Here is a 57,671-nt window from a genome sequence, read left to right on the forward strand (position 1 = left end):
GCTGCAGATCCGGGGTGGTGACGGCGTAGACGGTGCGTCGCGACGGGGGGTCGATCGGCACCGTCACGACATCCGGGTGCGAAGTGTTGCGCATGATGAGCCCCGGGATGAGCGCGATGCCGAGCCGATTGGCGACGAACGAGAGCACGGTGACATAGTCCTCGGTCTCGAACGCGACCCGCGGTACATAGCCAGCGTTCGAGCAGACCTGCAGCAGGTGCCCCCGGCAGCGGGGACAGCCGGCAATCCAGTCCTCGTCCGCGAGGTCCTCGAGCCGCACGACTCCGTCGGCGGCCCGAGGGTGATCGCGGGGCAGAGCCAGATGCACCTCATCCTCGAGCAGCGGATACGTGACGAACGCGTCGAGGCTCTCCTCCCCCCGAGCCAGATCTGTGCCCTCGTAGGAGAACGCGACCGCGATATCGCAGTCGCCGGCCCGGAGCGCCGCCAGCGACTCGGGCGGCTCCGCCTCCGTGAAGGTCACGCTGATGCCGGGATGGTCGCTGCGCACCTGCGCCAGCGCCATCGGCACCAACGTCGAGGAGGAGGACGGGAAAGCCATGAGCCGCACCCGCCCGGCGCGCAGGCCGGTGATCGCGGCGATCTCCTCCTCCGCGGCGTCCAACGAGGCCAACACGTTGACCGCGTGCCGGGCGAGCACCTGCCCCGCCTCGGTCAGCCGCACCGAGCGGCCCACCCGCTCGACCAGCGCAGTGCCGGTGCGCTGTTCCAAGCGGCGCACCATCTGCGAGACGGCCGGCTGGGAGTACCCCAGTGCCAGCGCGGCAGCCGTGAAACTGCCCTCCTCGGCGATGGCGCGCATCACACGAAAGCCAGCAGTGTCGATCATTGGGAAAGCATAACGCTGTGTTACCGGCGACGCGGGCCAAACTGGCAGACCCCGCGCCCGCATCGTCGATCCGGGCTGCGCAGAATGGGCGTTGTGAAGGCGACCGACTCGATCCCGCCGCTGCGGGTCACGCCGTCCTCCTGGCGTCCGCCGCCGGGGGCGCTGCCGACGGTCACGGGCACGCTCGCCGACTTGCGCGAACTGGTCAACGGCGGGGGAGTGGTCGCCCTCACCGGGGCGGGTATGTCGACCGAGTCGGGCATCCCCGACTATCGCGGACCCGACGGGGCACGCCGCGTGACCCCGATGACGATCGATCAGTTTCGCGACGAGTACGGCGCACGGCACTACTGGTCGCGCGCCTACGTGGGCTGGGACCGCTTTCGAGCAGCCCGACCCAACGTCGGGCACGTGGCCCTGGCCGAGCTGGAGCGTCGCGGACTCGTCGATGCGGTCATCACCCAGAACGTCGACGGCCTGCACCAGGAGGCGGGTAGCGGCACCGTGCTGGAGTTGCACGGCACCCTGACGACAGTCGTCTGCCTCGACTGCTCCGCTGTCTTCCGGCGCGAACACCTGCAAGCCGCCCTGGGGCGACTCAATCCCGGATTCGCGCAGGTCGCGCACGCCGCGCGAGGCTCCATCCGCCCCGACGGTGACGTCGAACTGCCCGGGGAGCTGGTGACCGACTTCCGGGTCGCCGCCTGCGAGGACTGCGGCGGCGACCAGCTCAAGCCCGACGTCGTGTTCTTCGGCGAGTCGGCGCACCGCGACGTCGTGGCTCGCTGCTTCGAGCGGATCGAATCGGCGCGGAGTCTGCTCGTGCTCGGGTCGTCGCTGGCCGTGATGTCGGGGCTGCGGTTCGTCCGCCGCGCGGCCCGGATGGGGCTCCCCGTCGCCATCGTGACCAACGGACCGACCCGCGGCGACGAGCTGGCGACGCTGCGCCTCACCGGTCCGCTAGGAGAGGTTCTGCCGGCGCTGGCCACAGCGGCCGACCGTACGACCTGACTGACCGGCTGACTGACCGGGCCGTGGCCCGGCCGGGACGTCCCGGGCCATTCGGGATCGGTGTATGACGCGACGCGACCCTCGCCGGGCGGGACGAGGGCCGCGTCGCGGGCTCTCTCAGACGCGGCGCAGGACCGCGGTCACCTTGCCGAGGATCGTCGCGTGGTCGCCGTTGATCGGCTCGTAGGCCGGGTTGTGCGGCATGAGCCACAGGTGGCCGTCGACGCGCTTGAACGTCTTGACCGTCGCCTCGTTGTCCAGCAGCGCGGCGACGATCTCGCCGTTGTCGGCCGTCGGCTGCTGGCGCACCACGACCCAGTCACCGTCACAGATCGCAGCATCGACCATGGAGTCGCCGCTGACCTTGAGCAGGAACAGGTCGCCCTCGCCGACGATCTGCTTGGGCAGCGGGAAGACGTCCTCGACCACCTCGTCGGCGGTGATCGGCACGCCCGCGGCGATGCGGCCGAGGACCGGCACATAGCTGGCCGCCGGCTTCTGGTCGTTGATGCCGGTCTCGTCCTCGTCGGTCGGGGCGCCCGGGAAGTTGTCGGGCAGCGCCACGATCTCCAGCGCCCTGGGCCGGTTGGGGTCGCGTCGCAGGTAGCCCTTACGCTCCAGCGCGCCCAGCTGGTGGGCCACGCTGCTCGGGCTCGTCAGGCCGACCGCTTGGCCGATCTCCCGCAGGCTCGGGGGATATCCGCGGCTCTCAACGGAATTGCGGATGACGAGCAGCACCTTGCGCTGTCTGCCGGTGAGCCCCCGCTTCACCGGGCGCTCGGGCAACTCGTGGATGTCGGCCATGTCGGTCCTCCTGGGGCCAGTCCTCGTCGCAGCCCTTGATCGAGCCGCCTGATGGTGAAACCGCTGGTCAGCGGCCAGACGCCGAATCTTGTCGGTGGTCGCTGCTTGAGTGGATGTCAAGCGGGAGTCTACCTGCCCGTCGTACATCAGTAGCAGGATGTGTGGCGGCGTGTCTGGACACGAGTTCGATCCTGTGATGTTATACGGACAGATGTTCTATCGAACAGTAGTGCTGTCGGCGACATTCGATCGCCGTGGTGGCTGGCGATGGACGAGGAGTTGCCCGTCGAAAGCGGGCGACGGAGCGGGAGGCACTCATGAGCGTTGTCGCGATGCCCGTTGCGGCACCTAAGAAGTCGGCGCGGCAGGCGCCCCGGCCGGCCTTGCGGCTCGTGCCCGCGGGCAGCGATGCGGTCGACCTGCACCCGGGCTGGGTCGCAGGCTTGACCCCGGGCTCGGCCGTCGCGCCGGAGGTGGCCAGGGGTGCACGGTCGGGTGCTCGCAGGGGTGCGGCTTTGCCGCTGCGGTTGACCCGGCGGGGTCGGCTGCTGCGCACCCTCGCGGCGTTCGCCGTACTGAGCCTGCTGGCCTGCTCGGCTGTTGGCCGGCTGAGCGCACCTGGTCCCTTGGTCGCCGACCGGGCGGTCACCGTCGCGCCGGGCCAGACGCTGACGCAGATCGCCTATGAGCAGCTGCCGCAGCGGCCGGTGGCCGAAGGGGTCGCGCTGCTGCGTGAGCTGAACAAGATGAACTCCACCCAGGTCGTCGCCGGGCAGAATGTGCTCATCCCGGCCCTCTGAGGATCGCGCCGAGGTCGGCGCCTGCTGAGGTCAGGGCCCGCTGGCGTTGTTGCGAGTTGAGCCCGTGGGGCAGCCGTCTACAAGGGCAGGGTCCGGGGCTTTCGGCGTGTCGCCGTGGCTCGTCGGGGTGAGGTGATGCACGCCACACTCCTGGTCGGTGTCGTGCGGCGCCTTTACCCCGCCTTGGAGATTGCTTGAGGGGTGCTTGGTCGCGTCTTGAGTCGCACTTTGAGTGCCGCGGGCACGACACGCCGACCCATCGTGCTCGGGGCCGCGCCCGGCTTGAACCTGGGGCGATCGACGCCTACGATCCCTACATCTAGTGGTTACACCGCTGTTATTCATCCACATGTAGTCCCCAGGTGGACGGTCGTTACACACAGTCCGTGCACACATCGTCCACAGGTTCATCCCCACGATCTCACGACCCCGACGGGTCCGATGACCGCTGCCCTCCGTCCGCACGGCGGGTGCCGGTCGCAGGTCACGGAGCTCGCCTACAGACGGAGCTCGCCTACAGAAGGAGGTGCCATGCACTGCCCGTTCTGCCGAAACGCCGACAGCCGCGTGATCGACAGTCGGACGGCCGACGACGGCGCCACGATTCGGCGCCGCCGCCAATGCCCCGCCTGCAGCCGGCGTTTCAGCACCAGCGAGACCGCGACCCTGACGGTCATCAAGCGGTCCGGGGTCACCGAGCCGTTCAGTCGCCCCAAGGTGGTCTCCGGAGTCCGCAAGGCCTGCCAGGGTCGCCCGGTGAGCGACGACGATCTGGCACTGCTGGCGCAACAGGTCGAGGAGTCCGTGCGCGCCAGCGGGCAGGCACAGATCGAGGCGCACGAGGTGGGCCTGGCGATCCTGAGCCCGTTGCGCCGACTCGACGAGATCGCCTATCTGCGCTTCGCCTCCGTCTACCAGGGGTTCGAGACCCTGGTCGATTTCGAGGAGGCCATCGCTCTGCTCCGAGCGGAACGGGACTTGAGCCAGACGCGGACCGATGTACCCGAGGCAGACGTCCTCATCCCAGCAAGCAGCACACCGTCACCAGACCAGGCCGCATCAACCGGCCACGGCTCAGCAACGCCGTCGCGGCAAGGAGGAAGCAACACATGACCGAGACCACCGGTGCGCGCACAGGGGCACGAAAGAGTGCGCCCAAGGGTGTGCAGATCGAGCGGATCTTCACGACGGAGGGTGTCCACCCCTACGACGCGGTGACCTGGGAGAAGCGGGACGTCGTCCAGCAAAACTGGAAGACGGGGGAGACGATCTTCGAGCAGCGGGGTGTGGAGTTCCCCGACTTCTGGTCGATCAACGCCAGCACCATCGTGACCACGAAGTACTTCCGCGGGGCGCTGGGCACCGAGCGTCGGGAGTCCTCGCTGCGCCAGCTCATCGACCGCGTCGTGCTGACGTACGTGGCGGCCGGTAAGAAGCACGGCTACCTGGCCACCGAGGAAGACGCCACCCTCTTCGAGCACGAGTTGACCCACTGCCTGCTGCACCAGATCTTCAGCTTCAACAGCCCCGTCTGGTTCAACGTCGGCACCCCGAGCCCGCAGCAGGTCTCCGCGTGCTTCATCCTCGCCGTCGACGACTCCATGGACTCGATCCTGAACTGGTACAAGGAGGAGGGGTTCATCTTCAAGGGCGGCTCCGGCGCCGGCCTGAACCTCTCGCGCATCCGCTCCAGCAAGGAGCTGCTCTCCTCCGGCGGCACCGCCTCGGGGCCGGTGAGCTTCATGCGGGGCGCCGACGCCTCGGCCGGCACCATCAAGTCGGGCGGCGCGACCCGCCGCGCGGCCAAGATGGTTGTGCTCGACGTCGACCACCCCGACATCGAGGAGTTCGTCGAGACCAAGGCGCGCGAAGAAGACAAGATCCGCGCGCTGCGCGACGCCGGCTTCGACATGGACCTCGGCGGCAAAGACATCGTCTCCGTCCAGTACCAGAACGCCAACAACTCGGTGCGCGTCAGCGACGAGTTCATGCGCGCCGTCGAGGACGGCCGCACCTTCGGCCTGCGAGCCCGCATGACCGGCGAGGTCATCGACGAGATCGACGCCCGCACCCTTTTCGGCAAGATCGCCAAGGCCGCGTGGGAGTGCGCCGACCCGGGCATCCAGTACGACGACACGATCAACGACTGGCACACCAACCCCGAGACGGGGCGCATCACCGCGAGCAATCCCTGCAGCGAGTACATGAGCCTGGACAACTCCAGCTGCAACCTGGCGAGTCTCAACCTGCTGAAGTTCCTGCGCGACGACGACACCTTCGACGCCGCCACCTTCGCCAAGGTCGTCGAGCTCGTCATCACCGCGATGGACATCTCGATCTGCTTCGCCGACTTCCCGACGGAGTCGATCGGTGAGACCACCCGCGACTACCGCCAACTGGGCATCGGTTACGCCAACCTCGGCGCGCTGCTCATGGCCACCGGCCACGGCTACGACTCCGAAGGGGGCCGCTCGCTGGCGGCCTCGATCACCTCGCTGCTCACCGGGGCGGCGTACCGACGATCGGCGCAACTGGCCGGCATCGTCGGTCCCTACGCGGGGTACGCCCGCAATGCCGAGGCCCACCAGCGGGTGATGCGCAAGCACCAGGCCGCCAACGACACGATTCGCACCCTGGACGAGATGGACTCGGGCGTGCACCGCCTGGCCACCAAGGCGTGGGACGACGTCGTGCGCCTCGGGGCCCGCTCCGGCTTCCGCAACGCTCAGGCCTCGGTGCTGGCGCCGACCGGCACTATCGGCTTCATGATGGACTGCGACACCACCGGCATCGAACCCGACTTCTCGCTGGTCAAGTTCAAGAAGCTCGTCGGTGGCGGCTCCATGCAGATCGTCAACCTGACCATCCCGCGCGCCTTGAAGAAGTTGGGCTACCAGAACGAGCAGATCGAGGCGATCGTCGAGTACATCGCCGAGAACGGCCACGTCATCGACGCGCCCGGCCTGAAGACCGAGCACTACGAGGTCTTCGACTGCGCGATGGGCGCCCGAGCGATCCAGCCGATGGGCCACGTGCGGATGATGGCGGCCTGCCAGCCGTTCCTCTCCGGCGCCATCAGCAAGACCGTCAACCTGCCCGAAGAGGCCACGGTCGAGGAGATCGCCGAGGTCTATCAGCAGGGCTGGAAGCTCGGGCTCAAGGCACTGGCGGTCTACCGCGACAACTGCAAGGTCGGCCAGCCGCTGTCCGACGCCAAGGCCAAGAGTGGGTCGGCCGGGGCGGGCGAGGCCGTCGTCGAGAAGGTCGTCGAGTACCGGCCGGTGCGCAAGCGCCTGCCCAAGCGGCGCAACTCCCAGACGACGTCGTTCTCCGTCGGCGGGGCCGAGGGCTACCTGACGGCCAGCTCGTACCCCGACGACGGACTCGGCGAGATCTTCCTGAAGTTCGGCAAGCAGGGCTCGACCCTGGCCGGTCTCATGGACGCCTTCTCCCTCGCGGTGTCCGTCGCGCTGCAGTACGGCGTCCCGCTGGAGACCTACGTCGAGAAGTTCACCAACCTGCGCTTCGAGCCCGCCGGCCTGACCGACGACCCCGACGTGCGGATGGCGCAGTCGATCATGGACTACGTCTTCCGCCGGTTGGCGCTGGACTTCCTCGACTTCGAGACCCGCGACTACCTCGGCATCCACTCGGCAGAAGAGCGGGCTCGGCAGTTGGAGACCGGCTCCTACACCGCCGATGAGTCCGAGGACCTCGAGGACGAGCTGGCGAACTTCTCCCAGACCCCGGCGCCCAAGCGCGACCCCCAGCAGGGCCAGGTGCCGGCCGTCGAGAACGCTCGGGCCGCCGAGGTGAAGTCCGGCGCCGGCGCGGCCGCCGTCCGACCGGCGGATGCCGACGTGCACTCCTCCGCGGAGCTGTTCGAGAAGCTGCAGGGCAAGGCCGCCGACGCGCCCATGTGCATGACGTGTGGCACGAAGATGCGCCCCGCCGGCAGTTGCTACGTCTGCGAAGGATGCGGCAGCACCAGCGGCTGCAGCTGAAAGCGCCACAATCAGCAGGTGCACCGTGGTTGGGCCGATCCGGCGGTCGGCCCAACCACGCACCGCCATTAGGAAGGGTGATGATCGACCACCGTCATTGGGTTTGAGGGGCGCGGCGGAGACGGTTCACGGCCAGGCGGGCGATCGTCCCGATTGCCGCGTCGACGCGCGGCTGGTGCGTCTCGGGGCGAAGTGAGCGAGTCATTATCGCGACAGCGATCGGGGTCTCCTCGGGGTACTCGATGACCGCAATCTCGTGGCGCAGACGCCCGAGCGTCCCTGTTTTTCCGGCGATGGTGACGTCGTCGTGGGGGAAGCCGGTTCCGACCCGGTGGCGCCATGCCTGGTGGCGCATCCCTGCGCGGACCGGTTCGGCGTACCCGGTGGTCCAGAGTTGGGCGAGCATCGAGGTGAGGTCCCGCGCCGTGGAGCTGCTTGTCAGGGCGGGATCGTACTCCGATGTCGTTCGGTCGGTGGACGGGTCGGCGAGGGCTTGGAGGGCCTCGTCGAGGGTTCGCCCCCCGCTCTCGGCGATGACGGCGCGCATCGCATCGGCGGTCCCACGGCGGGCAGTGGTGCTGGTGCAGCCTGACCGCACGATCCAGTTTTGAACGGCAGCGTGGCCGACCAAGTCGAGCACGGCGGTGGCGCTGGCATTGTCGGACAGCGCAAGCATCATCCGGATGCAGTCGCGTTGGCTCAGCACCACGTCGTCCAGGAGTGCGCTGACGCCAGTAGGTCCGGCCGTTCGATTGTCCCGAAGCAACGTGACAGCGGCTGTCGCATCGAGGGTCCCGGCGTCGACCTGCTCGGCCCAGCAGCCGGCCAGGGGCACCTTGTAGAGCGAGGCCATGGGGACGGGCACGTCGGCGTCGAGGGCGACCTCATCGGCGGCGTCGGTGACGCGGCGTGCGTGGACCCACACCTGGACGCCCGAGTCCTCGGCCAGGAAGTCCAGGCGAGAGATGAGCTCGTCTTGGTTCATCGCATCGCAGTCTCGATAAGCCTGGAGAGGCGGGCGTGGTCTATGCCAGGGCGTTGCTCGGTGATGACGGGGACAACCACCCGGAACCGCATCGGTATCTGCGCGGAGTTGTGAGTGTCCTGCGAGTCGGCAACACCTCTGGTGATTCCGGTGCCCATGCCCGCCGCGATCCATGCCTGCCGTTCTTGGTGGAGCTCGATCTCACGAACCGGGTTGTCGAAGCCCAGCCTGTGGAGGTGATCGACGATCTGGTCGTGCGCGGCAGGGTGGTGTGCGCGAGGTGGCAGGACGACGGGTGCCCCGCGTTCGAGAGCGTCGGCATCGATGGTCCCCCGGACGGTGAGGACGTCCCCGGCGAGGAGCCCATCGACAGGGGACGGGTGGCGGACGAGAGCGATGTCGAGGTCGCCTTCTCGCAGCTCACCGAGGAGTTCGTTGCTCCCCGCCAACCGGGGACTGATGTGAACGTCGGCGGCAGCGAGGTGGGCCATAACGCGCCCCGCGTAGTCGTCGAGATCGGGGGATAGGCCGACTCTGACCACGACGTCGTCGGTCCATCCTCGGGCGGTCTCGACGAATGTGTCGGCCTGCCCGACGAGCTCTCGGGCTTCGGGCAGCAGCGCGGCCCCCGATGGGGTGAGTGCAACCCGGCGAGCGTCCCGGTCGAAGAGCCGCTGTCCCAGGTGTCGCTCCAGCCGCTGGATTCCCTGCGAGAGCGGAGGTTGTGCCATCGCGAGGCTGGCCGCTGCGTTGCCGAAGTGACGGTGCTCGGCCACGGCGATGAAGAAGCGCAGGTGCCTGACGAGGTCCACCTGATCAGGCTAAACCCCAATGATATGAGATGAATATGAGATGAGGCGATCCATAGTCTTTGACTCTTGATGCGTGACGGGGAAGCGTTGGGTCTCATGAGCAGACGAGGCGAACGCCGCGATGCGCCGGCGACAGGCCTGCTGAGCCGTCGGAGCCGCAGCCTTCGGGGCATGGCCATCGCCGTGGCGTTGGCACTCTTCGCAGGCAGCGGTCTCGTTGGCTGGTGGTGGCACGGCATGCGTCAGAGCGACCTGGCGCTGGACAGCGCTCGTTCCTTCGCGGCACAGGTCGCGGATGACCTCCAAGGCGGTCGACCGCTGGCGGGACTTGACGGCGCCCCCGACGCCGAGGAGATGGCGACACTCCTCGAAGGGATGGGCAAGATCCCCCACGCCGTCACTGTGGCAGGGGTCGACCTCGACGAGGACCGGAAGAAGGGCGTTGTCACTCTCAATCACGAGTGGCGGGTACACGCGGACAAGACTCCGTGGGCGTACCCCACCACGGTGGCTATCGAGCGGGACGGCGAGAGTTGGCGCAGTGGCTGGGACGCCGAGATCCTGGTGCCCGGCCTTCGGGAGGGTGAGAACCTGAGGGCTCGCCGCCTGCTGGCTGCCCGTGGCGAGATCCTGGGGGATGGCGACGCCTCGCTGGTCACCGCTCGCCCGGTCGTGCGGATCGGCATCGACCGAGGGGAGGCCTCGTCGAAGGCTGCCGCAGCCCGCAGCGCGCGCACGGTGGCTCGGCTCGTCGATGTCGACCAAGGCCCCTTCGTGGCCGCCGTCGTGGGTGCCGGTCCCAAGGCGTTCGTCGAGGCCATCACACTGCGCGCGGACACCACGGGCATCGACTCACTGAGCATCGAGATGGACTCCATCGACGGGGCCCGAGTCATCGAAGACGTGCTGCCTCTGGCCCCGAGCAGCACTTTCGCACGCCCGATCCTCGGCAGTGTTGGCCCGGCGACCGCCGAGCAGGTAGAGCAGTCCAAGGGCGCGGTTCGCGCTGGAGACATCGTCGGCCTGGGCGGCTTGCAAGCCGCCCAGAACAAGCGACTCCAAGGCATCCCGGGGTACGTCGTCGAAGCGGTGAAGGACGACGGCTCCACCCGCGAGCTGCACGCCGTCGACGCCAAGCACGGCCAGTCGGTCCGCACCACCCTGAGCGAGGAGCAACAGTCCGCTGCGGAAGCCACCCTGGCCCACATCAAGCCCGCCAGCGCGATCGTGGCGATCCGTCCTTCAGACGGCCACGTCCTGGCCGCGGCTAGCGGACCCGGCAGCAAGGGGTATTCGACTGCCACCCTGGGGCAGTACGCGCCAGGCTCAACCTTCAAGGCTGTGACCGCCCTGGCCCTGCTCCGCAACGGCCTAACCCCGCAGAGCAGCGTGCCCTGCACAACCACGACGACCGCTGATGGACGGTCCTTCAAGAACTACGACAACTATCCCGCCACCGGGACCGGGAACATCCCCTTCGCCACCGCGTTCGCCAACTCCTGCAACACCGCCTTCATCGCCGAAAGGGATCGACTGGCGCCCGACTCCCTCTGGGGCGCTGCTGCCTCACTCGGCCTGACTCAGTCACCTCAGCTCGGAGTCCCGTCCGCGTTGGGAGACGTCCCCGACGCAGATACCGAGGTCGACCTTGCCGCGGCCATCATCGGCCAGGGCAAGGTGCTGGCTACCCCGCTCGGGATGGCCACCGTGGCGGCCAGCATCCAGCACGGATCGATCGTGACTCCCCGCATGGTCCTCGACGCCGAGCTCACCCCGACGCCCGCGGTCGTGGCCCCGCTCACTCCCGCGGAGGGCGAGCAGGTCCGCTCACTGATGCGGGGCGTGGTCACCCAAGGCTCTGCGACCTTCCTCGCCGACGTCCCCGGCGGTCCAGTCCTGGCGAAGACCGGCACCGCCGAGTACGGCACCGACTCCCCACCCAAGACGCACGCCTGGATGATCGGGATCCACGACGACCTCGCCGTCGCTGTCTTCGTCGAGGACGGAGCCGGCGGCGCCTCGACGGCCGGCCCCCTCCTGGAGGACTTCCTGCGTCGGATCGATGGGTGACGATGCTGTGATGACGACACCAGGCCAGGCGCAGGCAGCATGGCCAAGGGCCGGAGCGGCAGCGGTCGCGCTCGCCATCCTTGTCGCGGTGCTGGGCTGCTTCGCTCCACCGGTGGTCATCGGGGGCCTCCTGGCTCCCCCCTTCGCAGTCCACGCAAGCTTGGTCGTGGGAGCCCTCGTTGCCGCGGTCTGGATCGGGGTGCAGACCGGCCGACCCAGGGTCCCGGGACTTATCGGCACCGGGCTCCTCTGCCTCTCTCTTGTGTGCCTCCACTCGTCGGAGTCCCTGATGACGACGACATTCACGATCCTCGAACCCGCCGGCGCGGACGGCTGCCGCGTCGTGGCCCGCGAGTCCGCCTTTCTCATGAGCGGTGACGCGTCAGTTGGCGCCATCGGTCGCCACGGCGGGCCAGTGTGGATGACGGGCCATTACTTCGTCGACGACGGCGGCACCCCGATCCGTAACGGCGACTACCAGCTGAAATGGGACAAGGACGGCAGCGCCTCCCTCCTCGTCTCGCAGGCCTATGACTTCGACCCGATCGAGCCAGAGCTGTCCTGCCGATGATGTCCGACGCGAAGTCCGCGGCCCACCCGCTGGCGTTTGGGCTGCGTCGCTGCGTCCCCGCGTCGCCGCGCTACCGACGCGGGCGAGCCGGTCGACAAGGAGTGTCCAGCGGGCCATCTGCCGTCGAAATGGCATGATGGAGAGGATGTTTCGCCGCTGAGCGGCGCCGTTGGGGGGTCAACTTCGGAGGCTCGATGACCTCACCCCGCGGGGCCCGACGCGCTGCTGCTCCGGCGCGGCGAGCCATCGTCACCCTGCTGGCGGTCGTCGGACTGCTCGGGGTCATTGCCTGCCAGCGGGCGGCCTCGCCGCCGGACCGGGCGTCGACGGTCACCCAGGCAGCCACACAGCGCGAGGCCCCACCGATCGGACACGGCGGTCAGCTCGCCGTGGAAGAGGCCGCGCAAGCGCCGGCGTACGGGCCGACGGACGGCCCGACCCAGGGCGCGGGTGCCCCGTCGCCAGAGCGCACGCCCGCGCCGGCCCAAAGTGTGACCGTCGTGCTCACCGGCGACACGCTCGTGCATCCGCCACTGTGGCGCACCGCCGAGCGCGACGCCTCGGCGACAAAGCGCGCCGGCGAACTGGACTTCCGGCCGATGCTGGCCGCGATGCGCCCGCTGATCGACGGGGCCGACGCCGCGGTCTGCCACCTGGAAACCCCCGTCGCCGAACCCGGCGGCCCCTACCGCGGCTATCCGGCGTTCTCGGTGCCGCCGCAGATCCTCGACGCCCTGGCGTGGGTCGGCTACGACGGCTGCACCACCGCCTCCAATCACAGCCTCGACGCCGGGTTCGCCGGCCTGATCCACACGATCGACGCCATGGCCGCGGCCGGCTTGGGCCACACCGGCACCTGGGCCACCGCCGCGGACGCCGGCAGCCCCCTGATGATCGAGGCGCGCGGCGTGCGCATCGCCGTCATCACCGGCACGTACGACACCAACGGCATCCCGCTGCCGCGCAACGCCCCCTGGTCGGTGGCGCTGCTGGACCCGGCCCGCCTCATCGCCTCCGCCAAGGCGGCCCGAGCGGACGGCGCCGATCTCGTGCTCGCCGGCCTGCACTGGGGTGCGGAGTACGCCAGCACGCCGACCGCAGCGCAGCGCCGGATCGCCCGCACCCTCGCGGACTCGGGCCAGATCGACCTCATCTACGGCCACCACGCCCATGTCGTGCAGCCCTTCGATCGGATCGGCGACACGTGGGTGCTCTACGGCCTGGGCAACGCCGTTGCCCACCACGCGACTCGGGCGCCCGGCGTGGACGACGGCGTTGCCGCCCGAGTCACCTTCACTCGTGCCCGGAGTGCCCCCGCCGCCCCCGAGCCAGGCGGGTCGAAGCAGAGGCGTTGGTCCACCGAGCGGGTGGAGTACGTGCCCACGACCGTGCTGCGCAGCACGGGCGAGCGGCCGGCCAGGATCGTCCCCCTGGAGGTCGCTGCAGCGGACCGCGGGGTGAGCGCCGCCGAACGCGCCCGCCTCGAGCGGGCCCGCGACGCGGTGTCCGGCACCGTTCGATCGCTGCGGGCGCCGGGGATCGAACGGGCGCAGGCTAGCGTCCCAACTCGCTGAGAAAAGCTGACAGCTCGGCACGGAAGCGGTCGGAGGCCTCCAGGTGGGCCCAGTGCCCGCAGTCGTCGACGAGCACGAGGCGGGCGTCGGGCATGCGCCGGGCCGCGTCGACCGACCCCGACGGCGAGACGAGCGTGTCTTGGCGGCCGTGGAAGAACAGGGTGGGCGCTCCGATCTCGTGCACGACCGGGAGCAGGTTGTTGCGCATCCGGGTCGGCGCCAGCGACGCCTGGTTGTAGCGGCGGTAGCCCATGCCCTCGGGGTGGCGGGCAGCCTCGGCCAGAAACTCCGTGCGCACCTGCGGCGGCAGCGTAGCCACGTCGTGGACCATCGAAGTGAGCGCCTTCTCCACGTACCGGTTGGCCAGTCGGGCCAGCGGGTCCATCGCCCGATCCGGCAAGCTCGCCAATGTCCACGCCACGAGATTCGCCTGGCGGTTGCGGAACACCGGGACCAGTCCGCCCGGTGCGATGAGCACGAGGCCCGCGGCCAGGTTCGGATGCCGCAGCGCGACCTGCATCGCGACGTCACCACCCATCGACACGCCGACGACGACCGCCCGCGCCACCCCCAGGCGCCCGGCCATCGCAGCGACGAAGTCCCCTTGGTCGCGCGGCCCGCCCACCGGCTCCACCTGGGTATACCCGAATCCGGGCAGGTCCAAGGCCAGCACCTCGCGGTCGGCACCGAAGGCCTCGAACAGCTCGAACCACGAGATCGCGGCGTTGTCCGACCCGCCGCCGTGGATCAACAGCAGCGGCAGCGCCCCACCCGGCGTGGCGTTCGCGGTGCTGCGCAGCACCCGGACCCGCCCCAGGTTCGTTTCCAGGTACTCCTCGCGGGCTCCCGGCGGAATGAGTCGGCTCGTCATACGTGCCAGGTTTCCCGATCGGGCTCGCGTTCGCTACTCAGCGACCCGGGCTCATCGAGGAGTGCGCAATATGTGCAGTCAATAGACGTTATTGCTCTACAAAGTGCACATGTCCACTACCGCAGCTCGTGACCGTTGACCGGTCGCCCCCTGTGGTCGAGACTTGCCAGCACGACGACCTCCGGCCGCCGCCGATCGCGAGCGCCCCGGAGGCGATCCTGCAGTCAACCCCCGAAGGAGTGGGCCCATGAGTTTTCAGGAGACGTTGACCAACGAGGAGAAGCTGGCCGACCTGGATGTCGATCAGCTGAAGAAGCTGGTCGGGCTGGTCGAGTACGACGAGTCCGGCGACGAGTTTCCCGTCACCGGCTGGGACGCGATCGTCTTCGTCGTCGGCAACGCCACCCAGGCGGCGCACTATTACCAGTCCGCCTGGGGCATGGAGCTGGAGGCGTACTCCGGCCCGGAGCACGGCAACCGCGATCACAAGGCATTCGTGCTGCGCAGCGGCTCGATCCGGTTCGTGCTCAAGGGTGCGGTCGACCCCGACAGCGAGCTGGTCGCCCACCACACCCGCCACGGCGACGGCGTCGTCGACATCGCCCTCGAGGTGCCCGACGTCGACAAGTGCATCGCCCAGGCCAAGAAGGTCGGCGCGACCGTCCTCGTCGAGCCGCACGACGAGACCGACGAGCACGGCACCATCCGTATCGGTGCGATCGCCACCTACGGCGAGACCCGCCACACCCTCATCGACCGCTCTCGGTACAACGGCCCCTACCTGCCCGGCTACGTCGCGCGCTCCAGCACCTTCGTCAAGCGCGACGGGGCCCCCAAGCGGCTGTTCCAGGCGCTGGACCACATCGTCGGCAACGTCGAGCTCGGCAAGATGGACGAGTGGGTCGGCTTCTACAACAAGGTCATGGGCTTCACGAACATGGCCGAGTTCATCGGTGACGACATCGCCACCGACTACTCCGCGCTCATGTCCAAGGTCGTCGCCAACGGCAACCACCGGGTGAAGTTTCCGCTCAACGAGCCGGCGATCTCCACGCACAAGTCGCAGATCGACGAGTACCTGGACTTCTACCGCGGTCCGGGCGCCCAGCACCTCGCGCTGGCCACTAACGACATCCTGGCCACCGTCGACGCTCTGCGCGCCGAGGGTGTCGACTTCCTCGACACTCCCGACTCCTACTACTCCGATCCCGAGCTGCGCGAGCGCATCGGGCAGGTTCGCGTGCCCATCGAGGAGTTGCAGAAGCGCGGCATCCTCGTGGACCGCGACGAGGACGGCTACCTGCTGCAGATCTTCACCAAGCCCCTCGGCGACCGCCCGACGGTCTTCTTCGAGCTCATCGAGCGTCACGGCTCCCTCGGCTTCGGCAAGGGCAACTTCAAGGCCCTGTTCGTCGCCCTCGAGCGCGAGCAGGCCCGCCGCGGCAACCTGTAAACCTCTGCAGCCCCATCCCCACTGGCCTGAACGGCGGGGATGGGGCTGGGCATGCGAGAGGCGCTCAACCCGGACCCCAATCCAGGTTGAGCGCCTCTTCGTGTGCGCAGCGGTGCGAGCGTCAGTAGGCGCCGGAGCCGGCGACGACTGCGCGGAACGTGCGGAACAGGATCTGCAGGTCGACGATCGGCGACCAGTTGTCGACGTAACGCAGGTCGAGGCGGATCGACTGCTCCCAGTCGAGGTCGCTGCGGCCGCTGATCTGCCACAGGCCGGTCATGCCGGGACGCACGTGCAGACGGCGCATCGCGTCGGGCTCGTACTGCTCGACCTCGGCCTGGCTCTGCGGGCGCGGGCCGACGAGCGACATCGTGCCGAAGAGCACGTTGAACAGCTGCGGCAGTTCGTCGAGGGAGTACTTGCGCAGGAAGTGACCGATGCCGGTGATGCGCGGGTCACGCTTGAGCTTGAACTGCACCGAGTTGCCCTCGGACATGTGCAGCAGGGACTCGAGCTTCTTCTCCGCGTCGACGCACATCGTGCGGAACTTGAAGATCGTGAACATGTCGCCGCGCACCCCGACGCGCTTCTGCTTGAAGATCACCGGACCGGGGTCAGTCACCTTGATCGCGATGGCGATCGCGATGAGCAGCGGCGACAGGCCCAGGATGAGGAAGAACGCCAGCGTGCGGTCCATGAGGCTCTTGAGGATGACCGAGCGGCGCGTGGCCGCCGGACGCTCGATGTGCAGCAGCGACATGTCCGTGGACTGGCGGATCGACAGTCGCGGACCCGCGACATCGAGCAGACCCGTGGAGACGACGAGCTCGACCCCGCGCTCCTCCAGCGCCCACGCCAGCCGGCGCAGCTGCTTGCCGACCAGCTCGGGGTGGGACGTGACGACCACGACCTCCGCGTCGCACAGATCCACCGCGGAGATGGCCTCCAACGGCGTCCCCAGTACGGGCACACCATCGATATCGGTCGTGGAGTTCCAGTTCGAGTCCATCGCCGAGGTGCACACAGCGACCGGCTCCATGCCCTGGTCGGGGGAGCTCTTGATGTTGCGGATCAGCTCGGCGACCGCGTCGGCGCGACCGACGACGACGGTGCGCTGCATGAGCACGCCGCTGCGACGGTTGTGGTGCAGCCAGTGCCGCATGAGCCGACGCACCAGCACGCCGAGCAGGAACAGCCCGACGATCAGGGTGATGACGTACATCCGGCTCCACTGCACCTTGACGAACAGGCCGGCGACGGCCAGCAGGCCGAGCAGCATGATCGTCGCGCGGCCCACCGCGCGATACTCCTCGTCGGAGACGCCCAGGTAGCGGCGCTCGTAGGCCCGCGACATCGCCAGCGTGAGTACCCAGACGATCGGCATGGCCAGGCTGGCCAGGATGTAGCCGCGACCGACGTCGGCCGACGCGGGCCCGATGATGAGAGCGAGCGTCACCACGAGGCCGCCGACCAGGAAGTCGAGCCCCAGCAGGCGACGCGTGTACTTGTCGGCCCACGTGCCGGACCGATGCGAGTGCGCGAAGATGTCACCGTCCATCGACGGTGTGGTCAAGGCTGTCGCACCCCGCTGCGACGCCGAACCGGCTGCCGTGTGCGGAAGTTCGACACGCCGCGCGTGCCGGGATTCCCGAGCAGCCTCTCGTTCATGAATGGACAACAGAAGTCCCCTCCCAATACAAATCAGCCCGCACCCGCGCGCCAAAAGGCACGTGCGATGCAGCCCCCGATCCCCATGTCGCCGGCCCCTGGGTCCCCCGTGGTTCCGAACGGCCGACTTGGACGACAGACCAGAGTCTAGACAAAGTTCTCCGTGAACGTCACGTCACGAGCGTGTCGCATGCGCAAGGCACCGGAGCAACACCTGCCGGCGGGCGGTCGGCGCCGTCGGCTCCGCCCATGAATCTGGTCGGGCCACAGCCTATCCCGGGTCGACCGAAGAGTTTGAACGGGCGTCCGAGGCGGGTGTTAACAGGCCGAACGGTGAGACGAACGGGCGGCTGTGGGGCCTGCCCAACGGCCTCCGGTCGATGTGGTGAGGCGCCCGGGTGGGGGAGCGGGGTAGGGTCGCCCAGGGGAAATTTCGCGCTCTGCGCGGCACGGGGGGATCGGGAAGGACATGACGCACACAGCTATGACATCGACAGCTATGACATCGACAGGGCCGCTAGGGCGCACGACCGGCACGGGGCCGGCACCACTGAAGAACGACACGACGATCGGCATGAGGGTCGGCATGAACAACGACACGAAGATCGACGCGAGCGCCGACGCCGTCGGCTGGGACGATCTCGAGGTCGTGCTCGTCAGCTACCGCAGCCGCGACCACGTCGAGGCGCTGCTCGACTCGTGGGGCCAGCAGCTGCCGGTCGTCGTCGTCGACAACTCCGGGGATGTCGACGGGCTGCGCGAGCTCGCGGACGGCCGCCCCAACGTTCGCTACGTCGACGGCGGCGGTCAGGGTTTCGCCCGCGCCGCCAACCGCGGGGCTTTCAGCAGCACCGCGCCTTATGTCGCCTTCGTCAACCCGGACTCTCGGCCCACCGCCGAGGACCTGCTGGCGCTGGCCCGCGGAGTGGCGCAAGACCCCGGGGCCGTGTCGCACGCCGCGACGGTCACCGGTCACGACGGTGATGTCGAGATCGGCGTCGGCGGCTGGGAGCCGACCCTGGCGCGCACCGCCACCTACGCCTTCGGGCTGCACAAGCGTTTCCCCCGGCACGGCATCTACGCCAAGCCGCAGCTCGGTGAGCACATCGAGCTGGAGTGGACGACCGGAGCCTGCATGGTCGTGCGCGGCCCCGAGTTCACCCGCCTCGGCGGCTTCGACGAGTCCTTCTACGTCTACAACGAGGACATGTCGTTCGGCCGCCGCGCCCGCGAAGAGGGCCTGACCCAGGTGCTGCGCTCCGACGTCGTCGTGCGCCACGGCGCCGGCGGCTCCGGGGCGCCCTCGGTCGAGATGTTGCGGCTGCGCGGCGCGTCCTTCGCCAACTACGTCGAGCGCTACCACAGCGGCGTGCCCGCCAAGGTGATGCGGGCGTCGATGGCCACCGGCTACGCCCTCCGCGCCGCCCAGCAGAAGCTGGCCGGCAACGACGACCTGTCGCGCCAGTACCGCGCCGTCATCGGCGGCCTCGTGCAACGCACCGCCCACGTCGGCGGTGTGGAGGTCGCCCGGCAGCGGTTCAACGACACTGCGCCGCAGCACGGCACCGGCAGCGGCACCGAATCCGGCCACGACTCGGCGCTGATCGTCGCGGACGACTCGGTGACCGACCAGGCGCCCTTCCTCCTGATCACCAAGGAGTTCGGCGTGCCGGCCACCTCCGGGGGCATGCTGCGCACGCTGGCGTTGGTTCGCTGGCTCGCGCGTCGCGGCCCCGTCGTCGTGGTGCACCCCAAGGGAGTGCACGGCGCCCGCCTCGCCGACCCGACCGCCGACTCGATGCCCGACTCGATGCCCGACTCGGGCATCGAGCCGGAGATCGTCATCGAGCAGTTGCGGCAGGCGCCACCGCGCAGCCTGGCCCACGACGCCGTGTCGGCGTTCACGTACCGCAGCCTCGGGGCACCCCGCACCTGCGGCGCCGGCCTGTTGACGGGGCTGCGCGAGAGCCTGGACCAGCTGGGTCCGTTCCGCGCGGCGATCGTCGACCACACGTGCGTCTTCGGGGTGGAGTCGCTGCTGCCCGCGCAGCTGCCGGTCGTGCTCAGCACCCACAACGTCGAGTCCGACCTCATGCGCCAGCGCGCCGACGCCGAGTCGGGCTGGCAGCACTATGCCGCGCTCGCCGAGACGCGGCTGCTGCGGCGCCTGGAGATGGGGGTCGGGGCCCGTCGTCCCACCGTCGTCTGCACGGCCGCCGACGGCGCGGCCGTGACCGCGGACACCGACGGTAACGCCGTCGTCGTGGCCCGCAACGGTGTCACCCCGCCCAGCCGGCCCCTACGCGCGGAGGCGCTCGCCGCGGGCGCCATCAACACCGACGAGTTGCTGTTCACCGGCGCGCTGGACTGGCGGCCCAACATCAACGGCATCCTGTGGCTGCTGGAGTCCGACGCCTGGAAGGCGCTCTGCCAGGAGCGGCCGAACCTGGTGCTCACCGTCGCGGGCCGCAATCCGTCGCCGGAGTTCGTGCAGCGCGTGCAGGCCGCCGACGGCGCCCGGGTCGAGGCCGACGTGCCGAGCATGGAGCCGCTGCTGACGCGGGCCCGCCTCGGTGTCGCCCCCCTCTTGGAGGGCGGCGGCTCGCGCATCAAGCTGCTGGAGTACGCGGCCTACGCCCTGCCGAGCGTCTCGACGTTCGTCGGCGCCTCGGGGCTCGACGGCCTGCCGGAGGTCGCGGTGCGCCAGACTCCGGAGGACGCCCAGGCCTTCTGCGACGCGCTCCGTGCGGCCCTCGACCACGGCCCCACCGTCCTCGACGAGGCCGTTGTCGCTACCGTGCTCGACCGCTACGGCTGGGACCGGGCTCTGGCACCCATCGCCGATCTGCTCGACGTCGTCTGAGCGCGGGCACCGCGGCGGGCGCGCGCTGCTCGCGCATGGAGCCAGCCCGCATCGAGCTGCCGCCGCGAGAGTCACAGTTCGCGGCGGCACGCACAGCCACGTTTCTGCACGTCACCCGAGAGTGTGACGTTCGGCGAGTTGGGGTGAGGACGCGTCTGGGGCTGCGGTGAAGTCGGGGTGGCGTAGCAGCCCGCCGATGAAACCGGTGCCCCAGGCGTGGTGGGTGAGCATCGCGATGGGGCCCATCAGCAGCAGGTCGCGGTCGTGCCGTTCGAGGGAGGTGCGGGCCGCAACCGCCAGACAGGCGCCGGCGTAGGCCAGCGGGGGCACCAGAGCGCTGCGATGCCGGGTGGCCACCAGCAGGCAGGCGCTGTTGAGGGCCGTGACCGCCGCGGGAGCGATCTGGCGCAGCTTCGGCTTGGAGTGGTGCTTGACGGTGTTCCAGGCGCGGCCGCGGCCGTGGTTGTACTGCTGGCGCGCCAGAGCGCGCCAGGTGCGACGCGGAAAGTAGGTGATGGCGGCCCCGGTGTCCAGAAAGATCCGGCCACCGTCGCCTGCCAGGCGCACATCCAGCTCGGCGTCCTCGTTGTGCATCATTCGCGGGTCGTAGCCGCCGACGCGCTCGAAGGCGGCGCGGTCGAAGGCGGCGTGATGCCCGTGGTCGACATAGCGCGATTCCCCGAGTCGGCGGTGTGCCGACCCACCGTTGCCCAGCAGGCTGTTCTGCGTCTGCGCGACCGCGTGCTGAAAGGGTGTGCCGCCGTCGGCGACCATAGGCACGACCACCGACACGCAGCCCTGGTCACGAAGCTCGCGCAGCCCCTGCACGACGCGACGCAGGAAGCCGGCCGGGTAGGCGGCGTGGCAGTCGGTGCGCACGACGATGTCGACGTCGGCGGCGGCCCGGCTGACCGCCAGGTTGACCCCGCGCGACTGCGTGCGGCCGGGGTTGTCGAGCAACTCGATCCGCGGGTCGTGCGCCGCCAGCTGGCTGACCACCGCTCGGGTGCGATCCCGGCTGCCGCCGTCCGCCACCACCAGGCGCAGCGGCACGTCGTCGGTGTCGCGCAGTAGTTGGCGCACCGCCTCCCCGACAAAACGCTCCTCGTTGAGGGTGGGCATGACGACGAGGACGCTCATCCCCCACCTACCTCCAAGGATTGCGAATGGTTCAGTTGCCGGCGCATCCGTCACCAAGGCATTGATCTCCCGGCGCGTTGTCCCTGCACCACGCGCTCGGCGCGCCCGACCGATCCTAGTGGCCCACTCCTGTGGTCGCGATGAGCCTGGATGACGCCTGGTGCGCAGCGAGATCAATGTCCCGGATTTCGAGACGATTCGCCGATGGCGGACGTTGCGAGCGCGACACCGCGTCGTCGCCACGCGGCTGGTGCGCAGGCCGAAACGGCTGCGCTGCGGTCGAACTCGACCTCCGGTCGCCACGGCCAGGTGACGGGCCGAGACCGCGAGCAGGGTTGAGCCAAAAACCGGGGTGAGATATGCCGCAAAACGCCTGCCTGAGAGAAATCTCAGCGCTGCCGCAACGGGGGCCGATGGTCATGGCGTCCACACCCCTCGCCTCCCCCCAACTGAAAGCCCCCATATGTCTCTTCGCACCCCTGCGCGTCCCCGCAGGGCGGCGGCCGTCGCGTCCCTGTCGGCCTGCGCTCTGTCCCTCCCCATGCTCGGAACCGCCCTGATGACCCCCGCTGCGGCCGCAGCGGACGAGAGCACCACGGTGCTGCGGATGACGGTGGCTCCCCAAGCCGTCACCGACTCCAAGGGCAACGTTTGGCAAGCCCGCTCCGGCTTCTCCGGCGGAGCGAACAACGGCGACTACTCGGCCTCCTATGACGCCGGAACCCAGATCAAGGGCACCAGCGAGCACTCCCTGTACCGGCACGAGCTGGTGCGCATGGACTCCTTCAAGCGAGCGCTGCCCAATGGCACCTACGACGTCACGCTGAAGATGCGTGAGGGCTGGTGGACCGCAGCCGGCCAGCGCGTGTTCAACGTGACCGCCGAGGGCAAGGGCGCCCTGAGCAACGTCGACATCTTCGCCTCCGTCGGGCAGCAGGCCGCCTACGACCGCACCTTCCGGGTGACCGTCGCCGACGGCACCCTGGACCTCGGCTTCAACGCCAGCAAGGACTCCGCGCTCGTCTCCGCAATCCAGATCGACCGCGTCGCCGCGCCGGCGGAGCAGGAGAGCAGCCAGGTCGTCACCCGCATGTCGGTCAACCCGAACGCGACCAAGGACGCCGCCGGCAACACCTACAGTGCCCGCTTCGGCTTCGACCGCGGCGACTTCGCCGCCAGCTACAGCGGCAACGAACGCGTTGCGGGCACGAGCGACCAGGAGCTGTACCGCAGCGAGCTGGTGCGCTTCAACAGCTGGTCGCAGCCCGTGGCCAATGGCACCTACGACGTCACGCTGAAGATGCGTGAGGCCTGGTGGACCGCCGCCGGTCAGCGGGTCTTCGATGTCGTCGCCGAGGGTCAGACCGTGCTGCGCGACGTCGACATCTTCAAGGATGCCGGCAAGGGCCGCGCCTACGACCGCAGCTTCCGTGTCGAGGTCAAGGACGGCCGCCTGAACCTGGCGGTCAACAACAAGAAGGACTCCGCGCTGGTGTCCGCGCTCGTCGTCGCCAAGGTGACCAACCCGGCGTCGAACAACCCGAACCCGACGCCGACCTCGACCCCCACCTCCAACCCGACGACTCCGGCGCCCACCCCGACCACGCCGACGCCCACCCCGACGGCGACGCCGACCAACACGCCGACCCCGCCGACCTCATCGACCAACCGGCCCAGCGGCCTGCTCTTCGACTCCGGTGTGTTCCCGATGCACCGCGCCGGTGTGGCCACGGCCTTCGAGAACTCGCGCGGCAAGAAGCTCGACGTCATCACGGTCTTCCCCTCGCGGGACAACTGGGGCTCGATGATGGGGGCCTGGTTCCTGGACAACCAGCGCATCCCGGCTGACTTCAAGGGCACCCTCGACGTCGGTGTTCCGCTGTGGCCCAACGACGGCAACCTGAACACCGCCGCCGCCGGCGGCTACAACGCCCAGTGGGAGCAGTTCGGCCGGCTCGTCGCCGCCAAGTACCCGAACGCCTACATCCGCCTCGGCTGGGAGATGAACCTGCCCGGTTGGCGTCACGCCGCCTACGCCCGCTCCGCGGAGCAGTGGAAGACCGCCTACCGCCACGCGGTGAACTCCATCCGCAAGGGTGGCTCGAACCTGCGGATCGCCTGGGTCGTCAACGAGGGCCCCGGCCAGACCGACACGCAGGACGCCCGCGTGTTCTACCCCGGTGACGCGCACGTCGACTACATCGGCATGGACGCCTACGACTGGTGGCCCGGCTACACCTCGCCGGCCAACATCGCCAAGCACCTCGACAGCCAGTACGGCTGGAACTTCTGGCTCGACTTCGCCAAGAGCCGCGGCAAGAAGTTCGTGCTCCCGGAGTGGGGTGTCGCCCCGGCCAACAGCGCCAGCGGCGGCGACAACCCGATGTACATCAACTTCGTCTACGACTGGCTGAAGACGAACGCGCAGTGGATCGGCTACGAGAGCTACTTCAGCGAGTCGGACAGCTACATCCGCGGTGACCTGTTCACCAACAACCAGCGCGCCTCCGCCGAGTACAAGCGGTGGATGGGGCAGCTGTCGGCCAAGTAGGGCCACGTAGGTCACGCAAGTCATTGACCTAGAGCCCGCGCGATCGGCGCCGGTCATCCTCTCCGGGGGGTGGCCGGCGCCGGCGCGTTACCGACCCTCGACGAGCACGCCTCAGTCGATGCCGTACCGCTGCGTCGCCTTCGATCCAGACGGCCTGGGCTGGCCCTGCAGCAGCAGCCGGTTCAGCACCGGGCCATGTCGGTCCAGCAGAGGCCGCAGGGGGATGGCGCCGGTGTCGGGGCGGCGCACCCGCGCGTGCAGGTCGAGTTCGGACAGCACCCCCTCGATGCCGCCGAGGATCGAGCCGCGCAGCAGCCACGCGGAGGAGTCCCGGGCCGGCTCGACGAGGCAGAACTCCGTGAGCATCGCCTGGGTCTCGCGCAGCATGTCCAGGGTGTCCGCCAGAGCCGCCTCGGCCTGCGCGCTGCGCCCCTTCGCCTCCGCGACCGTCAGCGCCCCGAACGCCTCGATGACCGCGCCCATGTCGGCGAGCACCACCGCCATGGCCCGGCGCAGCTCCTGCTCGTACTCGGTCTGCGGCTCGTCCTGTTCCGGCACCTCCTTGCGGAAGGCCAACAGGGTCTGGCGGACCGCCAGCAGCGTGCGGTCCAACGCCTGGACGCCGTAGAGGAGCATCGGGATGGTGTCGAGCGCGACGAGCGCCCGCGGGTTGAGTCGGCGCCGCTCGCGCGCCTCGGCGATCGCCGATTCCGCCTGCGTGACCAGCGGCAGGAGGCCGTGGATGTCGCGCAACCAGATGTCGATCTGGCGCCGGTCGAGACCGTGTTCCAGGTGCTCCCCGGCGGTCCGCAGCACCCGCGCGGCGCCGCCGGCCACGTCGAGCACCTTGGCGGTGGCCGCCTGCAGCCGCACCGGCGGCGGGAACGCCAGGTTGAAGGCCATCCCGACACCTGCACCGACGAGCGTGTTGATGATGCGGGTCTGCGCTGCGACGTCGTGCTGCACGACCCCGAGGATGAGCATCGCGCTGATCGGGGTCTCCAGGATGTGGTCGCCGAGCTTCATCAGATGAGCCAGGGTGAGGGCGGCGCCGATAGCCAACCCCAGGCTCCACCAGGTCAGGCCGACCCACGTCGAGAGCACGATCGCCACGAGCACCCCGGTCAGCACGGCGGCAACCCTGCCCAGGCCGTTGCGCAGCGAGGAGGTCGCGGTGGCCTGCACGACCAACAGCGCGGTCAGCGGGCCGGTGAGGTCGGTGTTGCCGGGGGTGATCGCCTGGGCGAGCAGGTAGGCGAGCACGGCCGCGATCGTCAAGCGGGTGATGCGCGCGGCGTAGGGGCTCACCCGGTCGCTCAGCTCGCGCAGCCGGGTCGACAGGTGACGCCCCCGGTCTGGGGACGCCCACACCCGCGCGATCCGGCGTAGTTGGCGGGTCGGCATGCCTCAAAGATCGCACGCCGACGCGCGTCCTCGGTCGACTCGCGTTGCGCCTCAGCGCCGTCCGCGGCTTTCGGGAGTCGGGGTGGGGCCGATGGGTGGAGCATCGGCCTCGGGGGAGAATCGGGTCATGAGTGCATCGGACACGGCAGCGCCGGTCGAGGGAGCCTCGTCACCGCCACCGGACAATCCGCCCGGCCGCGGCGGGCTTGCCGACCTGTCGGAGGCTGACCGGCAGCGGGCCGCGGCGCTGCGGCGGATGCGGCTCGTCGCCACGTCGCTGCTGGTCATCGCGGCGATCATCTTTGTCGCGACGCTGCACCGCGACGGCTGGCTGGGGTACGTCAACGCCACGGCCGAGGCCGCGATGGTCGGCGCGATCGCCGACTGGTTCGCCGTCACAGCGCTGTTCCGCCATCCGCTGGGCATCCCCATCCCGCACACCGCGCTGGTGCCGCGCAAGAAGGACGTCTTCGCCAAGAGCCTCGAGGACTTCGTCGTCGGGCACTTTCTCACCGGCGACGCGGCGCGTGAGCGGTACCTGGCCGTCGGGGCGAGCAAGCGGGTCGGGCAGTGGCTGTCGAACCCGGCGACCAGCGAGAAGGTCGTCGCGGAGGTCGCCCGCATGGGTGGTCGCGGGTTGGCCGCCGTGCGCCCGCAGGACGTGCAAGAGATCGTCGAGGGCTCACTGCTGCCGCGGCTGATGAGCGAACCGATCAGCCCGCTCGCCGGGCAGCTGCTCGAACAGGTCGCCCGCGACCGGGTGCATCAGCGGCTCGTCGACATCCTGCTCGCCGAGGCGCACCTGTGGCTGCTGGACAATCCGCGCACGTTCATGGCGATCGTGGCCGAACGTGCCCCGACGTGGGCACCGAGCTGGGTCAACAACATCGTCACCGACCGGGTGCACACCGAGGCGCTCAAGTGGGTGCGCGACGTGCGCGAGAACCCCGACCACCGGGTGCGGCTGGCCGTCGACCAGCTCGTCGCCGATCTGGGCCGCGACCTGCAGGAGGACCCGGCCACGATGGCCAAGGCCGAGGCGATGAAGGAGGTGCTGCTGACCCATCCGCAGACCGGCGAGACCGTGCTCGCGCTGTGGGAGGTGCTGCGCTCGACCCTGCAGCGCTCCCTGGAGGACGAGGACGGTCAGCTACGCCGCCGCCTCGTGGCGGAGTCGGTGCACTTCGGGCAGCGGCTCATCGACGACGAGGAGCTGCGCACGCGGGTCGACGAGCGAGTCGCCGACGTCATCGCCTCCGTCGTGGCGACCTACGGCCGCGAGCTGGCTCCGGTCATCTCCCAGGTCATCGCCCGGTGGGACGGTAAGGAGGCCGCCCAGCGGATCGAGCTGCACGTGGGCCGCGACCTGCAGTTCATCCGCATCAACGGCACCATCGTCGGCGGTCTGGCGGGGTTCATCATCCACGCCCTGTCGCAGCTGGCCCTGTAGGCCAGGATGGCCGGCTGCCGCGGATCGACCTACCGGCGACCGATGTGGATGATCCGCAGCTCGAAGATCACACGCCGTCCAGTCCCAATCGGGCTCGTGCCTGTGCGTGCGACACATAGGCCACCTGGCCCAACTGCTGCCGCACCAGGAACCTGCTCACCGCCAATTCGTCGTCGGCGTCGGCCAACGAGGATGCCTCACTCGTCAGGTAGGTCGGCACGAGGTAGCCGTCGGCGTCCTGAGTGCCCGGAAGGCCGACGGGTTCGCTGAGCCAGGAACCCCGCGCGACGACCGCACCGACGTCGTTCTGGCCGCTGCCGGTGGTGACTTCCAGGCCCTCGAGCGGGGTGCCCAGGGTGCCGAATCGCAGGCGTGTCGGGGTGTTGCAGGTGACCGGGCCGAACGCCTCCGGCGGCGTCCACGCCTGGTAGATCGGGCGGCCCGCCGCGAAGAACTCGTCGAGAACCTCGAGGGGTAGCGCGGCCGGACCGCAGGCGATCGTCGCCTCGGCGCGCCCCAACGCCGCGCGGGCCGGAGCCAGCAGGGTCGCCTCGAGCACGCCGTGTCCGGCTTGGGTCAGGATCGGCACCCGGGCCCCCACGGCTCGCGCGCGCTGCACCGCCCGGCCCGCCGCTCGTGCTCGGCGGCGGGCCCGCGCCAGCAGCCGGCCGACGCCCGTCCTCGGCCGACCACCAGGTGTCGCCGGGGAATCGACCGATGCCCCCGTACGGCTGGGGAGGCCGCTCGGTTCGGCGTCGTCGCCGCCGATGGCGACCGCGCTGGGGACCTGCGCCGCGTCGACGATGAGGACCGCCGGGGCCGTTGCGGCCAGCTCCCGCAGGTCGCTCACGTGGCAGTGCTCGGCGCCGTGGGTCAGCGCGTGCCAAATGAAGGCCCGGCTGGCTGCGGGATTCTCCGGCAGGTGGGTGACGTGCCGGTGCCCGGGGGTGACCGGCAGCAAGTCGTCCAGCGCCGCCAGCCCGGCGGCGAGCTGCCCCTGCGTGAACGTCGCCGCCGGGAGCACGAGTGCCGGGTCGTGCGGGTTGTGGCGCTGCGCGGTTCGGGTGTCGGGGCGGGTTAGGCGCAACCGCCGTCGGCGTGGTGGCGGGGCCACGGTCAGCGGCAATCGCGGCAGATCGGCAACATCCGGGAAGTCGAGTCCGGCCTGCCCAGGCGGCGCGGCAACGGCCGCCGGCGTGATACCTCGCTGCGCCAGCCCCGCCAGCCCGTCGGGTCGCAGGTCGGCCAGCGGAACCGCGACCCGGCCGGCGGCGACCACGCCCAGTTCGGCGACGATCGCCTCCGGGCCTTGTCCGACGACGAGCACCGCCGCCCCCACCGGCACGCTCGCGCGGTCCAACTCGGCCGCCAGGTCACGCACTCGCCGCCCCAACTCGGCGTAGGTGACGACGCGGGTGACGCCATCGCGGATCTCGTGGAGCGCGATCCGCACCCCGTACCGGGCGGCGGCGTCGGCCACACGCTCGGCCACGGTGGGCGGCTCGCCGCCTCTGGGCGCGCGCACGCCCTCGGGGCGGTCTGGGTTCGAAACCTCGGTGTGGGCGCGCTGCCTGCGGCGTCGAGTCACGTCGGCCTCCTAGTGCGCTGCCGCCAGGAGCACCGACGCCTGCTGGCGCCCGCGCGCCTTATCCGGCGTCTGTCCTGGTGTTTCTGTCCGTGCCCTCGTCGGCGCCCCTGCGCCTCCGCGGAGCGAAATGACCCCCGACACCACCACGGTAAACCCGTCGCAACGCCGCCGGTGGTGTCAGTGGGATGGTTCACTGACCGCATCGGCGGTGACCCGCCGGTGCGTCGACACCCACGAGCCGACCTCGCGCCTCGCGAACGACTGGAGCGTCCCATGGCCCACCGCCGCCCGAACCGAGCCACCCTGGCGTGCGCCGCTCTTGCGACCGCCTCCCTCGTGCTGGCGGCCTGCTCGGCCGGCGAGACGAGCAGCGGCCAACCCGGCACCCCCGGCGCGACCGCCGCCAGCGGTGGCACCCTGACCGTCGGCCTCGTCGCCGAACCCGCGAGCCTGGACTTCACGACCTCCGACGGCGCCGCGATCCCTCAGGCGCTGCTCACCAACGTCTACGAGGGCCTGGTCAAGCAGGACGAGGAGGGTCAGATCGTGCCCGGCCTGGCCCGCAGCTGGACCGTCAGCGACGACCGTCTGACGTACACCTTCGAGCTCGTGCCCGACGCGACGTTCACCAACGGCGACACCTTCGACGCCTCCGACGCCGTCTTCTCCATCAACCGCGTCAAGAGCGACTGGACGACCTCGCTGGCCAAAGCGATGGATGTCGTGGCCGAGGCCAAGGCGCTCTCGCCCACGCAGCTGCAGGTCACCCTGAGCCACCCGAGCAACGACTGGCTGTTCCGCATGACGACGCGGATCGGGGCGATGTTCAGCGAGTCCGGCGTCGACCAGCTCGCGACGACCACCGTCGGCACCGGCCCCTACACGCTCGAGGCGTGGAACCGCGGCGACTCCCTGACGCTCAAGCGCAACCCGAACTACTGGGGTCAGGCGCCGTTCTTCGACCAGGTGCGGCTGGCCTACTTCCGTGACCCGACGGCGCTGAACAACGCGCTGCTCACCGGCACAATCAACGTGGTCTCCACCGTGCAGGCCCCCGAAACGCTGGCCCAGTTCGAGAACAACCCCAAGTACCGGATCGTCGAGGGCACGACCAACGGGGAGGTCGTGTTGTCGATGAACAACGCACGCGCCCCGTTCGACAAGGTGCAGGTGCGTCAGGCGGCCCGCGCCGCCATCGACCACCAGGCGCTGCTCGACACCTGCTGGGCCGGCCGCGGCACGCTCATCGGCTCGATGGTGCCGCCGACCGACCCCTGGTACGAAGACCTGACGGGCGTCGCGCCGCACGACCTCGACAAGGCCAAATCGATGCTGGCGGAAGCTGGTACACCCAACCCCGCGGTCCGGCTCCGGTTGCCGTCGCTGCCGTACGCCACCGCGTGCGGGCAGGTCGTCAAGAGCCAGCTGGAGCAGGCCGGGTTCCGCGTGACGATCGATTCGTTGGAGTTTCCCGCGGCCTGGTTGACCAACGTCTTCCAGGGCGGCGACTACGAGATGTCGATGGTCGCGCACGTCGAACCCCGCGATCTACCGGCGGTCTTCGGCAACCCCGACTACTACATCCACTACGAGAACCCGGAGCTGGCGACCCTGCTCAAGGCCGCCGACGAGGGCGACGAGGCCGCGCAGATCGAGAACATGAAGAAGGCCGCCCGGCTCATCAGCGAGGACGCGGCCAGCGACTGGCTGTTCCTCATGCCGAACCTCATGGTGTCCGACGTCGACATCAGCGGCCTGCCCAAGAACGCGATCACCGAATCCTTCGATCTGACGACGCTGCGTCGCAGCTAGGCGCTCGTGGTCATCGTTCTCGCCTGGCGGCTGCTGACCCTGGTGGTCAGCCTGTTCGTCAGCTCGCTGCTGGTCTTCGGGTTCATGCAGGTGCTGCCCGGTGACCCGGCTCGGGTGGCGCTGGGGGTCAACGCCTCGGAGGAGGCCGTGGCGCGGCTGCGCGCCGATTTCGGCCTCGATCAGCCGCTGGACGCCCGGTACGTGGACTGGATCGGGGGCCTGCTGCGCTTTGACCTCGGCGAGAGCTACATCTCCCGGGCGCCGATCGGGCCGCAGCTGCTGGATCGGCTGGCCGTCACCGGCTGGCTGGTGGGCGCCGCGATGATCATTGCCGTGGTCATCGCGTTGCCGATCGGCACGCTGATGGCCGTGCGGCATCGGCACGTCAGCGGACTGGTGCTCTCGGCGTTGTCGCAGATCGGGGTGGCGATCCCGGCGTTCCTGGCGGGCCTGCTGCTCATCACGTTGTTCGCGGTGCACCTGGGCTGGCTGCCGGCCAACGGGTGGACGCCGCCCGCGCGCGATCCGGTGATGTTCCTGCGCCAGCTCGTGCTGCCGGCCCTGTCGTTGGGCCTGGTGCAGGGGGCGGTGCTGAGTCGCTATGTGCGCAGCGCCGTGCTCGACGTCATGCGGGAGGACTACGTGCGGACCGCTCGGGCCAAGGGGCTGGGGCCGATGCGGGCGCTGTGGCGGCACGGGCTGCGCAACGCGGCGATCCCCGTGGTCACAGTGCTCGCGCTGCAGTTGGCGACGTTGCTCATCGGGGCGGTCGTCGTCGAGCGGGTGTTCGTCATCCCCGGTCTGGGCAGCCTGCTGCTCGACGCGGTGGCCAACCGTGACCTCATCGTCGTGCAAGACGTCGTCATGGTGCTCGTGCTGGCGGTGCTCCTGGTGAACATGCTGGTCGACGTGCTGTATTCAGTCATCGACCCGCGGCTGGCGACGGGGGGTCGGCGATGAGCGCAGTGGAGTCGGCGCGGCTCGGTGCCCCCGAGCCGGCCTCCCCGATAGGCCGGTGGGCCGGGCGGGTCAATCCGCCGCTCGTGGTCGGCGGGCTACTGGTGGGGATGGTCGTCGGGGCGGCCGCGCTCTCCTACGTGTGGCTGCCGCACGACCCGATGCTCGTCGACCCGGCGGTGCGGCTGCAGGGGCCGTCGGCGCAGTACTGGCTGGGCACCGACCTCTTCGGACGGGACGTGTTCAGCCGGCTGCTCGTCGGGGCGCGCACGACCCTGTTCGTGGGGGTCGTCGCGGTCGGGGTCGCGGCCCTGGTCGGGGTGCCGCTCGGGATTCTCGCGGCGATGGTGTGGCGGTGGCTCGGCACCGTGCTGATGCGCCTGGCCGACATCCTGCTCGCGTTCCCCGCGCTGCTCTTGGCCATCATGTTCAGCGCGGTCTTCGGCGGCAGCACTCTGACGGCCATGCTGGCCATCGGCATCGCCAGCGTGCCGACGTTCGCGCGGGTCGTGCGCTCGGGGGCGCTGCAGGTGCTGGGCACCGAGTATGTGCTCGCGGCCCGGGCCGCCGGGCGCGGACCGTTTGCCATCGCCCTGCGCCACGTGCTGCCCAATGTCGGCAGCATCGTCATCGTGCAGGCCAGCGTCGCGTTCGCCATCGCGATCCTCGCCGAGGCGGCCCTGTCGTTCCTCGGTCTGGGCACGCCCCCGCCGACCCCCTCGTGGGGGTTGATGCTGCAGGAGAGCCAGGCGATGCTCCTGCTCGCGCCGCGGTTGGTGATCGTGCCCGGCGCCGCGATCGCCGTGGCCGTGCTCGGCTTCAACCTGCTCGGCGACGGCCTGCGCGACCTGCTCGACCCGAAGTTGGCGGGCCGATGAGTGGGGCGACGGCGAATGCCGGCGACCTCGTGCTCGACGTCCGGGGCCTGTCGGTGCAGGCGGGCTCGACGCCGCTGGTGCGCGAGGTCGACCTGCGCGTCGCCCGCGGGGAGCGGCTGGGGCTCATCGGGGAGTCCGGCTCGGGCAAGTCGTTGACGGCCCTCGCGGTGCTCGGGCTGCTGCCCGAGGGGCTGAGGTCGTCGGGGTCGGTGCGCCTGGCCGGCTTCGACAAGGATGTCGTGGGGGCCAGCGAGGCCGCTCTGTGCCGCCTGCGGGGCCTGCAGGCCGCGATGGTCTTCCAGGAGCCGATGACCGCACTGAATCCGACGATGCGCGTCGGGGCGCAGGTTGCCGAGGTCATGACGATCCACGGCGTGGACGCCCGCACGGCCCGTGAACGCGCGGTGCGCCTGCTGGAGCAGGTGCGGCTGCCCGATCCGGCGGGGGCGGCCCGGGCGTATCCGCATCAACTCTCCGGTGGCCAGCGCCAGCGGGTGGTGTTGGCGATCGCCCTGGCCAACGACCCGGGGCTGCTCATCTGCGACGAGCCGACGACCGCGCTCGATGTCACCGTGCAGGCCGGGGTGCTCGACCTCATCGTCTCCGGCGCCGCGGCCCGCGACGCCGGGATGCTGTTCATCACCCACGACCTGGCCGTCGTCGCCACCGTCTGCCATCGGGTGGCGGTGATGTACCGGGGTCGGATCGTCGAGACCGGCGACGTGCGCGCCGTCTTCACCGACCCGCAGCACGAGTACACCCAGCAACTCGTCGCCGCCTCCGACCTGACCGCCGTCGACGACGACGGTCGCCTGCTGGCGGGGGGACCGCGCCGGACCGATGCGCGTCGCCCGAGGTCTGTGCAGGAACCGGTGCAGGACCGGGTGCGTGGCACACAGCGGACCGTGTTAGAGGTGACCGACGTGGTCCGCCACTACCGGCGCCCGCGCACCCGGCTCTTCACGCCGGCGCCGGTCGTCGAGGCGTTGCGGGGCGTGAGCCTGAGCGTGCGTCGCGGTGAGCGGGTCGGCATCGTCGGCGAATCCGGCTGCGGCAAGTCGACGCTGCTGCGGATCATCGCCGGCCTGGACCGGCCGACCTCCGGCTCGGTGCAGGTGCTCGGCCGCGAGATCGCGGGGCGCTCGGAGCGGCGGCTGCGGTTCGTGCGCGACAGCCTGCAGCTCGTCTTCCAAGACCCGATGAGCTCGCTGGACCCCCGGATGCGGGTCGCGGACATCGTCGCCGAGCCCCTCGTGGCCCAGGGCCGCGGCGCCGAACGCGACCGCATCCCCGAGCTGCTGACCGCCGTGGGGATCGAGCCCGACTCCGCGCGCCGCTATCCGCACCAGTTCTCCGGCGGCCAACGGCAGCGGATCTCGATCGCCCGCGCGCTCTCTCCGGACCCCGACATCCTCGTGGCCGACGAACCCGTCTCCGCCCTGGATGTCTCGGTGCGGGCGCAGGTGCTCAACCTCATCGGTGACCTCGTCGACGACTTCGGGCTTACGCTGCTGTTCGTCAGCCACGACCTGTCGGTCGTGCGGCACACGTGCGAGCGAGTCATCGTCATGGAGGCCGGGCAGATCGTCGAGGAGGGCCCGACCGCGCAGGTTTACGACAACCCCCAGCACCCCTACACGCAGCGGCTCGTGGCGAGCATCCCGACCCTGGCCGGTGCGCTCGCGGGCATCGACGCCGCGCAACTCGCCCAGGCCGTGGCATCCGATTCGAAGGCGGGCTCATGAGTCACTCGGAAGTGGCACACAACAGTGTGCGGATGGGCCCGACGAATTCGCTGGTCGATGTGCCGGGGCTGCGGGTCGGACACGTGACGCTCACCGAGCCGGGGTGGCTGACCGGCACGACGGTCGTCCTCGCCCCGCCCGAGGGCATGGTGGCCGGGGTCGACGTGCGCGGCGGGGGACCGGGCACCCGCGAGACCGACCTGCTTGATCCTCGCAATGTCGTCGAGCGGGTGCACGCGATCTGCCTCTCCGGCGGGAGCGCCTTCGGGCTGGCCGCCGCCGACGGGGTGATGGGCGCGCTCTTCGACGACGGGATCGGGCTGCCGATGGGTCAGCCCGGTGAGGTCGTGCCGCTCGTGCCCGCCGCCGTCGTCTTCGACCTGGGACGCGGCGGGAGCTTCGCCAATCGCCCCGACGCCGCGACCGGCCGGCGGGCCTGCGCGGCGGCCCGCGAGGACACTTCGGGTGGCGTCGAGCAGGGCTGCGTGGGCGCGGGGACCGGCGCGAAATGCGGCGGGCTCAAGGGTGGGATCGGCTCGGCGAGCGCGGTGTTGCCCGACGGCACGGTGGTCGCGGCGCTCCTCGTGCTCAACCCCCTCGGTGAGGCTCTCGACCCGCGGACGGGGGAGTTGTACGCCCGCCGATTCCTGCTCGATGGGGAGGTGCCCGAGCTCGGGGTGCCCGACGGAGCCGACGTGCGGGCCGCCCGGGAGCGGGCGCTGGCCGCGCCGCCGCAGCTCGTGGGACGTCCGGGGATGGCCACGACCATCGGGGTCGTGGCCACGACGGCGACGCTGACCAAGGCCCAGTGCGCCAAGCTCGCCGGCATCGCGCACGACGGCCTGGCCCGGGCGGTCAAGCCCGTGCACACGATGTTCGACGGCGACACCTTTTTCGGGGCGGCGACCGGCGACGGCCCCGCGCCCGACCTGATCGCCTTCCACGCACTGCTGGACGCCACCGGAGACGTCGTCACCCGCGCCGTGGCCCACGCGCTGCTGGCCGCACGCGGTGTCGACGCGCCCGGTGGGTCCTGGCGCAGCTACCGTGAGGCTTTCCCCAGCGCCTTTTCGACCGTTTAGCGGTGGGCTGCGGGCCGAGTGACCAAGAGGCCGGGCAGCCGGCCAAAAGATAGTGTTCGCTTTTGCACGGTCCGGCGGGTAAAAGCGAACACTATCTTTCGCCGGCCGCGGTAGCCGACCAGCAGAGGAGCCCACCGTGAGCGACCCAGCCGCCACCGATCGACCCGATTACGCCCGGTTGTTCCGCCTGGACGCCCGAACGGCGGTCGTCGTCGGCGGCGGCAGCGGTATCGGTCGGGAGAGCGCGCTGGCGCTGGCCGCGCAGGGCGCCCGCGTCATCGTCGCGGACCGCGACCGGGCCGCCGCGGAGGCGACCTGCGCGATCGGCGCGGCGGCCGGCCAGTCCGTCGATGACGCTCCGGGGTGGGGTGACCTGGAGTCCTACGAGCTGGACATTCTCGACGAGGCCGCGGTGCAGCGGGCCGCCGACGAGCTGGGCGTGGTCGACGCTCTCGTGGTCACGGCGGGCGTCAACGTCCGCAAGCGGATCCTCGACTACTCCGGTGAGGAGTTCGACCGGGTCGTCGGCCTCAACCTGCGGGCGCACTTCGACCTCATCCGGGCCTTCGGGCGGGGCATGGCGCAACGCGGCCGGGGCAGCATCATCGCGTTCAGCTCGATGCGGGCGGTGCTCGTCGAGCCGGGGCAGTCGGTGTACGCGGCGACGAAGGCCGGCCTCGTGCAGCTGCTGCGCACCGCGGCGGCCGAGCTCGGGCCGAGTGGAGTGCGCTGCAATGCGATCGCGCCCGGCGTCGTCGACACCCCGCTGACCACGCAGATCAAGTCGAACACCGAGTGGGCCAATGCGTACGCCCACGCGAACGCGCTGCACCGGTGGGCGCACCCGAGCGAGCTGGCGGGTGCCGTCGTCTTCCTCGCCTCCGATGCGTCGAGTTACGTCACGGGCAGCCAGCTGTTCGTCGACGCCGGCTGGACCGCCATCGACGGACGCTTCGACCCGCCGGCGTGAGCCGCCGACCGGAGGGTTCGTCCGGCGATCCGGCCGGGCCGGAGTTTGGGCCGATCGATCTCCCTGCGGTCACCAGCTACCGCACCCTCGCGTCGCCCGCGACCGCGGAAATCGAGGCGAAACGCTCCCGCTTCCTCGCGCGGCTGGAGCCCGTAGCCGACGAGGAGGCGGCCCGCGAGGTCATCGACGCCGCGCGCCGGGCCCACCACGACGCGCGTCACCACTGTTCTGCGTTCATCCTGGGCCCGGACCGCCGCACCGAACGCAGCAACGACGACGGCGAGCCCGCCGGCACCGCTGGATCGCCCATGCTCGACGTGCTGCGCGGCAGCGGCTACACCGACGTCGTCGCCGTCGTCACCCGCTGGTTCGGCGGCACCCTGCTCGGCACCGGCGGCCTCATCCGCGCCTACTCCGACGCAGTGAGCGCCGCCCTGGCCCAGGCCGATCCGCGAGTGCGTCGGTTGCGACTGCCCGCGTACCTCGACATCGGGGTCGCCGACGCGGGCCGCATCGAGAACGAGCTGCGCGCCCACGGGGTGTCGATCACCGGCACCGACTACGGCCTCGGTGACGGCACAACCGCCCGCGTGCACCTGCACATCGACCCCGCCGAGCACGAGCACGTGAGCGCGCTCGTGGCCGCCGCCACCGCCGGAGCCGGGGTGCTGACCCTCGGCGACCAGCCGGAGTGGGACGACGCCTGACCGTCTCGCTCCGAAGGCTCGCCGATTCCGTCTCCGAAAAGGACCGTATCCGGTGGCCACCGCCGCATCGGCAGACCGCGCGACGCAGGGGGAGGCGGACGGGTTACGGTCGCCAGAGGACACCAGAGTGGATCGCGACAAGGGAGACAGCTCGGCATGAGTTCGCAGAACGAGTGGCAGTTCGAGACCAAGCAGGTACACGCCGGGCAGACCCCGGACAGCCAGACAGGCGCCCGGGCGCTGCCGATCTACCAGACGACGTCGTTCGTCTTTCCCGACGCGCAGACGGCCGCGGACCGGTTCGCGCTCGCCGACCTCGGGCCGATCTACACCCGCCTCGGCAACCCCACCCAAGACGCGGTGGAGGCCCGCATCGCGGCCCTGGAGGGCGGTGTCGGCGGGCTGCTGCTGGCCTCCGGGCAGGCGGCGACGACGTTCGCGATCCTCAACGTGGCGCAGGCCGGCGATCACGTCGTGGCCAGCTCCGCCCTCTATGGCGGCACGTACAACCTGCTGAAGTACACCCTGAGCCGCCTCGGCATCGAGACGACCTTCGTCAACGTCGATGATCACCAGGCGTGGCGGGACGCGATCCGCCCGAACACCAAGCTGCTGTTCGGCGAGACGATCTCGAACCCGGACGGCAAGATCCTCGACGTGGCCGCCGTCGCCGACATCGCGCACGAGGCCGGGGTCCCGTTCTTCGTCGACAACACGGTCGCCACGCCGTTCGTGCTGCGCCCCATCGAGCACGGCGCCGACGTCGTCATCCACTCCACGACGAAGTACCTCGGGGGGCACGGCGCCGCGATCGGCGGCGTCCTCGTCGACGCCGGCAGCTTCGACTACGCGGCAGACCCGGCGAAGTTCCCCTCGTTCAACGAGCCGTCGGAGAGCTACCACGGGCTGGTGTTCGCGCGTGACCTCGGCGTCGGCTGCGCGCTCGGGGCCAACCTGGCGTTCATCCTCAAGGCCCGCGTCGAACTGCTGCGCGACCTCGGCTCGGCGATCAGCCCCTTCAACGCGTGGGTGCTGCAGCTCGGCATCGAGACGCTGTCGCTGCGGATGGAACGGCACCTGGCCAACGCGCGCAAGGTCGCGCAGTACCTCGCCGACCACGACCAGGTGGAGGCCGTCTACTACTCCTCGCTTCCCGACAGCCGGTACGCGTCGCTCGCCGACAAGTACGCTCCGGCCGGAGCGGGTGCGGTGCTGTCGTTCGAGATCGCCGGCGGTCTGGACGCGGGTCGGGCGTTCGTCGACGGCTGCGAGCTGCACAGCCACGTCGCCAACATCGGCGACGTGCGCTCGCTGGTCATCCACCCTGCCTCCACGACCCACAGCCAGGGCAGCGACGAGGACCGTGCGGGAGCCGGAGTCACCCCCGGTCTCGTGCGCCTCGCGGTCGGCATCGAGCACATCGACGACATCCTCGCCGACCTCGACAAGGGCTTCGCGGCCGCCAAGGGCTGAGGCCTCCGCTGCCCGACGCAGCATAGAAAAACCGGGGCGATTCGCCTCCGGTACCTGCAGTTTACGACTCCTGGGGGGACTTGCGGCAAGGCCCCCCAGGAGGCGCAGACTGGCGGTCGCAGCCCGTCGTCTGCGCGGCCACACCCCGGCCCGCGGCGGCTATTCGACGAGGAGCCGATGCCCGTGACCTCCGTGCCCACCAGCGCGTTCGCCCTGCCCGATCGACTGGCCAAGGCCGACCCGGCGTTGCTCGGCGGCGACGAGGGCCATTTCGCGGCGATCTCGTGGAGCCTGCAGTCGACCGTCGACGACCTCACCATGCGGCTGGAGCAGGCCCGCCGAGCACCCGCGGGCGCGGGTCAGCAGGCGTTGGACCGCGATCTGGAGGTGCACCGGCTGACCCAGCGGTTGCGGGCGCTGCGCCGGTTCGGCCTCGACCTGTGCCTGGGGCGCATGGACTACCCCGACGGCTCCCACCTTTATATCGGCCGTCTCGGCCTTAAGGACGACGACGGCCGCACGCTGCTCATCGACTGGCGCACGCCGGCGGCCGAGCCGTTCTTCGCGGCGACCCACGCGAACCCGATGGGCCTGGTCAGCCGCCGCCGCTACCGCTGGACCCGCGGGCGGATCACCGACTACTGGGACGAGGTCTTCGACCCCGACGCCCTCGACGGCCGCCCGGCACTCGACGAAGAGTCGGCGTTCATCGCCAGCCTCGGCGGCGCTCGCACCGGCCGGATGCGCGACGTGCTCTCCACGATCCAGGCCGACCAGGACGCGATCATCCGCGCCTCTTCCTCCGGGCCGCTGGTCGTGGACGGAGGCCCCGGCACCGGCAAGACCGTCGTCGCGCTGCACCGCACCGCCTATCTGCTGTACGCCGACCCGCGCCTGGGGCACCGTCGCGGCCGCAGTGGCGGGGTGCTGTTCGTCGGCCCGCACGAGCCGTATCTGGCGTACGTGGCCGACGTGCTGCCGAGCCTGGGGGAGGAGGGGGTGCGCACCTGCACCGTCGCCGACCTGCTGCCGGAGGGCGCGAGCGCGCTCCCGGAGGCCGATCCGCAGGTCGCGGCGTTGAAGTCGCGGATCGAGATGGTGGCGGCCATCGACCCGGCCGTGCGCTTCTACGAGGAGCCGCCGGAGCCCATGTCGATCAAGACCGAGTGGGGGCAGCTGCACGTCGACGCCGACGACTGGGCCGAGGCGTTCGACGCGCCCGCGCCCGGCACCCCGCACAACGAGGCCCGCGAGCAGATCTGGGAGCAGCTCATCGAGATCCTGCTCGACAAGCTGCGCGCCCGCGAGCACACCCGTGAGGCGATTGCCACCTCGTTGCGCCGCAACACCGATCTCGTGCAGGCGGTGCATCGCGGCTGGCCGCTGCTGGAGGCCACGGACGTCGTGGGCGACCTGTGGTCGGTGCCCGCCTACCTGCGGATGTGTGCGCCGTGGCTGACCCGCGAACAGGTGCGGGCGCTGCAGCGCGAGGACCCGCAGGCCTGGACCACCGAGGATCTGCCGATTCTGGACGCCGCCCGCGCCCGGCTCGGCGACCCGGAGTTCTCCGAGCGAGAGCAGCGCGCGGCGGCCGAACGCGCGGCGCAACGCGAGGAACGCGAGAACGTCATGGACCACCTCATCGAGCACGACGACACCGAGTTGCAGGTGATGTCGATGCTCACCGCCGACGACCTGCAGAGCGCGCTCGACGACGACTCCGGCTTCCAGGGCCCGGAGGCCGATCCGCTGGCGGGGCCGTTCGGGCACGTCGTCGTCGACGAGGCCCAGGAGTTGACCGACGCCCAGTGGCAGATGCTGCTGGCGCGCTGCCCGTCGCGCAGTTTCACGATCGTCGGGGACCGCGCGCAGGCCCGGCACGGGTTCGCCGAGTCGTGGCAGGAGCGGCTGGAGCGGGTCGGCTTCGACCGGGTGCGGATCTCGACGCTGTCCGTCAACTACCGCACTCCGGCGGCGGTCATGGCGGAGGCCGAACCCGTCATTCGGGCGGCGCTGCCGGACGCCAACGTGCCGACCTCGATCCGCACCGGTGGAGAGCCGGTGCTGCACGGGTCCGTCGCCGAGCGTGAGCAGATCGTGGCGGAGTGGCTGGCCCAGCACCCGGAGGAGGGGACGGCCGCGATCATCGGCGACTCCGGTGTTGCGGACACCCCGCGCGTGCGCTCGCTGACGCCCGAGACGGCCAAGGGGCTGGAGTTCGACCTCGTCGTGCTGATCGACCCGCAGAACTTCGGCGACGGCATCGAGGGCGCCGTCGACCGCTACGTCGCCATGACCCGCGCCACCGGCCGCCTGGCGATCCTCACCAGCTGAGGGTGGCGACCGGAACGCTGCCTGGCGCCCGCCGGTTGATCGGCCCGCGGCGCAGCCGGGCGATCCGGGTCGCCCGGCGGCCCAGGGGACGGACAGCCCGGCGCGCCCAGGGCTAGCTGCAGGACGGGACACCGCGCAGCGCAACGGCACACACCGCAACCGGACGGAACACACCTGACAAGGCGTGTCCAGTGGGGTCCAGACGTGTCCCGTTGCGATGCGGCGTGTCCCGTTCGGGCGACCATGACGGCTCGGCAGGGGCGCGGGCAGCCCGGGTCGCCGGAAAACCATGCCGCCGGCGGGGTCGTCACCAGCAACAATGGGCGGGTGCTGCTCACCATCACCTCGACAGCCCCCGACGCGAGCGACCTGGGGTACCTGCTGCACAAGCATCCGGACCGGGTGCAGAGTGTCGAGCTGCCCGTGGGGCGAGCGACGGTGTTCTACCCCGAGGCCGACGCTGACCGGTGCACCGCGGCGCTGCTGCTCGAGGTCGCCCCGATTGACCTCGTGCGCGGCAGGGGGAAGCGCAGCGAGGGGTTCGCGCTCGGGCAGTACGTCAACGACCGGCCGTACGCCGCGTCGTCGCTGCTCGCGGTGGCCCTCGGCAAGGTGTTCGGCACCGCGCTCAAGGGGCGCTGCGATGCCCGGCCCGAGCTCGCCGCGTCGCCTCTGCCGCTGCAGATCCGGGTGCCTGCGCTGCCGGCGAAGCGCCATGAGTGGCGCGACGGCGCCGAGTTGGTCCGCGACCTGTTCGAGCCCCTGGGCTGGACCGTCACCCTCCGCCGGAGCGACCTCGCCGAGGGACTGGCCGGCTTCGACTGGGGCCCGGCGCCGTACGTCGACCTGACCCTGCAGGGGCAGGTGCGGCTCGCCGACGCCCTGACCCAGTTGTACGTGTTGCTGCCGGTGCTCGACGGGTCCAAGCACTACTGGGTCGGCCCGCAGGAGGTCGACAAGCTGCTGCGGGCCGGAGAGGGCTGGCTCGCCGCCCACCCCGAGAGGGCCCTCATCACCCGGCGCTACCTGGCCGCGCAGCGCTCCCTCGTCGACGACGCCACCAGCCGGCTCGTCGAGCTCGACGACCGCCCGGCGGGGGAACTCGAGGCCCTTGGCCAACTGTGGTGCGGCTGCGATGCCGACGACGATTGCTCCGGGGATGTCGGTGTCGACGCCCTCAGCGATGGGAACGCCGTCGGTGCTCCCGACTGCGCTCCCGACGGCGCCGACGCGCGCACCTGCACCGGCGACGCCGCGGACGAGGGGACTGAGCCGTCCGGCCATCGGCCGTTGAAGGTCCTGCGCCGGAAGGCGGTGGTGGCGGCTCTGCGGGAGGTCGGCGCGGCCCGCGTCGTCGACCTCGGCTGCGGCGAGGGCTACTACCTGCAGGGGCTCCTCGCGGACTCGGCGTTCACCGAACTCCTGGGGGTCGACGTCTCCGCACACACCCTCTCCAAGGCGGCGAAGCGGCTGCGCCTCGACCGTCGCTCCGAACGCGAGCAGCACCGGCTGCAGTTGCGGCAGTCCTCGCTCACCTACCGCGACGACGCGCTGACCGGCTACGACGCGGCGCTCCTCGTCGAGGTCGTCGAGCACCTGGAGCCCGACCGGCTGCCCTCTCTGGAGGTCAACGTCTTCGGCCACGCCCGCCCCCGCGCCGTCGTCGTCACCACCCCGAACGTCGAGTACAACGCCGTCTACGGGATGCCGCCCGGTGAGTTTCGGCACCGGGACCACCGGTTCGAGTGGAGCCGCGCCCAGTTCGAGCGGTGGGCGCGCGGGGTCGCCGAGCGCCACGGCTACACCGTCGGCTTCCGGCCTGTCGGGGAGGTCGACGGCCAGCTCGGCAGCCCGACCCAGCTCGGCCTCTTCGTCCGCGCCGAGGACCGGCCGCCACCCGAGGCAGGGCAACCTGGCGGGGACTGCCCGGCGCCGCGGGACAGCCCGGCGTGACGGGACACAGCTCAGCGCGACGAGACATACCTGAAGCGGGCCGGACACACCTGACCAGGCGTGTCCCGCTGGGTCTAGCTGTGTCCCGTCGCGGCGCCATGTGTCTCGTTCGCCCAGCCCAGCGCGGCCCCGTGTTCCGTCCGCTCACTCGCATCGAGTTCCCACGGAGAACCCCATGACCGACCTGCACCTCCCGGCGCTGAGCCTCGTCGCGCTCGTCGGCGTCTCCGGCTCCGGCAAGTCGACGTTCGCCGCGAGAGCGTTCGAGCCGCACGAGGTGCTCAGCTCCGACGCGTGCCGCGCCCTGGTCTCCGGCGACGAGAACGACCAGAGCGCCACCCGCGACGCCTTCGACGTGCTCGGCTACATCGCCGGCAAGCGGCTGGACCGTGGACTGCTGACCGTCGTCGACGCCACGAGCCTCACCAAGGACGCCCGCGCGCAGATCGTCACCCTCGCGCGCCAGCACGACGTGTTGCCGGTCGCGATCGTCCTGGACGTCGGCGAGAAACTGGCCATCGACCGCAACCGCGAGCGGCCCGACCGACAGTTCGGCGACGGGGTCGTGCGCCGCCACCAAGCGCAGCTGCGGCGCTCCCTCAAGGGCCTGGGTCGCGAGGGCTTCCGCGTCGTGCACGTGCTGCGCAGCCAGGTGGAGGTCGACGCCGCGAGGATCGTGCGCGACCCGTTGCGCAGCGACCTGCGCGACCAGCACGGCCCGTTCGACATCGTCGGCGACGTGCACGGCTGCCTGCCCGAACTCCTCGAACTGCTCGACCTGCTCGGCTATCAGGTGACCCGGGGTGCCACCGGTCGCGCGGTCGACGCGCAGCACCCGCAGGGCCGCCGGGTCGTGTTCGTCGGCGACCTCGTCGACCGCGGCCCCGACTCGGTCGGCGTGCTGCGCCTCGCGATGGGGATGCACGCCGCCGGGCACGCCCTCGCCGTGCCCGGCAACCACGAGGCCAAGCTCGTGCGCGCCCTGCGCGGCCGCGACGTCAAGGTCAGCCACGGCCTGGAGACCACCCTCGAGCAGCTCGCGGCCGAACCCGAAGAGTTCCGCACAGAAGTGTTGGAGTGGTGTGACGGGCTCGTCGCGCACCTGCAGCTCGACGCCGGCCGTCTGGTCGTCGCCCACGCCGGCCTCAAGGAGGCCTACCACGGACGCGCCTCTGGGCGGGTGCGCAGCTTCGCGCTCTACGGCGACACGACGGGGGAGACCGACGAGTACGGCCTGCCGGTGCGCTACCCGTGGGCCACCGAGTACCGCGGCGCGGCGCTCGTCGTCTACGGGCACACCCCGACGACCGAGCTGGAGTGGGTCAACAACACGATCTGCCTCGACACCGGCGCGGTCTTCGGCGGGGCGCTGTCGGCGCTGCGCTATCCGGAGAAGGAGAGCGTGCAGGTCCCCGCCCGGGCGACCTACTACGAACCGGCGCGTCCGCTCGGGCCGGCCCGCGCCGCCTCCGGTGAGGAGCGGCTCGACGACGAACTCCGGCTCGACGACGTGCTGGGCCGCCGCCACGTCGAGACAGCCCACATGGGCCGCATCGCGATCCCCGAGCAGTCCGCCGCCGGTGCCCTGGAGGTGATGAGCCGGTTCGCGCTGCACCCGCGCGAGGTGCCCTACCTGCCGCCGACGATGTCGCCGGTCGCAACCTCGACCCGCGACGGCTACCTGGAGCACCCGGCGCAGGCGTTCAGCCAGTACGCCGCCTGGGGTGTCCGCGAGGTCGTCTGCGAGGAGAAGCACATGGGCTCGCGGGCCGTCGTGTACCTGCGCGCCGACGGCGGGTCGATCTACACCCGCACGGGCCGCGCCTTCCTGCCCGCGCCGCTGACGACGCAACTGCTCGACCGCCTCCGGGCGGCCGTCGACAAGGCCGGGCTGTTCGACGAAGTAGGTTCGGACTGGCTGCTGCTCGACGCCGAACTGCTGCCCTGGTCGCTGAAGGCCGACGGGCTGCTGCGCGAGCAGTACGCCGCCGTCGGGGCCGCCGGCCGCCTCGCCCTGCCCGCAGCCGTCGACGTCCTGGAGGCCGCCGCTCAGCGGGGTCTGGACGTCGCCGACCTCACGACGCGCCTGCGTGACCAGGCGCAGGATGTGGCCGCCTACGACGAGGCGTGGCGCCGCTACGCCTGGCCCACGGACGGACTGGAGGGGGTGCACGTGGCGCCGTTCCAGGTGCTCGCGGCGCAGGGCGCGACGTTCGAGGACCGCGACCACCTGTGGCACCTGGGGATCGCCGACCGCCTGGCCGACGCCGATCCGGGGCTGGTGCGCCGCACCCGGCGCCTCGTCGTCGACACCCGCGATGACGACCGGGTCGCCGAGGGGATCGCCTGGTGGCAGGCGCTGGTCGACGCCGGCGGCGAGGGGATGGTCGTCAAACCGCTGGCCAACTGCGTGCGCGGCACGAAGGGCCTCGTGCAGCCGGGCCTGAAGGTGCGCGGTCCGGAGTACCTGCGGATCATCTACGGCCCGGGCTACCTGCGCCCGGCCAATCTGGCACGCCTGCGGGAGCGCAACCTGAGTCGCAAGCGCTCCGCTGCGCTGCGCGAGTACGCCCTCGGCCTGGAGTCGCTGCGCCGCCTCGTCGCCGGTGAACCGCTCTGGCGCGTCCACGAACCCGTCTTCGCCGTCCTGGCCCTCGAATCCGAACCCGTCGACCTGAGGCTTTGAGCGATGCGCGTCACGCACGCGGCTAGGCGCTCCGCGAAGCATGTTGCGCGGAGCGCCTAGCCGCTCGCGGTGCGACCTGCCTCGTCACGCCCGTTCAGGGACACGCAATCCCAGCCGAGCGAAGGCGCCCGCCGCTGGCTCCGTCTCCTCGCCGGCCGCGTCAGCGATCGCGAGGGAGTCCTCAAGGTCCTCCAGACGCTCCATCAGTGCGTCGTAGCGATCCGTGGACATCAGCACCGCCGCTGGTCGGCCGTACCGCAGCAAGACCACGTCGTCGTCCTTGCTGCTCTTGACGAGTTCGGTCAACCGGGCCTTGGCCTCGCTGACAGGGATGAGCTTCATCTGCGCCTCCTCACTTGTAGACCTCGCGCCGGTGACCCACCCGGACCACGACGACGGTCAGTTGTCCGTCGTCGATCGTGTAAAGCACCCGGTAGTTGCCGACGCGTAGCCGCCACCGATCGTCGCCGACCAGCTTCTTGCAGCCGACCGGTCGAGGATCGTCGGCAAGGGCCAGGATCGCTTCGGCCACGCGCTCCTGTGCCGGCCGCGGCAGCCTGGCGATGGCCTTGGTCGCCTTGTTCGTGATGTTCACCCGGTAGACCACACCAAGAATACTACCGTGTGTTGGTCCAACATGGCTTCGTGACGCCGCCCGCGCGACGGGACACGGGCCGTTGCAACGGGACACGCCTTGACTCTTCTGGACACGCCTTGTCAGGTGTGCCCAGACCGGTTCAGGCGTGTCCCGTTGCGGTGCAGTGTGTCCCGTCCGAGGGGCCAGCGCCGTCTACCTTTACCAGCCGTGGACGAGCGGGAAGATCGGGAGCGCCTGGGGGTGGTGGGCGTGCACGATGACCAGGAAGACGACGGCGTCGAAGAGCAGGTGAATGACGACGACGTAGAGCAGGTTCTGTTTGGTCCAGGAGAAGATCAGGCCCTGGATGAGCGCGAACGGGATGGTCAGGAACGGGCCCCACGACTGGTAACCCAGCTCCCACAGGAACGAGACGAAGATGCTCGCCTGCAACACGTTCGCCACGACCGGGCGAAAGTGCCGCATGAACAGCACGTAGCAGGTGCAGATGAAGAACAACTCGTCCCACAGGCCCACCGCGTTGACGCCGATGAACAGGCGCACGATCTCGTGCGTCTCCACGACCGCGGGCCAGTTGGTGTACACCCCGCTGGTCAGGAAGTAGAACGGCAGGATGAGGTAGGCCGCGAAGATGACGATGACCAGATAGGTCCACATCGCCCGGCTCCAGCGCCCCAGGCCCCACGGAAACCGAATCGCGTGCTCCTTGTAGACCCATCGGCTGATCGCGTACGGCACGACCACGGCCCAACCCAGAGCGAGCGTGAACCGCAGCATGCCCGCGTTGGAGATGTCCGCGTGCAGGCTGATGAAGCTGATGCCGGTCAGCGCGATGGCGATGAGCAGCAGGTCGGTGCACAACCGCCGGGAGCGGCCCGTGCGGTCGGTCCACCACGCCCCGGCCAGACCCGCGACGAGGCAGGCGTACCCCGGCGGGTCGATCATCAGCCAGAACAGGAAAACCGCACCCGCGCCGATGAGCGCCCCCGGCAGGAGAGCGATCGGGTGCGTCGTCGAGCCCGCGGCGGCGATCCATCGGCGGCGACCGGTCGTCGCCGAACTCACGAGCGCGACTCCTTGTGGGCCAGCACGTAGAGCCGCGGCACCTCGGACTCGACGTCGGCCAGCGGACCGCGGATGTACCACTCGTCGATGACAAGCCCGGCGGCGCTCACGGCGTCGCGCACCGCCTGCGGGTCGTGCAGCACGAACGACACGTCGACCTCGTGCCCCCACCAGTCGGTGAGGTGCCGCACCTCGTCGCCGAGGTGCACGGCCAACGCCAGCTGCCCGCCGGAGTCCAGCGTGCGGGCCAGCGCCGCGACGGCACCGGGCAGTTCGGAGCCGGCCAGGTGCACGAGGGAGTACCAGGCGATGATCGCCGCCCAACCCGGCGCCCGCGGCGGACGCAACAGCCGGGTGTAGTCGCCCACCTCGAACGTCAGGTCGGGGTAGTCGGCGCGGGCCCGCGCCACCATCTCCGGTGCCAGGTCGACCCCGGTGACGTCGGCGCCCGCGTCGGCGAGGAAGGCCGCCAGGTGGCCCGGGCCGCAGCCCACGTCGGCGACCGGTCCGCCTCCGGACTCCTCGGCGACCCGCTCGAGCAGCCAGCGGTCGAAGGGCTTGTGGATCAGCTCCTCCCCGTAGTTCTCGGCGTAAGCGTCGGCGACCAGGCCGTAGGTCGCGCGCACCCGGTCGTCGCGCGCCGCGGGTCCTTCGGCGATGACCGTGTCGCGGTCGACGGCCGGCAGCTGCGCGGTGGCCTGCGGGGTGGCCGCGGCCGGGACCGGTCCGAGCAGGTGCGCCCACCGCGGATCGTGTTGCCCCGCTTGGCGTTCCAGCTGCGCGGCGAGCGGATCGGCGCGCTCGGCCAGGCGCTGCAGGCACGCCTGCACCTGCTCGCGGTCCGCGAACGAGAAGAGGCGCTCGGTGCGCGTCTTGAGCTCACCGGCGGACTGCGGCCCCCGCAACAACAGCACGGTCAGCAGGGCGCGCTCGTCGTCGGCGAGGCCGAGGGCGTCGGCCAGCAGCTGGTGGAACTTCAGCGCGCGCGAGCCCTTACCCGCCCAGACGATGCGCAGCAGCCCGCGCTCCTTGAGGTCGCGGGCCACGCGCTCCAACTCGGTGTCGGCGTAGTCGGTGACCGGGTCGCGGCTCGTGCTCTGATTGCATGCCGTGCGCAGCGCGTTGAGGCTCAGCGGATAGCTGCCCGGGACCGTGACCTCCTTCTCCAGGAGCGCCCCGAGCACGCGCTGTTCGACGGGGGCCAGCACCGGACGGTCCATGCCTGCCAGTCTGACAAACCCGGTGGTTCTCCCGGGGGATACGCGACGCGGCCGCCACCGACGAATCGATGACGGCCGCGTGCCGCGTTGTCAGCGCCGACCTCAGGCGCCGGCCTTGACGAACTCCTCTTCGGTCGTGCCGGTGACCGGGTTGTCGGTCTCATCGGAATTGGGCCCGGGAGTCGCGATGGCGTCGCGGCCCAGGGCCTCGATCGCCGCCCGCACGCCCGCGCCGTACGCTGGGTCGGCCTTGGTGCAGTTGGCGATGTGCCGCTCGATGGTCTCCACCGAGGCGCCGGAGATGGCGCGGGCGGTGTTCTCGAAGAGCGCCTGCTGCTGCTCGGCGGTCATCTTCTCGCGGAAGAGCACGCCCGGCTGGGCGAAGTAGTCCTCGTCGTCTTCCCGGTGGTCGAACCGGTCGGCGTAGGGGTCGATCTTCAGGCCCGGCTCGCGGTATTGCGGCTGGTCCTCCCAACGACCGTAGGAGTTGGGGTTGATCGCCGGGGTCGGGCCCTGGCTGATCCGCATCGCGCCGTCGCGGTGGAACGAGTTGACGTTGTTCGCGGCGCGCGGGGAGTTCACCGGGATCTGGTGGTGGTTGACCCCGAGGCGGTACCGCTGAGCGTCGCCGTAGGAGAACAGTCGACCCTGCAGCATCCGGTCGGGGGAGAAGCCGATGCCCGGCACCACATTGGCCGGGTTGAATGCGGCCTGCTCGACGTCCAGGTGGTAGTTCTCCGGGTTGCGGTTCAGCTCGAACTCGCCGACCTCGATGAGCGGGTAATCGGCCTTGGGCCAGATCTTGGTCAGGTCGAACGGGTGGTAGGGCACCTTCTCGGCGTCCGTCTCCGGCATGACCTGAATGAACAGCTTCCAGCGCGGGAAGTCGCCGGTCTCGATGGACTCGAAGAGGTCGCGCTGGTGCGACTCGCGGTCGGACCCGATGAGCTCGGCGGCTTGCGCGTCGGTGAGGTTCTTGATGCCCTGCTGGGTGCGGAAGTGGAACTTGACCCAGAACCGCTCGCCCTGGTCGTTGTACATGGAGAAGGTGTGCGAGCCGAACCCGTGCATGTGCCGGTAGGAGGCGGGAATGCCTCGGTCGGACATGACGATCGTCACCTGGTGCAGGGCCTCGGGCAGGTTCGTCCAGAAGTCCCAGTTGTTCTCGGCCGAGCGCAGGTTGGTCTTGGGGTCGCGCTTGACCGCGTGGTTGAGGTCGGGAAACTTCAGCGCGTCGCGGAAGAAGAAGACCGGCGTGTTGTTGCCCACGACATCCCAGTTGCCCTGCTCGGTGTAGAACTTCACCGAGAAGCCGCGGATGTCGCGCTCGGCGTCGGCCGCGCCGCGCTCTCCGGCGACCGTCGAGAAGCGAATGAACATCTCGCACTCGTTGCCGACCTGGCTGAACAGTTGCGCGCACGTGTACTGGCTGATGTCGTGCGTGACCTTGAACGTGCCGTAGGCACCGGAGCCCTTGGCGTGCATCCGGCGCTCGGGGATCACCTCGCGGTCGAAGTGGGCCAGCTTCTCCAGGAACCAGACGTCCTGCAGCAGCATCGGGCCGCGCGGCCCGGCCGTCAGGCTGTTCTGGCCGTCCCAGACCGGCGCACCGGCGACCGTCGTCAACGGCTTGGTGTCTCCGGGGGATTGGCGGGGACCTGCGACATCCATGGGTTTTGCTCCTTCGTAACGTGCCTCATTTGGGACATGCGGGGGGCGTCGGGTCGGTGACGCCGGGGGTGATCGGAGCCGGTGTGGCGGCCGCTGAGCAGGCCGGGCACAGGCCCCAGAAGACGACCTCGGCTTCGTCGACGGCGAAGCCGTGGGTCTGGGCCGGGTCGAGGCAGGGTGCCTGCCCGACGCTGCATTCGACGTCGATCACGGCGCGACAGCCACGGCAGACGAGGTGGTGGTGGTTGTCGCCGCGGTGCAACTCGAAGAGGGCGGGCGAGCCGGCGGGCTCGATGCGGCGCACGATCCCGGCGCCGTTCAGCGCGTAGAGCACGTCGTAGATCGCCTGCTTGCTCACCTTGCCCAGGCGGGTGCGCACCGCCGCGGAGATCGCCTCGGCGTCGGTGTGCGGTCGTTGCCACAGCTCATCGAGGACGGCGACGCGCGGGCGGGTGACGCGCAGACCCGCGTCGCGCAGCGTGGCTGCGGCGTCGGGGCGGGGCGTCGTCATCATCGGCACTACTCCATCATCTGGACTGGATCCAGTTAAGAACGTACTCGCTAGGGGGCTCGGCAGCAACCGGAGGGGGTCGAACCGGCCGGCACCGCACGCCCGGCGCCGCGGCGCCGACCTCTGGCCTCGGTGTCGAATCGGTGTCCAACTCGGTTGCGCCCGGCGCCTACCCTGAGGGGATGCCCAACCCTGCGAACCGAGGGACCGAACGCCGGTCGAACCGGGCTGCCCGCTCGGGCCGGTCGGGGCGCTCGAATCGGGAGGCGAGCCCGGCCCGGGACCCGCGCCCGGCTCGGGACGCCGCTCGCCGCATGGCCCAGGCCGAGCAAGTGACCCGGCGCCGCGCCGCAGCCCAGGGCCTGCACGTCACCTACCCCGAGGAGCTGCCGGTCAGCGCCCGCCGCGAGGACATCGCCGCGGCGATCCGCGACCATCAGGTCGTCATCATCGCCGGCGAGACCGGCTCGGGTAAGACGACGCAGATCCCCAAGATCTGCCTCGACCTGGGCCGCGGCGTCGCCGGGCAGATCGGGCACACCCAGCCGCGGCGGATCGCGGCCCGATCGGTCGCCGAGCGCATCGCTGATGAACTCGACGTCGAGCTCGGCCAACAGGTCGGCTACCAGGTGCGCTTCACGGACCATTCCAGCCGCGACACGCTCGTCAAGGTGATGACCGACGGGGTGCTGCTCAACGAGCTGCAACGCGACCGCGACCTGCGCCGCTACGACACCATCATCATCGACGAGGCGCACGAACGAAGCCTCAATATCGACTTCATCCTCGGCTACCTCAAGCAGCTGCTGCCGCGCCGCCCCGACCTCAAGGTGATCGTCACCTCCGCGACCATCGACCCCGAGAAGTTCGCCAATCACTTCGCGACGAACGGTCGCCCGGCGCCCATCGTGGAGGTCTCCGGGCGCACCTATCCGGTCGAGATACGGTACCGGCCGCTGGTGCGCCAGCAGCGCAGCGCCAAGCCCGGAGGGCAGCCCGAGGACGTCGAGATCGACCAGGTCACCGGCATCGTCGAGGCCGTCGAGGAGCTGTGGACCGAGACCGGTTCGGCCGATCGGGCCCGCGATGGTGGCGGCGAGGACATCCTCGTGTTCCTCTCCGGCGAGCGGGAGATCCGCGACGCCGCGGACGCCCTCGCGAGCCTCAACCTGCCCGGCACGCAGATCCTGCCGCTGTACGCCCGCCTGTCGGCCGCCGATCAGCACCGGGTGTTCTCGCGGCACCCCGGGCGGCGAGTCGTGTTGGCCACCAACGTCGCCGAGACATCGCTGACCGTGCCCGGCATCCGCTACGTCGTCGACGCCGGCACCGCCCGCATCTCCCGCTACTCCCAGCGCCTGAAGGTGCAGCGGCTGCCGATCGAGCCGATCAGCCAGGCCAGCGCCGCCCAACGCTCCGGCCGCAGCGGCCGCGTCGCCGACGGCATCGCGATCCGGCTCTACGCAGAAGACGACTTCGAGCAGCGCGCCGAGTTCACCGACCCCGAGATCCTGCGCACCAACCTCGCCAGCGTCATCCTGCAGATGACCAGCCTGGGCCTGGGCGACCTGAGCCGCTTCCCGTTCGTCGACCGGCCCGACTCCCGCATGGTCGCCGACGGCGTGCGGCTGCTGCACGAACTCAATGCGATCGACCCCGAACAGCCCGACCCGCGCAAGCGATTGACGCCCATCGGGCGGCGGTTGGCGCGCTTGCCCGTCGACCCTCGGTTGGGGCGGATGCTGCTGGAGGCAGATCGCAACGGTGTGTTGCCCGATGTCGCGGTCATCGTCGCGGCCCTGTCGATCCAGGACGTGCGCGAACGGCCCTCCGAGAAGCAGGCCCAGGCCGATCAGCAGCACGCCCGCTTCCGCGACGAGCACTCCGACTTCGTTTCGATCCTCAACCTGTGGCGCTACGTGCGCGGCAAGCAGAAGGAGCTGTCCGGCAGCGCGTTTCGGCGGATGTGCCGCGACGAGTACCTGCACTACCTGCGGATCCGTGAGTGGCAGGACCTCGTGGCCCAACTGCGGCAGGCGACCAAAGACCTCGACCTGCACTGGGAGTCAGCGCATACGCAGAACGAGTCAGCGCATACGCAGAACGCGGTGGACGCCGACGCGGTACACCGCAGCCTGCTCGCCGGGCTGCTCTCGCACATCGGGCTGCGTGATCCCGACCGCCGCGACTACCTCGGAGCGCGCGGGGCCCGGTTCGCCATCCAGCCCGGCTCCACGCTGTTCCGCAAGCCGCCCGACTGGGTGATGAGCGCCGAACTCGTCGAGACGACCCGGTTGTGGGCGCGTACCAACGCCCTGACCAACCCCGAATGGGTGGAAGCCGCGGCGTCGCACCTCGTCAAGCGCCAGTACGGCGAGCCGCGGTGGAGCCGCAGCCGCGCCGGGGCGATCGCCAGCGAACGCGTCACCCTCTACGGGGTGCCGCTCATCGCCGACCGCACGGTCGCCCTCGGCTCGATCGACCCCGTGACCAGCCGCGACCTGTTCATCCGCAACGCCCTCGTCGAAGGCGACTGGGACACCCCGCACCGCTTCTTTCACGACAACCGCAAGCTCATCGACTCCCTCGCCGAGCTGGAGTCCAGGGCACGGCGGCGCGACATCCTCGTCGACGACGAGACGCTCGTGGAGTTCTACGACGAGCGCATCCCCGACCACGTCGTCTCCGGCGCCCACTTCGACAGCTGGTGGAAGCAGGCCCGCCGCGAGCAGCCCGACCTGTTGACGTTCACCGAAGAGCTGCTCGTCAACGAGGCCGCCGCGCAAGGGATCGACGCCGCCGCGTATCCGCAGGTCTGGGAGCAGGGCGACCTCCGATTGCGGCTCACCTACCAGTTCGAGCCCGGCGCCGACGCCGACGGCGTGACCTGCCACATCCCCATCGAGCAGCTCAACCAGGTGCGCGACGTCGGATTCGACTGGCTCGTGCCGGGTCTGCGGGAGGAGCTGGCGATCGCGCTCGTGCGGGCGCTGCCCAAGGCCACCCGTAAGCACTTCGTGCCGGCCCCCGACCGGGCCCGCGCCGCCCTCGTCGAGGCAGACCCGGCCGGCGGGCGGCTCGTCGACGAGTTGGCTCGCGGCCTGTACATCGCCACCGGTCACCGGGTGCCACCCGGTGACTGGAACCTCGACGCCGTGCCCGACCACCTGCGGATGACGTTCCGCATCGACGGTCCGGGTGCGAGCGCCGACGCCGGGGGCGGACGACCACGAGGGCGCGGCCGAGGCAGGGGCCGAGGCGCGGGGAGGCGGACGCTCGCCGAAGGCAAGGACCTCGCCGCGCTGCAGCAGCAGTTGGCGGTGTCGATGGCCACGACGATGGCGACTGCCGCCGCGGACGCGGGCCTGGAACGCAGCGGCCTGACCGACTGGAACCTGGGCGAGTCGGGCGAGCTGCCGGCGACGTTCGAACGACGCCGTGGTGACCGCGTCGTGCAGGGTTTTCCGGCGCTCGTCGACGAGGGCGGCAGCGTGGCTGTCAAGGTGCTCGCGACGCCCGCTTTGCAGGAGGCGGCGACACGCGCCGGGGTGCGGCGACTTTTGCTGCTCAACACAACCGTCCCGTGGAAGCGGATTCTCGGGCTCATGACCAACGCGCAGAAGTTGGCGCTGGGCAATAACCCACACGGCAGTGTGCAGAAGTTGCTCGACGACATCCTCGCGGCCGCTGTCGACCAGATCGTCGCCGAGCAGACCAGCGCCGGCCCATCGGGGCTGCGCACCCGCGACGACTACGAGGCGACTCTGGCGGCCGTCAAGCAGCGCATCGTGCCGACGGTGCTGGACCTCGTCGAGCAGGTCCAACCGACCCTGGACCGCGCCCTCGCGGTGCGCCTGGGCCTCGACGCGCTGACCAGCCCCGCCGCGGCCCCCCTCAAGGCCGACCTGCGCGCCCAACTCGACGGCCTCATCCACGACGGTTTCGTCGCGCAGACCGGCGCCGCGCAGCTGCGCCACCTGCCGCGCTACCTCGCGGCGATGCTCGAGCGTCTCGACAAGGCCCCCCAGGACCTAGGCCGCGACGCCCAACGGCGCGAGACCGTCGCCGGGGTGCAGGACGAATTCGACAAGCTGGTGGCACAACTCCCGGCCGATGAGCGTGGCGCTCCCGACGTGGCCGCGTTGCGCTGGATGATCGAGGAGTTGCGGGTCAGCCTCTTCGCGCAGCGCCTCGGCACGGCTCATCCGGTGTCGCCGAAACGGATCTTCACCGCCATGGACCGCGTCGAGGACGCGCATCACAGCCTGTCCGTGGGCACAGGTGGGAACATCGATGTGACGGGTCGGCGTTAACGCCCCCGATGCCCGGTTGTTCGTTGAGGCAGAGTGTTCGTGAAGGAGGACACGGTGTTGGATCCCGACGGGCTGATCCGTTTCGAGACGGACATCGACCCGGCGCACGCGGCGGCGCCCGTGCTCGTCGTGGCCCTGTCCGGCTTCTTCGACGCCGGCTCGGCCCAGGGCTTGCTGGTGCGCCACCTCATGGAACGCGAACACCAGGTCGTCGCCACCGTCGACATCGACCAGTTGCTCGACTACCGCGGCCGCCGACCGCTGATGACCTTCGCCGCCGACCATTGGTCGGCCTACGACGACCCGGTCTTGGCCGTGTACCGGCTGCGGGACGACGAGGGTAGGCCCTTCCTCCTGCTGGCCGGGCCCGAGCCCGACTTCCAGTGGGAGCGCTTCGTGGAGGCCGTGCGGCGACTCATCGCGATGCTGGGCGTCGAACTGGTCATCAGCGCGCACGGCATCCCCATGGCGGTGCCGCACACCCGCCCGCTCGGGGCCTCGTTCCACGCCAACCGGGAGGAGCGTCGCGAGGGCCACCGGTCGATCATCGGGGAGGTGACGGTGCCCGGCTCGGTCTCCGGCCTGTTGGAACTGCGGCTCGGTGAGCAGGGCGCCGACGCCTGCGGGTACGCCGTGCACGTGCCGCACTATCTGGCGCAATCGGACTACGCACCGGCGGCGGTCACGGCCCTGAACTGTGTGCTGAGCCAGACGGGCCTGGTCATCGACGGTCAAGCCCTGGAGTCGGCTGCACAGGAGACGCTCGCGGTGGTCGCTGCGGAGCTGGAGGGGTCGCCCGACGCCGCCGAGCTGGTCTCGACGCTGGAAGAGCAGTACGACAACCGCACCGAGGAGCCCAGCCCGGCGCAGGCGCTGCTGGACGACGACGGCCGTGTGCCCACCGCCGATCAGCTCGGGGCCGAGTTCGAGGCGTTCCTTCGGGAGGAGACCGGCCGGGGTCAGTGACCCGCCCGACCAGCCCGCCCGACCTTGCGCTACACCTTGGTGTAGCGCGCCCGGAAGAAGCTGTAGACGCCATAGCCGGCGAGCCCGAGGGCGACCGCGCCGAGCAGCCACGGCCCGAAGGGTTGCTCCAGGATCCACGTGAGCGCGCCGCCGAGTCCGGTCGACTCCGACGCCCGGTCGGTCGCCGCGGCCAGGCCGAACAGCCCACCGACGACGACGAGCGCGATCCCCTTGGCGATGTACCCGACGGCTCCGGCGAACTCGGCGACATCGCCGGGATCCTTGACGAGGTCCTGCAGGAACGAGCGGCGGGCGCCCTTGACCACGTGGTAGCCGCCGATCCCGACGACGGCGACGCCGATGATGCCGACGAGGATCATGCCCCCGGGCAGCTTGAGCAGCTCCCCGGTCGTCTGCGCGGACTGGTCCTGGCTGTCGGTGTTGTGGCCGCGGGCCACGGTCGCGCACGTCCAGCCGAGCGCGAGGTACACGCCGGTCTTGCCGGTCGCTTTGAGCCGGCTGAACACCGCCTCCTTACCGTCGCCGTGCCAGCCGCCGATCGCCTCCGTCACCTGCCACAGCGCCAGACCGGCGAAGCCCGCGGCCAGCACCCACAGCAGCGGTTGCCCCATGGGCAGGTCCTGCAGCAGCTCCACCGCCCCGGACTGGTCGGCGGACTCGCCGCGTGAGCCCAAGGCGAGTTGCAGGGCGAGCCACGCGATGAGCAGGTGGATGAGCCCGCTGGCCGCGTAACCGACCCGCGCCATCGCCTGCACGACCGGATGGTCGTTGGCCTGCCGGGCGCCGCTGCGCGCCTTGTCGATGACCTCGTCGCTGCCCATCTTCGGTCCTCCGCTCGCGGCCGTCCTGGCCGGTGCCGGCGCGCCCAGGCCCTCGAGCAGGCTCCTGGTGCGGCGTCGCCTCAGGCTACGTCGCCCACACTTGTGGGCGTTTCGACCGGAATGCAACTGTGACCCCAACCCGAGCCACGCATGACATCGTGGCCCGGCGGGCACTGAGGGAAGATGTGAACCCGGCGGGACCGGTTCGCGACCGGGGCAGAACCGCCCCCTGTTCACAACGGTGAGGAGACAACGTGGGGATCTTCGATTTCCTCGGCAAGGACGAGCAGCCGGCTCAACAGCCGGTGCCGCGACAGGAGCCCGAGGGTGCGCTGGCCAACGCCGCGTCTGGCCTCGTCCAGCGGCTGCTCGATGTCGGGATCGACGGCAAAGGCACGTTCGACTCAGCAGGCCAGGTCGCGCAGACGGCCAGTGGTCGGCACGCCGACCAGGAGAAGGCGATCGCCGACATCGTCAAGGAACACACCAAGCTCGCGGCGGCCGCCGGCTTCGTCACCGGCCTGGGCGGATTCATCACGCTGCCGGTCGCGCTGCCGGCCAACGTCGTCGGCTTCTACCTGCTGGCCACTCGGATGGCGGCGTCGATCGCCGCGGTGCGCGGCTACGACGTCGACAAGCCCTCGGTCCGCTCCGCCATTCTGCTGTCGCTGGTCGGCGCCGACGCCGGTGATGTGCTGCAGAAGGCCGGATATGCCGGGGCCAGCGGGCGTCTGGCCACGTTCGCCACCCAGCGCCTGCCCGGGCCGCTGCTCATGGCCGTCAACAAGGGAGTCGGCTTCCGCGTCCTGACCCAGCTCGGCCGCAAGTCGCTGACCAAACTGGGGCGCGGCATCCCGTTGGCGGGCGGCGCGCTGGGCGCCGGGCTCGACAGCTTCATGATCCGCCGCATCGCCGACCACGTGCGCAAGGAGTTCCCCGCGCAAGACAAACCCCTGCCCGGTGAGGTCGTGCGCGGCGAGCTGTCGTCCGACTGACCGGGCTCGCAGGCCCTCGGCGAGGCGCGCTGCGGCGGCGGGATCCCTTATCCACAAGGGGGTCCCGCCGCTGCGGTCCATCCACAGGCGGCCGTCGCGATTTCTGCGCCACCACCCTCCTTCGCGCCAGGCTGCCTGCCATGACGCAAGCCTTCTCCGCCGCCCCCGGCCCCGCCCGTCCTGAGCCCGTCGCCCGAGCCCGCGACATCGCCGACCTCATCGTGCTGATCCCACATCTCCTCGGTTTTCATCCTGCTCAGAGCATCGTGGTGCTCGGCTTGACGGGTAACCGCATCGGGCCGACCCTGCGGTACGACCTGCCGCCGCCCGGCGCGCCGATGTCCCCGGAGGACGTCGACGAGCTGGAGCGGGCGATGACTGCGCTGGCGCAGCACTGCCCGGCCGCCATGGTGTTCGCGTTCGA

41 protein-coding genes and 1 pseudogene (2 of these 42 running past the window's edge) are annotated in these 57,671 nt (G+C 70.4%); 26 read left to right on the forward strand and 16 right to left on the reverse strand.

The window, feature by feature from the left end; translation table 11 throughout:
- Positions 1-850, reverse strand: partial view of a LysR family transcriptional regulator gene (locus tag KILIM_RS01530; protein ID WP_040561806.1) — the 5' portion only. Its footprint begins 92 nt before the window's first position; the window shows 850 of its 942 coding nt (coding positions 1-850); the start codon lies at positions 848-850; its stop codon lies off the left edge, out of view.
- A gap of 84 nt (positions 851-934) precedes the next feature.
- On the opposite strand from KILIM_RS01530, the gene KILIM_RS01535 reads away from it, so the two are divergent.
- On the forward strand, positions 935-1,861 hold the full coding sequence (locus KILIM_RS01535) for a Sir2 family NAD-dependent protein deacetylase (protein ID WP_083875822.1): 927 nt from the start codon (positions 935-937) through the stop codon (positions 1,859-1,861).
- A 117-nt stretch (positions 1,862-1,978) separates the two neighbouring features.
- Here the strand turns inward: KILIM_RS01535 and lexA are convergent, their stop codons facing one another.
- Positions 1,979-2,665, reverse strand: a complete 687-nt coding sequence (gene lexA, locus KILIM_RS01540) for a transcriptional repressor LexA (protein WP_006590845.1) — start codon at positions 2,663-2,665, stop codon at positions 1,979-1,981.
- Positions 2,666-2,982: 317 nt separating this feature from the next.
- Between lexA and KILIM_RS01545 the strand changes: the two genes are divergently transcribed.
- From KILIM_RS01545 to KILIM_RS01555, 3 genes and pseudogenes are all read left to right on the forward strand, one after another.
- Positions 2,983-3,465 (forward strand): LysM peptidoglycan-binding domain-containing protein, encoded by a 483-nt coding sequence (locus tag KILIM_RS01545; RefSeq protein WP_006590846.1) that lies wholly within the window; start codon positions 2,983-2,985, stop codon positions 3,463-3,465.
- 531 nt (positions 3,466-3,996) lie between these two features.
- Positions 3,997-4,443: pseudogene (nrdR, locus tag KILIM_RS01550) on the forward strand (transcriptional regulator NrdR); the annotation flags it as partial.
- 131 nt (positions 4,444-4,574) lie between these two features.
- Positions 4,575-7,469: a vitamin B12-dependent ribonucleotide reductase gene (locus KILIM_RS01555; protein ID WP_006590848.1), complete on the forward strand. Its 2,895-nt coding sequence runs from the start codon at positions 4,575-4,577 to the stop codon at positions 7,467-7,469.
- A 94-nt stretch (positions 7,470-7,563) separates the two neighbouring features.
- Here KILIM_RS01555 and KILIM_RS01560 read toward each other — a convergent pair whose 3' ends face one another.
- Positions 7,564-8,454: a serine hydrolase gene (locus KILIM_RS01560; protein WP_006590849.1), complete on the reverse strand. Its 891-nt coding sequence runs from the start codon at positions 8,452-8,454 to the stop codon at positions 7,564-7,566.
- Positions 8,451-9,266 (reverse strand): LysR family transcriptional regulator, encoded by an 816-nt coding sequence (locus KILIM_RS01565; RefSeq protein WP_006590850.1) that lies wholly within the window; start codon positions 9,264-9,266, stop codon positions 8,451-8,453. Before KILIM_RS01565 ends, KILIM_RS01560 begins: the two co-directional genes overlap by 4 nt.
- Before the next feature lie 171 nt (positions 9,267-9,437).
- On the opposite strand from KILIM_RS01565, the gene KILIM_RS01570 reads away from it, so the two are divergent.
- The 3 genes from KILIM_RS01570 (at position 9,438) to KILIM_RS01580 (ending at position 13,481) form a co-directional block, all read left to right on the forward strand.
- Entirely contained in the window at positions 9,438-11,336 is a 1,899-nt protein-coding gene (locus KILIM_RS01570; protein ID WP_006590851.1) for a penicillin-binding transpeptidase domain-containing protein, read from the forward strand.
- A gap of 289 nt (positions 11,337-11,625) precedes the next feature.
- The gene (locus KILIM_RS23820) at positions 11,626-11,907 is read left to right on the forward strand and encodes a hypothetical protein (protein WP_157551387.1); all 282 of its coding nucleotides are present in this window, start codon (positions 11,626-11,628) and stop codon (positions 11,905-11,907) included.
- A gap of 194 nt (positions 11,908-12,101) precedes the next feature.
- Positions 12,102-13,481, forward strand: a complete 1,380-nt coding sequence (locus KILIM_RS01580) for a CapA family protein (RefSeq protein ID WP_006590853.1) — start codon at positions 12,102-12,104, stop codon at positions 13,479-13,481.
- On the opposite strand, the gene KILIM_RS01585 is transcribed toward KILIM_RS01580, so the two are convergent.
- Positions 13,462-14,352: an alpha/beta fold hydrolase gene (locus tag KILIM_RS01585; RefSeq protein WP_006590854.1), complete on the reverse strand. Its 891-nt coding sequence runs from the start codon at positions 14,350-14,352 to the stop codon at positions 13,462-13,464. The genes KILIM_RS01580 and KILIM_RS01585 overlap by 20 nt on opposite strands.
- A 247-nt stretch (positions 14,353-14,599) precedes the next feature.
- Here KILIM_RS01585 and hppD point away from each other — a divergent pair, with 247 nt between their 5' ends.
- Positions 14,600-15,805: a 4-hydroxyphenylpyruvate dioxygenase gene (hppD, locus tag KILIM_RS01590; RefSeq protein WP_006590855.1), complete on the forward strand. Its 1,206-nt coding sequence runs from the start codon at positions 14,600-14,602 to the stop codon at positions 15,803-15,805.
- 121 nt (positions 15,806-15,926) lie between these two features.
- On the opposite strand, the gene KILIM_RS01595 is transcribed toward hppD, so the two are convergent.
- Positions 15,927-17,378 (reverse strand): sugar transferase, encoded by a 1,452-nt coding sequence (locus tag KILIM_RS01595; protein WP_246308507.1) that lies wholly within the window; start codon positions 17,376-17,378, stop codon positions 15,927-15,929.
- Between the two features lie 681 nt (positions 17,379-18,059).
- On the opposite strand from KILIM_RS01595, the gene KILIM_RS23015 reads away from it, so the two are divergent.
- Positions 18,060-20,336, forward strand: coding sequence for a glycosyltransferase (locus KILIM_RS23015; protein WP_006590857.1), 2,277 nt, complete (start codon positions 18,060-18,062; stop codon positions 20,334-20,336).
- 111 nt (positions 20,337-20,447) lie between these two features.
- Here KILIM_RS23015 and KILIM_RS01605 read toward each other — a convergent pair whose 3' ends face one another.
- Entirely contained in the window at positions 20,448-21,476 is a 1,029-nt protein-coding gene (locus KILIM_RS01605) for a glycosyltransferase family 2 protein (protein WP_006590858.1), read from the reverse strand.
- A 541-nt stretch (positions 21,477-22,017) separates the two neighbouring features.
- Between KILIM_RS01605 and KILIM_RS01610 the strand changes: the two genes are divergently transcribed.
- Positions 22,018-24,027: a malectin domain-containing carbohydrate-binding protein gene (locus tag KILIM_RS01610; protein ID WP_217997027.1), complete on the forward strand. Its 2,010-nt coding sequence runs from the start codon at positions 22,018-22,020 to the stop codon at positions 24,025-24,027.
- Between the two features lie 111 nt (positions 24,028-24,138).
- On the opposite strand, the gene KILIM_RS01615 is transcribed toward KILIM_RS01610, so the two are convergent.
- Entirely contained in the window at positions 24,139-25,431 is a 1,293-nt protein-coding gene (locus KILIM_RS01615; protein ID WP_006590861.1) for an FUSC family protein, read from the reverse strand.
- Between the two features lie 127 nt (positions 25,432-25,558).
- Between KILIM_RS01615 and KILIM_RS01620 the strand changes: the two genes are divergently transcribed.
- The gene (locus tag KILIM_RS01620) at positions 25,559-26,881 is read left to right on the forward strand and encodes a DUF445 domain-containing protein (protein WP_006590862.1); all 1,323 of its coding nucleotides are present in this window, start codon (positions 25,559-25,561) and stop codon (positions 26,879-26,881) included.
- 67 nt (positions 26,882-26,948) lie between these two features.
- On the opposite strand, the gene KILIM_RS01625 is transcribed toward KILIM_RS01620, so the two are convergent.
- On the reverse strand, positions 26,949-28,469 hold the full coding sequence (locus KILIM_RS01625; RefSeq protein WP_006590863.1) for an AMP-binding protein: 1,521 nt from the start codon (positions 28,467-28,469) through the stop codon (positions 26,949-26,951).
- A gap of 273 nt (positions 28,470-28,742) precedes the next feature.
- Between KILIM_RS01625 and KILIM_RS01630 the strand changes: the two genes are divergently transcribed.
- The 11 genes from KILIM_RS01630 to KILIM_RS01680 all read left to right on the forward strand — a co-directional run bounded on the left by KILIM_RS01630 (position 28,743) and on the right by KILIM_RS01680 (position 45,066).
- Positions 28,743-30,281, forward strand: coding sequence for an ABC transporter substrate-binding protein (locus KILIM_RS01630; RefSeq protein ID WP_006590864.1), 1,539 nt, complete (start codon positions 28,743-28,745; stop codon positions 30,279-30,281).
- Positions 30,282-30,287: 6 nt separating this feature from the next.
- Positions 30,288-31,241 (forward strand): ABC transporter permease, encoded by a 954-nt coding sequence (locus KILIM_RS01635; protein ID WP_006590865.1) that lies wholly within the window; start codon positions 30,288-30,290, stop codon positions 31,239-31,241.
- Positions 31,238-32,116, forward strand: a complete 879-nt coding sequence (locus tag KILIM_RS01640; RefSeq protein ID WP_006590866.1) for an ABC transporter permease — start codon at positions 31,238-31,240, stop codon at positions 32,114-32,116. Before KILIM_RS01635 ends, KILIM_RS01640 begins: the two co-directional genes overlap by 4 nt.
- A complete protein-coding gene (locus KILIM_RS01645; protein WP_006590867.1) occupies positions 32,113-33,861 on the forward strand; it encodes a dipeptide ABC transporter ATP-binding protein in 1,749 nt (582 codons plus the stop codon). The genes KILIM_RS01640 and KILIM_RS01645 overlap by 4 nt, the downstream gene beginning before the upstream one ends.
- Complete coding sequence (locus KILIM_RS01650; protein WP_006590868.1) at positions 33,858-34,943, forward strand: P1 family peptidase; 1,086 nt, start codon at positions 33,858-33,860, stop codon at positions 34,941-34,943. The genes KILIM_RS01645 and KILIM_RS01650 overlap by 4 nt, the downstream gene beginning before the upstream one ends.
- A 136-nt stretch (positions 34,944-35,079) precedes the next feature.
- Complete coding sequence (locus KILIM_RS01655) at positions 35,080-35,913, forward strand: SDR family NAD(P)-dependent oxidoreductase (protein ID WP_006590869.1); 834 nt, start codon at positions 35,080-35,082, stop codon at positions 35,911-35,913.
- Positions 35,910-36,620: an IMPACT family protein gene (locus tag KILIM_RS01660; protein WP_006590870.1), complete on the forward strand. Its 711-nt coding sequence runs from the start codon at positions 35,910-35,912 to the stop codon at positions 36,618-36,620. The genes KILIM_RS01655 and KILIM_RS01660 overlap by 4 nt, the downstream gene beginning before the upstream one ends.
- 156 nt (positions 36,621-36,776) lie before the next feature.
- Entirely contained in the window at positions 36,777-38,093 is a 1,317-nt protein-coding gene (locus KILIM_RS01665) for a bifunctional o-acetylhomoserine/o-acetylserine sulfhydrylase (protein ID WP_006590871.1), read from the forward strand.
- 177 nt (positions 38,094-38,270) lie between these two features.
- Positions 38,271-40,427 carry an RNA polymerase recycling motor ATPase HelR gene (helR, locus tag KILIM_RS01670; RefSeq protein ID WP_006590872.1) on the forward strand — a complete coding sequence of 719 codons (2,157 nt, stop codon included), beginning with the start codon at positions 38,271-38,273 and terminating at the stop codon, positions 40,425-40,427.
- A 327-nt stretch (positions 40,428-40,754) separates the two neighbouring features.
- Positions 40,755-42,380, forward strand: coding sequence for a 3' terminal RNA ribose 2'-O-methyltransferase Hen1 (locus tag KILIM_RS01675; RefSeq protein ID WP_083875828.1), 1,626 nt, complete (start codon positions 40,755-40,757; stop codon positions 42,378-42,380).
- A gap of 175 nt (positions 42,381-42,555) precedes the next feature.
- Positions 42,556-45,066, forward strand: a complete 2,511-nt coding sequence (locus KILIM_RS01680) for a polynucleotide kinase-phosphatase (protein WP_006590874.1) — start codon at positions 42,556-42,558, stop codon at positions 45,064-45,066.
- An 84-nt stretch (positions 45,067-45,150) separates the two neighbouring features.
- On the opposite strand, the gene KILIM_RS01685 is transcribed toward KILIM_RS01680, so the two are convergent.
- The 6 genes from KILIM_RS01685 to KILIM_RS01710 form a co-directional block, all read right to left on the reverse strand.
- Positions 45,151-45,408 (reverse strand): type II toxin-antitoxin system Phd/YefM family antitoxin, encoded by a 258-nt coding sequence (locus KILIM_RS01685; protein WP_006590875.1) that lies wholly within the window; start codon positions 45,406-45,408, stop codon positions 45,151-45,153.
- A 10-nt stretch (positions 45,409-45,418) separates the two neighbouring features.
- A complete protein-coding gene (locus tag KILIM_RS01690; protein ID WP_006590876.1) occupies positions 45,419-45,673 on the reverse strand; it encodes a type II toxin-antitoxin system RelE family toxin in 255 nt (84 codons plus the stop codon).
- 189 nt (positions 45,674-45,862) lie between these two features.
- Positions 45,863-46,729, reverse strand: coding sequence for a CPBP family glutamic-type intramembrane protease (locus tag KILIM_RS01695; protein WP_006590877.1), 867 nt, complete (start codon positions 46,727-46,729; stop codon positions 45,863-45,865).
- Positions 46,726-47,949, reverse strand: a complete 1,224-nt coding sequence (locus KILIM_RS01700; protein WP_006590878.1) for a DUF480 domain-containing protein — start codon at positions 47,947-47,949, stop codon at positions 46,726-46,728. Before KILIM_RS01700 ends, KILIM_RS01695 begins: the two co-directional genes overlap by 4 nt.
- 102 nt (positions 47,950-48,051) lie before the next feature.
- Positions 48,052-49,620 (reverse strand): catalase, encoded by a 1,569-nt coding sequence (locus tag KILIM_RS01705; RefSeq protein WP_006590879.1) that lies wholly within the window; start codon positions 49,618-49,620, stop codon positions 48,052-48,054.
- Positions 49,621-49,645: 25 nt separating this feature from the next.
- Entirely contained in the window at positions 49,646-50,134 is a 489-nt protein-coding gene (locus KILIM_RS01710) for a Fur family transcriptional regulator (protein ID WP_006590880.1), read from the reverse strand.
- Positions 50,135-50,445: 311 nt separating this feature from the next.
- Here KILIM_RS01710 and hrpA point away from each other — a divergent pair, with 311 nt between their 5' ends.
- Entirely contained in the window at positions 50,446-54,444 is a 3,999-nt protein-coding gene (hrpA, locus tag KILIM_RS01715; protein ID WP_006590881.1) for an ATP-dependent RNA helicase HrpA, read from the forward strand.
- Positions 54,445-54,483: 39 nt separating this feature from the next.
- Positions 54,484-55,410 carry a PAC2 family protein gene (locus KILIM_RS01720; RefSeq protein WP_255247584.1) on the forward strand — a complete coding sequence of 309 codons (927 nt, stop codon included), beginning with the start codon at positions 54,484-54,486 and terminating at the stop codon, positions 55,408-55,410.
- Between the two features lie 29 nt (positions 55,411-55,439).
- Here the strand turns inward: KILIM_RS01720 and KILIM_RS01725 are convergent, their stop codons facing one another.
- Entirely contained in the window at positions 55,440-56,252 is an 813-nt protein-coding gene (locus tag KILIM_RS01725; protein WP_006590883.1) for a DUF1206 domain-containing protein, read from the reverse strand.
- Between the two features lie 254 nt (positions 56,253-56,506).
- Here KILIM_RS01725 and KILIM_RS01730 point away from each other — a divergent pair, with 254 nt between their 5' ends.
- Complete coding sequence (locus KILIM_RS01730; protein WP_006590884.1) at positions 56,507-57,247, forward strand: EcsC family protein; 741 nt, start codon at positions 56,507-56,509, stop codon at positions 57,245-57,247.
- A 140-nt stretch (positions 57,248-57,387) separates the two neighbouring features.
- Positions 57,388-57,671, forward strand: partial view of a DUF4192 domain-containing protein gene (locus KILIM_RS01735; protein ID WP_006590885.1) — the 5' portion only. The gene runs 901 nt beyond the window's last position; 284 of the gene's 1,185 nt are visible here — the first part of the coding sequence; it begins with the start codon at positions 57,388-57,390; its stop codon lies off the right edge, out of view.

The sequence above is a fragment of the Kineosphaera limosa NBRC 100340 genome, assembly GCF_000298215.1.
In the GTDB taxonomy this organism is placed as follows: domain Bacteria; phylum Actinomycetota; class Actinomycetes; order Actinomycetales; family Dermatophilaceae; genus Kineosphaera; species Kineosphaera limosa.

Bases quoted from the DNA above. Each gene is read 5' to 3' on its own strand.
- KILIM_RS01535 (WP_083875822.1), top strand. From the start codon at position 935: ATGGGCGTTGTGAAGGCGACCGACTCGATCCCGCCGCTGCGGGTCACG.
- hppD (WP_006590855.1), top strand. From the start codon at position 14,600: ATGAGTTTTCAGGAGACGTTGACCAACGAGGAGAAGCTGGCCGACCTG.
- lexA (WP_006590845.1), bottom strand. From the start codon at position 2,665: ATGGCCGACATCCACGAGTTGCCCGAGCGCCCGGTGAAGCGGGGGCTC.
- KILIM_RS01650 (WP_006590868.1), top strand. From the start codon at position 33,858: ATGAGTCACTCGGAAGTGGCACACAACAGTGTGCGGATGGGCCCGACG.
- KILIM_RS01570 (WP_006590851.1), top strand. From the start codon at position 9,438: ATGGCCATCGCCGTGGCGTTGGCACTCTTCGCAGGCAGCGGTCTCGTT.
- hrpA (WP_006590881.1), top strand. From the start codon at position 50,446: ATGGCCCAGGCCGAGCAAGTGACCCGGCGCCGCGCCGCAGCCCAGGGC.
- KILIM_RS01560 (WP_006590849.1), bottom strand. From the start codon at position 8,454: ATGAACCAAGACGAGCTCATCTCTCGCCTGGACTTCCTGGCCGAGGAC.
- KILIM_RS01685 (WP_006590875.1), bottom strand. From the start codon at position 45,408: ATGAAGCTCATCCCTGTCAGCGAGGCCAAGGCCCGGTTGACCGAACTC.
- KILIM_RS01630 (WP_006590864.1), top strand. From the start codon at position 28,743: ATGGCCCACCGCCGCCCGAACCGAGCCACCCTGGCGTGCGCCGCTCTT.
- KILIM_RS01710 (WP_006590880.1), bottom strand. From the start codon at position 50,134: ATGATGACGACGCCCCGCCCCGACGCCGCAGCCACGCTGCGCGACGCG.
- KILIM_RS01705 (WP_006590879.1), bottom strand. From the start codon at position 49,620: ATGGATGTCGCAGGTCCCCGCCAATCCCCCGGAGACACCAAGCCGTTG.
- KILIM_RS01640 (WP_006590866.1), top strand. From the start codon at position 31,238: ATGAGCGCAGTGGAGTCGGCGCGGCTCGGTGCCCCCGAGCCGGCCTCC.
- KILIM_RS01700 (WP_006590878.1), bottom strand. From the start codon at position 47,949: ATGGACCGTCCGGTGCTGGCCCCCGTCGAACAGCGCGTGCTCGGGGCG.
- KILIM_RS01585 (WP_006590854.1), bottom strand. From the start codon at position 14,352: ATGACGAGCCGACTCATTCCGCCGGGAGCCCGCGAGGAGTACCTGGAA.
- KILIM_RS01615 (WP_006590861.1), bottom strand. From the start codon at position 25,431: ATGCCGACCCGCCAACTACGCCGGATCGCGCGGGTGTGGGCGTCCCCA.
- KILIM_RS01725 (WP_006590883.1), bottom strand. From the start codon at position 56,252: ATGGGCAGCGACGAGGTCATCGACAAGGCGCGCAGCGGCGCCCGGCAG.
- KILIM_RS23820 (WP_157551387.1), top strand. From the start codon at position 11,626: ATGACGACGACATTCACGATCCTCGAACCCGCCGGCGCGGACGGCTGC.
- KILIM_RS01645 (WP_006590867.1), top strand. From the start codon at position 32,113: ATGAGTGGGGCGACGGCGAATGCCGGCGACCTCGTGCTCGACGTCCGG.
- helR (WP_006590872.1), top strand. From the start codon at position 38,271: ATGCCCGTGACCTCCGTGCCCACCAGCGCGTTCGCCCTGCCCGATCGA.
- KILIM_RS01580 (WP_006590853.1), top strand. From the start codon at position 12,102: ATGACCTCACCCCGCGGGGCCCGACGCGCTGCTGCTCCGGCGCGGCGA.
- KILIM_RS01555 (WP_006590848.1), top strand. From the start codon at position 4,575: ATGACCGAGACCACCGGTGCGCGCACAGGGGCACGAAAGAGTGCGCCC.
- KILIM_RS01610 (WP_217997027.1), top strand. From the start codon at position 22,018: ATGCTCGGAACCGCCCTGATGACCCCCGCTGCGGCCGCAGCGGACGAG.
- KILIM_RS23015 (WP_006590857.1), top strand. From the start codon at position 18,060: ATGAACAACGACACGAAGATCGACGCGAGCGCCGACGCCGTCGGCTGG.
- KILIM_RS01605 (WP_006590858.1), bottom strand. From the start codon at position 21,476: ATGAGCGTCCTCGTCGTCATGCCCACCCTCAACGAGGAGCGTTTTGTC.
- KILIM_RS01665 (WP_006590871.1), top strand. From the start codon at position 36,777: ATGAGTTCGCAGAACGAGTGGCAGTTCGAGACCAAGCAGGTACACGCC.
- KILIM_RS01680 (WP_006590874.1), top strand. From the start codon at position 42,556: ATGACCGACCTGCACCTCCCGGCGCTGAGCCTCGTCGCGCTCGTCGGC.
- KILIM_RS01545 (WP_006590846.1), top strand. From the start codon at position 2,983: ATGAGCGTTGTCGCGATGCCCGTTGCGGCACCTAAGAAGTCGGCGCGG.
- KILIM_RS01620 (WP_006590862.1), top strand. From the start codon at position 25,559: ATGAGTGCATCGGACACGGCAGCGCCGGTCGAGGGAGCCTCGTCACCG.